The sequence below is a fragment of the Halorubrum tibetense genome, assembly GCF_055396225.1.
Genome location: NZ_AP043742.1, coordinates 893,350 through 946,743, shown reverse-complemented (window position 1 = coordinate 946,743; position 53,394 = coordinate 893,350). Strand labels below are relative to the sequence as shown.

60 protein-coding genes (2 of these 60 cut by a window edge) are annotated in these 53,394 nt (G+C 68.6%); 40 read left to right on the top strand and 20 right to left on the bottom strand.

Annotated features, from left to right (window positions below; translation table 11 throughout):
* The 5 genes from ACZ5TV_RS04800 to ACZ5TV_RS04780 form a co-directional block, all read left to right on the top strand.
* A protein-coding gene (locus ACZ5TV_RS04800) for a metal ABC transporter substrate-binding protein (protein WP_379781902.1) crosses the window boundary here: on the top strand, nt 1–938 show its 3' portion. 160 nt of this gene lie to the left of the window's left edge; 938 of the gene's 1,098 nt are visible here — the last part of the coding sequence; its start codon lies beyond the left edge, outside the window; the stop codon is at nt 936–938.
* Nucleotides 939–996: 58 nt separating this feature from the next.
* Nucleotides 997–1,791 carry a metal ABC transporter ATP-binding protein gene (locus tag ACZ5TV_RS04795; RefSeq protein WP_379781904.1) on the top strand — a complete coding sequence of 265 codons (795 nt, stop codon included), beginning with the start codon at nt 997–999 and terminating at the stop codon, nt 1,789–1,791.
* Nucleotide 1,792: 1 nt separating this feature from the next.
* A complete protein-coding gene (locus tag ACZ5TV_RS04790; RefSeq protein ID WP_379781906.1) occupies nt 1,793–2,788 on the top strand; it encodes a metal ABC transporter permease in 996 nt (331 codons plus the stop codon).
* Between the two features lie 109 nt (nt 2,789–2,897).
* The gene (locus ACZ5TV_RS04785) at nt 2,898–3,911 is read left to right on the top strand and encodes an aldo/keto reductase (protein ID WP_379781908.1); all 1,014 of its coding nucleotides are present in this window, start codon (nt 2,898–2,900) and stop codon (nt 3,909–3,911) included.
* Nucleotides 3,912–4,081: 170 nt separating this feature from the next.
* Complete coding sequence (locus ACZ5TV_RS04780; RefSeq protein ID WP_379781910.1) at nt 4,082–4,399, top strand: RPA12/RPB9/RPC11 RNA polymerase family protein; 318 nt, start codon at nt 4,082–4,084, stop codon at nt 4,397–4,399.
* A 90-nt stretch (nt 4,400–4,489) separates the two neighbouring features.
* Here the strand turns inward: ACZ5TV_RS04780 and ACZ5TV_RS04775 are convergent, their stop codons facing one another.
* Both ACZ5TV_RS04775 and ACZ5TV_RS04770 read right to left on the bottom strand, forming a co-directional pair.
* Complete coding sequence (locus tag ACZ5TV_RS04775) at nt 4,490–5,668, bottom strand: hypothetical protein (RefSeq protein ID WP_464384167.1); 1,179 nt, start codon at nt 5,666–5,668, stop codon at nt 4,490–4,492.
* A 192-nt stretch (nt 5,669–5,860) separates the two neighbouring features.
* Entirely contained in the window at nt 5,861–6,949 is a 1,089-nt protein-coding gene (locus tag ACZ5TV_RS04770; RefSeq protein ID WP_464384166.1) for an asparaginase, read from the bottom strand.
* Between the two features lie 110 nt (nt 6,950–7,059).
* Between ACZ5TV_RS04770 and ACZ5TV_RS04765 the strand changes: the two genes are divergently transcribed.
* The gene (locus ACZ5TV_RS04765) at nt 7,060–8,718 is read left to right on the top strand and encodes a DUF255 domain-containing protein (RefSeq protein WP_464384165.1); all 1,659 of its coding nucleotides are present in this window, start codon (nt 7,060–7,062) and stop codon (nt 8,716–8,718) included.
* 123 nt (nt 8,719–8,841) lie between these two features.
* A complete protein-coding gene (locus ACZ5TV_RS04760; RefSeq protein ID WP_379780392.1) occupies nt 8,842–9,648 on the top strand; it encodes a TrmB family transcriptional regulator in 807 nt (268 codons plus the stop codon).
* Between the two features lie 26 nt (nt 9,649–9,674).
* On the opposite strand, the gene mptA is transcribed toward ACZ5TV_RS04760, so the two are convergent.
* Together mptA and ACZ5TV_RS04750 are read right to left on the bottom strand one after the other, a co-directional pair.
* Nucleotides 9,675–10,601, bottom strand: a complete 927-nt coding sequence (gene mptA / locus ACZ5TV_RS04755; RefSeq protein WP_379780394.1) for a GTP cyclohydrolase MptA — start codon at nt 10,599–10,601, stop codon at nt 9,675–9,677.
* Nucleotides 10,602–10,753: 152 nt separating this feature from the next.
* Nucleotides 10,754–11,164 (bottom strand): hypothetical protein, encoded by a 411-nt coding sequence (locus ACZ5TV_RS04750; protein WP_379780396.1) that lies wholly within the window; start codon nt 11,162–11,164, stop codon nt 10,754–10,756.
* Nucleotides 11,165–11,307: 143 nt separating this feature from the next.
* Between ACZ5TV_RS04750 and ACZ5TV_RS04745 the strand changes: the two genes are divergently transcribed.
* The 11 genes from ACZ5TV_RS04745 (at nt 11,308) to ACZ5TV_RS04695 (ending at nt 21,399) form a co-directional block, all read left to right on the top strand.
* A complete protein-coding gene (locus tag ACZ5TV_RS04745; RefSeq protein ID WP_379780398.1) occupies nt 11,308–11,598 on the top strand; it encodes a 50S ribosomal protein L21e in 291 nt (96 codons plus the stop codon).
* A 1-nt stretch (nt 11,599) separates the two neighbouring features.
* Nucleotides 11,600–11,956: an RNA polymerase Rpb4 family protein gene (locus tag ACZ5TV_RS04740; protein WP_379780400.1), complete on the top strand. Its 357-nt coding sequence runs from the start codon at nt 11,600–11,602 to the stop codon at nt 11,954–11,956.
* 139 nt (nt 11,957–12,095) lie between these two features.
* Entirely contained in the window at nt 12,096–12,809 is a 714-nt protein-coding gene (locus ACZ5TV_RS04735; RefSeq protein ID WP_379780402.1) for a DUF655 domain-containing protein, read from the top strand.
* A gap of 55 nt (nt 12,810–12,864) precedes the next feature.
* On the top strand, nt 12,865–13,833 hold the full coding sequence (locus ACZ5TV_RS04730; RefSeq protein ID WP_464384164.1) for a 16S ribosomal RNA methyltransferase A: 969 nt from the start codon (nt 12,865–12,867) through the stop codon (nt 13,831–13,833).
* 1 nt (nt 13,834) lies between these two features.
* A complete protein-coding gene (locus ACZ5TV_RS04725; protein WP_379780406.1) occupies nt 13,835–14,983 on the top strand; it encodes a mechanosensitive ion channel family protein in 1,149 nt (382 codons plus the stop codon).
* Nucleotides 14,980–16,290: a mechanosensitive ion channel family protein gene (locus ACZ5TV_RS04720; RefSeq protein ID WP_379780408.1), complete on the top strand. Its 1,311-nt coding sequence runs from the start codon at nt 14,980–14,982 to the stop codon at nt 16,288–16,290. The genes ACZ5TV_RS04725 and ACZ5TV_RS04720 overlap by 4 nt, the downstream gene beginning before the upstream one ends.
* Complete coding sequence (locus tag ACZ5TV_RS04715; RefSeq protein WP_379780410.1) at nt 16,287–16,847, top strand: HemK2/MTQ2 family protein methyltransferase; 561 nt, start codon at nt 16,287–16,289, stop codon at nt 16,845–16,847. Before ACZ5TV_RS04720 ends, ACZ5TV_RS04715 begins: the two co-directional genes overlap by 4 nt.
* Before the next feature lie 63 nt (nt 16,848–16,910).
* Complete coding sequence (locus ACZ5TV_RS04710) at nt 16,911–17,912, top strand: 5-methyltetrahydropteroyltriglutamate--homocysteine methyltransferase (RefSeq protein ID WP_379780412.1); 1,002 nt, start codon at nt 16,911–16,913, stop codon at nt 17,910–17,912.
* Nucleotides 17,912–18,985 carry a methionine synthase gene (locus ACZ5TV_RS04705; RefSeq protein WP_379780414.1) on the top strand — a complete coding sequence of 358 codons (1,074 nt, stop codon included), beginning with the start codon at nt 17,912–17,914 and terminating at the stop codon, nt 18,983–18,985. Before ACZ5TV_RS04710 ends, ACZ5TV_RS04705 begins: the two co-directional genes overlap by 1 nt.
* 215 nt (nt 18,986–19,200) lie before the next feature.
* Nucleotides 19,201–19,785: an NAD(P)/FAD-dependent oxidoreductase gene (locus tag ACZ5TV_RS04700; RefSeq protein ID WP_379780416.1), complete on the top strand. Its 585-nt coding sequence runs from the start codon at nt 19,201–19,203 to the stop codon at nt 19,783–19,785.
* An 864-nt stretch (nt 19,786–20,649) separates the two neighbouring features.
* Nucleotides 20,650–21,399: a sugar phosphate isomerase/epimerase family protein gene (locus ACZ5TV_RS04695; protein ID WP_379783893.1), complete on the top strand. Its 750-nt coding sequence runs from the start codon at nt 20,650–20,652 to the stop codon at nt 21,397–21,399.
* A gap of 60 nt (nt 21,400–21,459) precedes the next feature.
* Here ACZ5TV_RS04695 and ACZ5TV_RS04690 read toward each other — a convergent pair whose 3' ends face one another.
* The 3 genes from ACZ5TV_RS04690 to ACZ5TV_RS04680 form a co-directional block, all read right to left on the bottom strand.
* The gene (locus ACZ5TV_RS04690) at nt 21,460–22,434 is read right to left on the bottom strand and encodes a DUF7547 family protein (protein WP_464384163.1); all 975 of its coding nucleotides are present in this window, start codon (nt 22,432–22,434) and stop codon (nt 21,460–21,462) included.
* Nucleotides 22,435–22,484: 50 nt separating this feature from the next.
* Nucleotides 22,485–23,867, bottom strand: coding sequence for a GNAT family N-acetyltransferase (locus ACZ5TV_RS04685; protein ID WP_464384162.1), 1,383 nt, complete (start codon nt 23,865–23,867; stop codon nt 22,485–22,487).
* Nucleotides 23,868–23,948: 81 nt separating this feature from the next.
* Complete coding sequence (locus tag ACZ5TV_RS04680; RefSeq protein ID WP_464384161.1) at nt 23,949–25,034, bottom strand: NADH:flavin oxidoreductase/NADH oxidase; 1,086 nt, start codon at nt 25,032–25,034, stop codon at nt 23,949–23,951.
* A 139-nt stretch (nt 25,035–25,173) separates the two neighbouring features.
* Here ACZ5TV_RS04680 and ACZ5TV_RS04675 point away from each other — a divergent pair, with 139 nt between their 5' ends.
* Together ACZ5TV_RS04675 and ACZ5TV_RS04670 are read left to right on the top strand one after the other, a co-directional pair.
* Nucleotides 25,174–25,335 carry a hypothetical protein gene (locus ACZ5TV_RS04675; protein WP_379783763.1) on the top strand — a complete coding sequence of 54 codons (162 nt, stop codon included), beginning with the start codon at nt 25,174–25,176 and terminating at the stop codon, nt 25,333–25,335.
* A 98-nt stretch (nt 25,336–25,433) separates the two neighbouring features.
* A complete protein-coding gene (locus ACZ5TV_RS04670) occupies nt 25,434–26,036 on the top strand; it encodes a hypothetical protein (RefSeq protein WP_464384160.1) in 603 nt (200 codons plus the stop codon).
* A 26-nt stretch (nt 26,037–26,062) separates the two neighbouring features.
* Here ACZ5TV_RS04670 and dpsA read toward each other — a convergent pair whose 3' ends face one another.
* Together dpsA and ACZ5TV_RS04660 are read right to left on the bottom strand one after the other, a co-directional pair.
* Complete coding sequence (gene dpsA, locus ACZ5TV_RS04665; protein ID WP_379783280.1) at nt 26,063–26,611, bottom strand: DNA starvation/stationary phase protection protein DpsA; 549 nt, start codon at nt 26,609–26,611, stop codon at nt 26,063–26,065.
* Between the two features lie 77 nt (nt 26,612–26,688).
* Complete coding sequence (locus ACZ5TV_RS04660) at nt 26,689–27,597, bottom strand: carbon-nitrogen hydrolase family protein (protein WP_379783278.1); 909 nt, start codon at nt 27,595–27,597, stop codon at nt 26,689–26,691.
* Nucleotides 27,598–27,730: 133 nt separating this feature from the next.
* On the opposite strand from ACZ5TV_RS04660, the gene ACZ5TV_RS04655 reads away from it, so the two are divergent.
* Nucleotides 27,731–27,946, top strand: a complete 216-nt coding sequence (locus tag ACZ5TV_RS04655) for a hypothetical protein (protein ID WP_379783276.1) — start codon at nt 27,731–27,733, stop codon at nt 27,944–27,946.
* 98 nt (nt 27,947–28,044) lie between these two features.
* The gene (locus ACZ5TV_RS04650) at nt 28,045–29,397 is read left to right on the top strand and encodes a HEAT repeat domain-containing protein (RefSeq protein ID WP_464384159.1); all 1,353 of its coding nucleotides are present in this window, start codon (nt 28,045–28,047) and stop codon (nt 29,395–29,397) included.
* A gap of 258 nt (nt 29,398–29,655) precedes the next feature.
* Here the strand turns inward: ACZ5TV_RS04650 and ACZ5TV_RS04645 are convergent, their stop codons facing one another.
* Entirely contained in the window at nt 29,656–29,850 is a 195-nt protein-coding gene (locus tag ACZ5TV_RS04645) for a cold-shock protein (protein ID WP_112079586.1), read from the bottom strand.
* Between the two features lie 115 nt (nt 29,851–29,965).
* On the opposite strand from ACZ5TV_RS04645, the gene ACZ5TV_RS04640 reads away from it, so the two are divergent.
* Nucleotides 29,966–31,816 (top strand): phospholipase D-like domain-containing protein, encoded by a 1,851-nt coding sequence (locus ACZ5TV_RS04640; RefSeq protein ID WP_464384158.1) that lies wholly within the window; start codon nt 29,966–29,968, stop codon nt 31,814–31,816.
* Nucleotides 31,817–31,847: 31 nt separating this feature from the next.
* Here the strand turns inward: ACZ5TV_RS04640 and ACZ5TV_RS04635 are convergent, their stop codons facing one another.
* Nucleotides 31,848–33,791, bottom strand: a complete 1,944-nt coding sequence (locus ACZ5TV_RS04635) for a DHH family phosphoesterase (protein ID WP_379782613.1) — start codon at nt 33,789–33,791, stop codon at nt 31,848–31,850.
* A gap of 160 nt (nt 33,792–33,951) precedes the next feature.
* Here ACZ5TV_RS04635 and ACZ5TV_RS04630 point away from each other — a divergent pair, with 160 nt between their 5' ends.
* The 5 genes from ACZ5TV_RS04630 to ACZ5TV_RS04610 all read left to right on the top strand — a co-directional run bounded on the left by ACZ5TV_RS04630 (nt 33,952) and on the right by ACZ5TV_RS04610 (nt 37,804).
* Nucleotides 33,952–34,527: a Mov34/MPN/PAD-1 family protein gene (locus tag ACZ5TV_RS04630; protein WP_379782610.1), complete on the top strand. Its 576-nt coding sequence runs from the start codon at nt 33,952–33,954 to the stop codon at nt 34,525–34,527.
* A complete protein-coding gene (locus tag ACZ5TV_RS04625; RefSeq protein ID WP_379782608.1) occupies nt 34,524–34,952 on the top strand; it encodes an FAD synthase family protein in 429 nt (142 codons plus the stop codon). Before ACZ5TV_RS04630 ends, ACZ5TV_RS04625 begins: the two co-directional genes overlap by 4 nt.
* Nucleotides 34,953–35,104: 152 nt before the next feature.
* Nucleotides 35,105–36,529, top strand: a complete 1,425-nt coding sequence (locus ACZ5TV_RS04620; RefSeq protein ID WP_464384157.1) for a heme o synthase — start codon at nt 35,105–35,107, stop codon at nt 36,527–36,529.
* Nucleotides 36,526–37,221: a DUF7546 family protein gene (locus ACZ5TV_RS04615; protein WP_464384156.1), complete on the top strand. Its 696-nt coding sequence runs from the start codon at nt 36,526–36,528 to the stop codon at nt 37,219–37,221. Before ACZ5TV_RS04620 ends, ACZ5TV_RS04615 begins: the two co-directional genes overlap by 4 nt.
* A 340-nt stretch (nt 37,222–37,561) precedes the next feature.
* A complete protein-coding gene (locus tag ACZ5TV_RS04610; RefSeq protein ID WP_379783567.1) occupies nt 37,562–37,804 on the top strand; it encodes a SelT/SelW/SelH family protein in 243 nt (80 codons plus the stop codon).
* Nucleotides 37,805–37,844: 40 nt separating this feature from the next.
* Here ACZ5TV_RS04610 and ACZ5TV_RS04605 read toward each other — a convergent pair whose 3' ends face one another.
* Both ACZ5TV_RS04605 and ACZ5TV_RS04600 read right to left on the bottom strand, forming a co-directional pair.
* Nucleotides 37,845–40,337, bottom strand: a complete 2,493-nt coding sequence (locus tag ACZ5TV_RS04605) for a heavy metal translocating P-type ATPase (RefSeq protein ID WP_464384155.1) — start codon at nt 40,335–40,337, stop codon at nt 37,845–37,847.
* 51 nt (nt 40,338–40,388) lie between these two features.
* On the bottom strand, nt 40,389–40,595 hold the full coding sequence (locus ACZ5TV_RS04600; RefSeq protein ID WP_379781314.1) for a hypothetical protein: 207 nt from the start codon (nt 40,593–40,595) through the stop codon (nt 40,389–40,391).
* Between the two features lie 96 nt (nt 40,596–40,691).
* Between ACZ5TV_RS04600 and ACZ5TV_RS04595 the strand changes: the two genes are divergently transcribed.
* Genes ACZ5TV_RS04595 through ACZ5TV_RS04575 form a run of 5 tightly spaced genes read left to right on the top strand, consistent with a single transcriptional unit; the run spans nt 40,692 to nt 44,151 of the window.
* Nucleotides 40,692–40,865 (top strand): hypothetical protein, encoded by a 174-nt coding sequence (locus tag ACZ5TV_RS04595; protein ID WP_379781317.1) that lies wholly within the window; start codon nt 40,692–40,694, stop codon nt 40,863–40,865.
* Between the two features lie 7 nt (nt 40,866–40,872).
* Nucleotides 40,873–41,397: a cytochrome c oxidase subunit II gene (locus ACZ5TV_RS04590; protein WP_379781320.1), complete on the top strand. Its 525-nt coding sequence runs from the start codon at nt 40,873–40,875 to the stop codon at nt 41,395–41,397.
* Complete coding sequence (locus ACZ5TV_RS04585; protein ID WP_379781322.1) at nt 41,394–43,187, top strand: b(o/a)3-type cytochrome-c oxidase subunit 1; 1,794 nt, start codon at nt 41,394–41,396, stop codon at nt 43,185–43,187. Before ACZ5TV_RS04590 ends, ACZ5TV_RS04585 begins: the two co-directional genes overlap by 4 nt.
* Entirely contained in the window at nt 43,184–43,414 is a 231-nt protein-coding gene (locus ACZ5TV_RS04580; protein ID WP_379781324.1) for a CbaC protein, read from the top strand. Before ACZ5TV_RS04585 ends, ACZ5TV_RS04580 begins: the two co-directional genes overlap by 4 nt.
* 11 nt (nt 43,415–43,425) lie before the next feature.
* Nucleotides 43,426–44,151, top strand: a complete 726-nt coding sequence (locus tag ACZ5TV_RS04575; RefSeq protein ID WP_379781326.1) for a DUF7546 family protein — start codon at nt 43,426–43,428, stop codon at nt 44,149–44,151.
* Between the two features lie 133 nt (nt 44,152–44,284).
* Here the strand turns inward: ACZ5TV_RS04575 and ACZ5TV_RS04570 are convergent, their stop codons facing one another.
* From ACZ5TV_RS04570 to ACZ5TV_RS04560, 3 genes are all read right to left on the bottom strand, one after another.
* Nucleotides 44,285–44,971 (bottom strand): SCO family protein, encoded by a 687-nt coding sequence (locus tag ACZ5TV_RS04570; RefSeq protein WP_379781328.1) that lies wholly within the window; start codon nt 44,969–44,971, stop codon nt 44,285–44,287.
* 95 nt (nt 44,972–45,066) lie between these two features.
* On the bottom strand, nt 45,067–45,867 hold the full coding sequence (locus tag ACZ5TV_RS04565) for a sulfite exporter TauE/SafE family protein (RefSeq protein ID WP_379781330.1): 801 nt from the start codon (nt 45,865–45,867) through the stop codon (nt 45,067–45,069).
* Nucleotides 45,864–46,031 (bottom strand): hypothetical protein, encoded by a 168-nt coding sequence (locus tag ACZ5TV_RS04560; RefSeq protein WP_379781332.1) that lies wholly within the window; start codon nt 46,029–46,031, stop codon nt 45,864–45,866. Before ACZ5TV_RS04560 ends, ACZ5TV_RS04565 begins: the two co-directional genes overlap by 4 nt.
* Before the next feature lie 95 nt (nt 46,032–46,126).
* Between ACZ5TV_RS04560 and ACZ5TV_RS04555 the strand changes: the two genes are divergently transcribed.
* The gene (locus ACZ5TV_RS04555) at nt 46,127–46,483 is read left to right on the top strand and encodes a DUF7542 family protein (RefSeq protein ID WP_379781334.1); all 357 of its coding nucleotides are present in this window, start codon (nt 46,127–46,129) and stop codon (nt 46,481–46,483) included.
* Here ACZ5TV_RS04555 and ACZ5TV_RS04550 read toward each other — a convergent pair.
* The 4 genes from ACZ5TV_RS04550 to ACZ5TV_RS04535 all read right to left on the bottom strand — a co-directional run bounded on the left by ACZ5TV_RS04550 (nt 46,418) and on the right by ACZ5TV_RS04535 (nt 48,647).
* Entirely contained in the window at nt 46,418–47,134 is a 717-nt protein-coding gene (locus ACZ5TV_RS04550; RefSeq protein ID WP_464384154.1) for a cytochrome C biogenesis protein, read from the bottom strand. The two genes, ACZ5TV_RS04555 and ACZ5TV_RS04550, sit on opposite strands and share 66 nt — an antisense overlap.
* On the bottom strand, nt 47,131–47,682 hold the full coding sequence (locus ACZ5TV_RS04545) for a TlpA family protein disulfide reductase (RefSeq protein WP_379781336.1): 552 nt from the start codon (nt 47,680–47,682) through the stop codon (nt 47,131–47,133). Before ACZ5TV_RS04545 ends, ACZ5TV_RS04550 begins: the two co-directional genes overlap by 4 nt.
* A gap of 119 nt (nt 47,683–47,801) precedes the next feature.
* Nucleotides 47,802–48,389 (bottom strand): DsrE/DsrF/DrsH-like family protein, encoded by a 588-nt coding sequence (locus ACZ5TV_RS04540; RefSeq protein ID WP_379781339.1) that lies wholly within the window; start codon nt 48,387–48,389, stop codon nt 47,802–47,804.
* Between the two features lie 3 nt (nt 48,390–48,392).
* The gene (locus ACZ5TV_RS04535) at nt 48,393–48,647 is read right to left on the bottom strand and encodes a sulfurtransferase TusA family protein (protein ID WP_379781341.1); all 255 of its coding nucleotides are present in this window, start codon (nt 48,645–48,647) and stop codon (nt 48,393–48,395) included.
* Between the two features lie 243 nt (nt 48,648–48,890).
* Between ACZ5TV_RS04535 and ACZ5TV_RS04530 the strand changes: the two genes are divergently transcribed.
* The 6 genes from ACZ5TV_RS04530 to ACZ5TV_RS04505 all read left to right on the top strand — a co-directional run.
* On the top strand, nt 48,891–50,093 hold the full coding sequence (locus ACZ5TV_RS04530; RefSeq protein ID WP_379781343.1) for an MBL fold metallo-hydrolase: 1,203 nt from the start codon (nt 48,891–48,893) through the stop codon (nt 50,091–50,093).
* Between the two features lie 69 nt (nt 50,094–50,162).
* On the top strand, nt 50,163–50,687 hold the full coding sequence (locus tag ACZ5TV_RS04525; protein WP_379781345.1) for a YeeE/YedE family protein: 525 nt from the start codon (nt 50,163–50,165) through the stop codon (nt 50,685–50,687).
* A gap of 17 nt (nt 50,688–50,704) precedes the next feature.
* Nucleotides 50,705–51,142 carry a DUF6691 family protein gene (locus tag ACZ5TV_RS04520; protein ID WP_379781353.1) on the top strand — a complete coding sequence of 146 codons (438 nt, stop codon included), beginning with the start codon at nt 50,705–50,707 and terminating at the stop codon, nt 51,140–51,142.
* A gap of 62 nt (nt 51,143–51,204) precedes the next feature.
* Entirely contained in the window at nt 51,205–52,530 is a 1,326-nt protein-coding gene (locus ACZ5TV_RS04515; protein WP_379781347.1) for a M20 family metallopeptidase, read from the top strand.
* A gap of 118 nt (nt 52,531–52,648) precedes the next feature.
* Nucleotides 52,649–53,017, top strand: a complete 369-nt coding sequence (locus ACZ5TV_RS04510; RefSeq protein WP_379781349.1) for a thioredoxin family protein — start codon at nt 52,649–52,651, stop codon at nt 53,015–53,017.
* Between the two features lie 114 nt (nt 53,018–53,131).
* A protein-coding gene (locus ACZ5TV_RS04505) for a vitamin K epoxide reductase family protein (protein ID WP_379781351.1) crosses the window boundary here: on the top strand, nt 53,132–53,394 show its start. The gene runs 373 nt beyond the window's last position; only the first 263 of its 636 coding nucleotides appear in the window; it begins with the start codon at nt 53,132–53,134; the stop codon falls past the right edge of the window.

Here is a 53,394-nt window from a genome sequence, read left to right as displayed (position 1 = left end):
GGGCGACGGTCGCCGTCGGGTCGACGCTCGGACTCGCCGGCTGTCTCGGCGAGGATCCACAGGGGAGTGGATCGGACGGGAACGCCGGCGAGGACGACGACCGGCCCACGGTGTTCGCCACGATGCCGGCGGTGTGGGACTTCGTCCGCCAGGTCGCCGGCGACAACATCGAGGCGATCGACCTCGTGCCGGTCGGCGAGCACGGCCACGACTGGAACCCCGAACCCGGGACGGTACAGGAACTCGACCGCGCGGACGGCTTCGTCTACCTCCGGGACTTCTCCAGCTGGCAGGACGACGCCGCCGAACAGCTCGCGGACGCCGATGTCGTCGTCGTTGAGGCCTCCGAGGGGATCGACTTCTTCGACAGTCCCGCAGAAGACAACGACGAACATTGGTGGATGGATCCGATCGAGTGTCAGACGGGCGTCGAGAACGTCGCCGACGGACTCGCGGAGATCGACCCCGACAACGCCGAGGAGTACGCCGAGAACGCCGCCGATTTCAACGAGGAACTACAGGAGCTCCACGAGGACTTCGAGGCTATCGTCGACCGCGCGGAGCTGAACGAGCTCGTCGTCGGCACCCACGACTCCTTCCAGTGGTGGAACCGACGCTACGGGCTCGACATCTACTCACCGGTCGGGACCTCGCCGGACGACGCCGCATCGCCCGGAGACGTCCAGGAGATAGAGGAGCTGATCGCGGAGTTCGGCATCGGCCACGTCCTCTACGACGTCGGCGAGCCGGGACAGCTCGCGGCGTCGCTGGCGGACGAAACGGAGACGACGGTGCTCCCGCTGTCGCCCGTCGAGACTCAGATCGACGGCACCCCGCCGATCGGCGGCGACCTGACGATGGAGTCCGACTGGGGGTACATCGACCACTTCCGCGAGATCAACCTCCCGTCGATAGCGACGGCGTTGCGAGCGGACTGAACGGAGACCGAAGACATATGCCTTCGAGACGAATCCCATCCGACAGCAAGGGTACCGAATGACGCCGGCAATCGTCGCCGAGAACGTCCAGTTCGCGTACGGAGACACGCCCGTGTTGAGCGACGTCTCCCTGACCGTTGAGGAGGGCGAATTTCTCGGGCTCGTCGGTCCCAACGGCTCGGGGAAGACGACGCTGCTGAAGATCCTGCTCGGGCTCAAAACCCCCGACTCGGGATCGGTTCGACTGTTCGACACGCCCGCACGGGCGTTTACGGACGGCACGCGGCTCGGCTACGTCTCCCAGCAGTCGAGCGAGGCCGACGCGACCATGCCAGTCACCGTCCGGGAGGTCGTCACGATGGGCCGGTACGCACACGCCGGGATCCGCCGGCTCAGCGAGGCCGACCGTCGCGCGGTCGACGAGGCGCTCGACCGGGTCGGTATCGCGGCGCTCGCGGATCGACGGATCAACCGACTATCCGGCGGCCAGAAACAGCGAGCGTACATCGCCCGGGCGCTCGCGAGCGAGGCTGACCTCCTCGCCCTCGACGAACCCACTGTCGGCGTCGATACCGACTCAGTCGAGCGGTTCTACCGCCTGCTCGACGAGCTCAACGACGAGGGGATCACCATTGTCCTCATCGAGCACGACGTCGGACTGCTGGCCGAGCACGCGACCACGATGGCGTGTCTCGACGGGGAGCTGTACGCACACGACGAGACGCGACCGTTCCTCGAAAGCGACGCCTTAGAGCGGGTGTTCGGCTCCGCGCGATCCGTCCGCGCCGACGCGCTGGGCCGAGATGCTGACGCGCTGGCTGGAGAGGCCGACTCGCTGGCCGGAGGCGACTGAGATGGCGACGAGCGACCGACTTGCGGACGCCTTCCCGCCACAGAGCGCCGCCCGACGGCTCGGGATCGTCGCAGGGGTCGGCGTCCCCGCGGGGCTCGCGATCGTGTCGTTCATCGTCTGGGTGTTCCCGCCGTTGTACGAGGCGTTCTGGGGGGTGACGTGTTCGACCGCCGGCGTTTGGCTCGTCTGTAGCGGGTTCCTCCAGCGCGGGTTCACCGCCGGGATCCTGATCGGCATCACTGCCCCCATCGTCGGCGCGTACTTGGTCAACCGGCAGATGGCGCTCATCGGTGAGGCGCTCGCCCACACCGCGTTCGGTGGGGTCGCGATCGGACTGTTCATCGGCGCGGCGGTGCCGACGCTGGACTACCCGCTCCTGTTCGCGCTCGTCGCGGCCGCGATCGGCGCGCTCGGAATGCAGTGGATCGCGGTCAACACCGACGGATACGCCGACATCCCCATCGCGATCATGCTCACCGGTGGGTTCGCGGTCGGGATCGCGGTGATCTCCTACGGCGTCGTGTTCAGCGCGACCGTCGAGAGCTACCTGTTCGGCGACATCCTGTTCGTTCCCTTCCGGAACGTCCAACTCATGGTCGGGTTGACGATGCTCGTCGCGGGGGTCGTCGCACTGACGCACAAACAGCTCCTCTTTATCACGTTCGACCGGGAGGCGGCGCGGCTCGCGCGGATCGACGTGTGGTTCTACGACACCCTGCTGATCGTGTTGACCGCGCTCGTCGTCGTCGCGGCGATGCAGGTGCTCGGCGCGATCCTCGTCGCCGGCATGCTGGTCATCCCCGTCGCCGCCGCCATGCAGGTGACGGGGAGCTTCAACGGGGGGCTCGTGTTGTCGGTCGTCTTCGGCCAGGTCGCAGTGCTGGGCGGCATCTTCGTCTCGTACGCCCTCAACATCGCGACGGGTGCGACGATCATCCTCGTGGCTATCGCGCTGTACCTCCTCGCCCTGGCGATCGGAACGCTCCTGGGCCGGTGACGAACCCGTCCCTGTAGCGGCGTTTCGCGCCGCTTCGCGGGCGGATCACGTGAACCGGTACCATCCGGTTTCTCCAGTCTTTTGCCGTGACGACGTGAACGGTGACGCGATGACACCCGCACTCGACGAGATCGACCTCGACACCGTCACGCTCGGACGGACGGGCCTCCGAACGAGCGAACTCCAGTTCGGTACGTGGCGCTTCGGCCGCGTGACCGAGGCCGGCAACGTGGAGATCGGCGAGGAGCGCGCACACGAGCTGCTCGACGCCTACGCCGAGGCGGGCGGTCGCTACATCGACACGGCCGACGTGTACGGCGGCGGCGACTGTGAACGCTGGATCGGCGACTGGCTCGCGGACCGCGACCGCGAGCGCTACACGATCGCCTCGAAGATCTACTGGCAGATCCGCGAGGACGACCCGAACAGCCGGGGGACGAACCGAAAGAACCTCCGACACCGACTCGACGCCCTACTCGACCGGCTCGACACGGACTACGTCGACGTCCTCTACATCCACCGGTGGGACGACGAGACGCCGGCTCGTGAACTGATGAAGACGCTCAACGGGCTCGTCGACGACGGCAAAGTCCACTACCTCGGCGCGTCTACGATGCGACCCAACGCGTGGAAGGTCGCTCGTGCCAACGAGATCGCGAAGGCGGAGGGATGGGAGCCGTTCACCGTCCTCCAGCCGCGGTACAACCTCGTCGACCGCGAGGTCGAGGGGGACTACCTTGAGTTCGCGCGCCAGCAGGAGCTGGCCGTCTGCCCGTGGAGCCCGCTCGGACAGGGCTTCCTGACCGGGAAGTACGACCGCGACGCCGATCTCCCCGACGACTCGAAAGCGGCCGAGTCGAGTCGCTTTCAGGAAGCGTACCTCACCGAGGAGAACTTCCATCTCCACGACGAGCTCGACGGCGTCGCCGACGAGGTCGACGCCTCGCCGGCACAGGTCGCGCTCGCGTGGCTCTCCCACCGCGACGGCGTCACCGCACCCATCGTCGGCGCGCGGACCGTGGACCAGCTCACGGAGAACCTCGCGAGCGCGACGATCGATCTCTCCGACGAGCAGGTCGACCGACTCACCGCTGCGAAGTCCGGGCCGTACGACGACTTATAAGAGACAGCCGTACAACGACTTATAAGAGACAGCCGTACAACGACTTATAAAGGGCAGCCGTACAACGACTTATAAGAGACAGCCGTACGATCGAGGCGAGTCGTCGCCGGCGATCCACGACGGATCGGAGGTTAACACCTATATCCGACAACGATGTACGATCGCGGTATATGCAATTCTGTGACGAATGCGGTTCGGTGATGCACACGGAGGGCGACACGTGGGTGTGTCGTTCCTGTGGGGCCGAGGAGCCGCGGGACTCGCAAGCGGAGGCGGCGATGACGACCCAGGACGGCCAGCGGGACGACGGGGCCCCCGCCGTGGCTGATGCGACCCGGGACGCCTCCGAGACGATGCGGGAACCCTGTCCGGCGGCCGACTGCGACAGCGACCGCGCGTACTACGAGATGATGCCGAAACCGGGCGGATCCTACGAAGTTCGGCTGTTCACCTGCGTCGAGTGTGGCCACAAGTGGCGCGACTCCTGACGGCGCGTCCCCCGAACCCAGCCGCTCGCGTATCCCCCGTCGGCGACTCCGTGGTCCGTCGCCGATCGGGTGGTCGGGGTGGCTGACCGGTTAGCCGACGTAGTCGAAGGCGACGGCGAGGTCGTCCGCGCCCCAGAAGGTGAACCGGTAGCGGCCGGGTTCGAGGTCGGGGCACACGCGAAGGTGGTCCTCGTGGGGACCGCCCTCGATCAGCCCGTCCTCGGTCATCGTGAACGACCACTCGACGGTCTCGCCCGGTCTCGTCGAGACGAGCTCGTCCGTGTACGCGAACCGGGAGGCGTCGTCGCCGCCGCGCACCTCGGTCCACCCCTCCTCGGTGTACAGTTCGATGGTGTACTTCCCGTGATTACCGACGCCGATGTCGTGTGCGGCCACGTTCGTCATCTCCACGCGGAACTCGTCGCCCCGTTCGAGCCGGAGCGCCTCGTCCGCGTCGTCGCCGTCGTACGCGGGATTCACGAGCCGCAGTTCCAGCCCCTCGTCGTCGCCGACGCTCCCGCCGGAGCCCCAGTTCACGTCGTCGGCGATCGACGGGTGTCGCTCGAACTCGTCGTCCGGACAGGTGAGCGCGGCCGGCACGGTCGCCGGCTCGCCGCTCGGCCGGACGAACCCGTCGAGCGACGCGGGGTCTCGAACCCCGTCCGCCCCACTGATCTCGTCGCTGTCGCCCCAGCCGTTGGTGACGGTGAGTCGCAGTCGCTCGGGGAGCGACGCCGCTGTGACCCGGACCATCGCGCCCGAGTAGGTGACCGCCTCGCCGCAGGCGACGTCGCCGTCGGCGTCGTCGGCCGTGCTCGCGACCGCCGCGTTCCCGACCAGCGTCGCGTCGCTGACGCCGAGCTCCGCGAACTCGATCAGCGAGTCACACGTCGTCGGGCCGACCGACTCGACGTACGCGATGACCGACTCCTCGAAATCAGTCGCCTCGAGGAACGCCACGGTCTCCTCGTCCGCCTCGTCGTAGATCCAGCTCGCGTCCCCCGGCTCCGTGATCAACAGCCCGGTCCCGACCCGGTCGTCGTGTCGCCACGCGGGCCCCGAGAGCGCCCGCCCGACTTGGTGGACCTCGGTCTCGACAGCGGTCACGTCCCCTCCGAGATCGTCGTCGTTCCCGTCGCCGCCGTTTTCGTCGCCGCCGTTCCCGGTCCCCGGGTCGAGGTCGCCGTCCTCGACGCAGCCGGCGAGCGCGGCGGCCGCGGCCGTGGTTCCGATGCCATACAGCGCCGTTCGTCGGGTGATCTCGTTCATACCTACGGGTACGTGAGGGATACATAAGGGCTTCGTGTAAGCACAAAGAACTCTCTGTGCTTCCCGAGATCGATGGACAGCGGCCGGATCTCGGAAGTCATTCTCGCGTGATACTGCCTCACACGATATCGGTTCACACGATACTGCTCTACATACTCGAGTGCGACCGCGCCTCTCAGGGACACGCCTCCCTTACTTCGGCGCGAACAACCGGGGGAGCTCCTCTCGGGACAGTCCGGCCGCCAGCCCGAGCGCGAGTCCGACCCGGGCCTTCGCGGCCGGGAGATCGCTCGCGAAGACGACCCCGTGGTCGGCCAGCGTCACCGCCCCGCCGGGCGTTCCGTACACCGGCTCGGTCGGGCCCGCTGGCGGCCGCCCGGCGACGACCACGGGAACGGACTCGACGGCCTCACGGATCGCGTCGCCGATCGCGGCCGTCACGTTGCCGAGGCCGGTCCCCTCGACCACGACCCCGCCGACGCCCGCGTTCAGGGCGCGCTCGATCGCCCCCGCCCCCGCGCCGGTGCCCGAGTGTATCACCGGGACCTCGGGGACGCGGTCGGCCGCCGACGCCGGGGGTTCGGGCGGGGCTTCGGGCGTGGATCCGGATGCGGACCCGGGCGCGGGATCGCCGACGTCGAGCGGACCATCCGGCCCCGCGAGCGGGTCGACGGCGACCCGCCGCTGCGGCTCCCGGAGGAGCCGCGACCCACCTCGTGTGAACGTGGCGACGGGGCCCGCTCCCGGCGAGGTCATCGTCGACAGCGCGTTGCTGTGGCCCTTCACCACGTCGCGGGCGGCGTGGAGCTCGTCGTCGAACGCGACGTGGACTCCCGCAGAGAACCGAGGGTCGGCGGCCGCCCGGACCGCGAGCGTTAGGTTCGCCGGCGCGTCGCTCGACGGCTCGTCCAGTCGACGCTGTGCGCCGGTCACGACGACTGGTACCGACAGGTCGGTGAGGACGTCGAGCGCGTAGGCGGTGTCCGCGAGCGTGTCGGTGCCGTGAGTAACGACGATCCCGTCCGCGCCGTCGGCGACCGCCGCGCGGGCGGTCGCCGCGGTCGCGAGCACGTCGCGCCAGCGCACGTCGAACCCCGGCTGCGAGCAGACCTCTCGCGCGGAGACGGTCGCGTGCGCCTCGACGCCCGGGACGGCCGCGACGAGGTCGTCGCCGGTTTTCGCCGGCGCGGCCCCGCCCGTGTCCGGTTCGGACGCGATCGTTCCGCCGCAGGCGACGACACACACGCGTGGCGTTGCTCCGTGGTCGGCTTCGGTCGTCATACGGATCGGGTGGGTGGGCGGGGATAAACCGCTTCGCACCTCGTCGTCGACGACTCCGGGATCGCGGCCGTCTCGAAGCGCTTACCCACGCGCCGACCCGACTCGCGTCCATGACCGAGGGGACCCGCGTCGAGTGGCGCGACTGGGGCCGAGAGGCGTTCGCCGAGGCCGACGACCGCGACCGTCCGGTGTTGCTGTCGCTGTCGGCGACGTGGTGTGAGGGGTGTCACGAGATGGACGCGACCACCTACGCCGAACCGCGCGTGGCCGCCAACGTCAACGAGTGGTTCGTCCCGATCCGCGTCGACGTCGACCGCCACCCACGGGTCCGCGAGCGGTACAACATGGGTGGGTTCCCGACGACCGCCTTCCTCACGCCCGAAGGGGAGCTGCTCACGGGCGCGGGGTATCTCGGCGTCGACGGGATGCGCCAGGTGCTCGAATCCGTCCGCACGATGTGGGTCGAGGAGGGTCGAGCGGCGGGGCGGGTGCCCCGTGCGCTGAACGGGGACCGGCCGCCAGCCGGCGCGCTCTCCGAGGCGATCGAGAGTCACCTCGCGGGGCAGCTGGAACAGCAGTACGACGCCGAGTACGCGGGCTGGGGGACGGACGCGAAGTTCCCGCTCCCGCACACCGTGGAGTTCGCGCTGAAACGCGACCGCGACCGCGCCCTGCGAACCCTCGACGCGATCCGTGACCACCTCGCCGACGATGTCGCCGGCGGGTTCTTCCGGTTCGCCGGCTCGCGCGACTGGGGCGATATCGCCTACGAGAAGCCCGCCGACACCAACGCCGCGGTCGCGCGAGCGTTCGCGAACGCCTACCTTTACACCGGCGAGGAGGCGTATCGCGAGCCCGCCGCGGCCACGGTCGAGTTCCTCACGGACGACCTCTGGACCGGGTACGGTGTCGGGGGCAGCCTCGGCCCGGGGCTCGGTCGCGCGTACTACGCCGCACCCGCCGCCGACCGCGCCGAGCTCGACTCCCCCCGTCGTGATCTCACCGTCCTCGCCGGCGCGAACGCGCTCGCAGCCGACGCCCTCCTCGCCGTCGCCGCCTACACGGACGACGAGGACGCCCGTGAGTACGGCGCGCGGATCCTCGACGGGCTCGAACACGACCTGATCGACCCCGACACCGGCGAGGTGACTCGCTACCGCGCGAACGGGGAAACGGGCGAGACGGACCTCCTCGAAGACGTCTCGCGCGTTCTCGGCGCGTACGTCCGCGGGGCGGGCGTGCTCGGCGAGGGGGCGGCGGTCGCCCGCGCGGTCGCCGACCGGGCGATCGAACGGCTCCACGTCGACGGCTCGTTCGTGGACGGGCCGCGGTCGGGACCGGCGTTGCTCGACCACCCGTTCCGCCCGCTCGACGGCAACGTGACGCTGGCGTCGGCGCTGCTCGACCTCGCGGCGCTCACCGGCGAGGACCGGTACCGCGCGGTGGCCCGCGAGACGGCCGAGTCGTTCGCGGGCGCGACGGAGCGGCTGGGGGTCCAGGTCGCCGGCTACGGGAGTCTCGTCGGTCGACTGCTCCGCGGGACGACCGCGGTCGCCGTCGGGACCCCACCCGGCAGCGACCTTCATCGCGCGGCCTGGCGGATCGCCGACCACGAGAAGGTCGTCGCGCCGAACGCCCACCGCTCGGACGCGCCGACGCCCGAACCCGTTCCCGAGGGAACGGCGGTCGTCGTCGCCGACGGCGTCGCCTCCGAGCCCGCAGCAACGCCGGACGAGTTGATGGCGCGGGTCGCCGAGACGATCGAGTGAGCCGCGAAGCGACGATTCGACCCGTCGTCACGCCGATTCGCCCGCGCCGATCCGGAGAGATCCACATCCCAACTGGTGTAAACGTCCGACGTGTTTATGATGGGGGCGGCGGTAGTCGATGGTATGGCATCCCTTCGTGACCTCGGGCTCTCCGAGTACGAGGCCCGAGCGTATCGCGCGCTGTTGCGGACCGGTCCGACGACGGCAAAGGACCTCTCGCGAGCCAGCGAGGTTCCGATGGGGCGTATCTACGACGTGCTCAACAGCTTGGAACAGCACGACCTCGTCCGGAGCCAGGCCGCCAGCCGGCCGAAAAAATACGTCGCGGTCGAGCCCGACGCCGCGCTCGACCGCCTGCTGGAGGAGAAAGAGCGCGAGCTCGAAGCCCAGGCCGAACAGTACGCGACGGTCGTCGAGGAGCTGTCGACGGAGCTCGACGCCGGCCAACCCGTCGAGGAGGGGTTCTGGACGGCGGCAGTCGGCGGTGAGGACGCTACCGATCTCCTCTTAGAACGGATCGCGGCGGCCGAGCGGCGGATGGTCGTCGTCGCCGGCGCGCCCGCGACTGGATTCGACCTCGGGACTATCGGCGAGCGCGTCACCGAGGAGCTGGAGTCGGCGCTGGACCGCGGCGTCGAGGTCCGCGTGTTGCTGTCGCCGGAGACGGTAGACGCGCTCCCCCGGAGCGTGGGCCGCCGGTATACGGCCGAGCTCGCCGGCAACGAGGGGTTCTCCGTCCGGACGACTCCAGGCGTCGACGGGACGTTCAACGTGTTCGACGGCGTCGAGGTGTGTATCGAGGTCCCGCATCCGCTCTCTGACGACGAGCCGTTCGCGATGATCGATATCAAAGATGCGGAGTTCGCCGCGAGCGTGAAAGAGGAGTTCGAACCCCGGTGGGAGGCCGCGGAGCCGCTGCGGTTCGACTGACTGAGAGGGCTCGTTCCCGCCGTCGACTACTCGCCGAGCTCGTCGCGGAGGTCACCCATCGTGACCTCGCGTTCGGCGTGTGCGTTGTGCTGGTGGATCGACTCGTCGTTCGACTGTTTCATCCGGATCACGGCGTCGTCGGAGAGGTGATCGAACTCCTCGATGGTACCCTCCGCCAGCGCCCGTACGCAGTCCTCGACGAACTTCGCGTTCGCGTGGGCGTGGTAGGTCATGTGGTCCTCGTCCGGCCGTTTCGCCATGTTGTATATCCGCGCGCTCATCGAGTCGCGGGCGACGTCGATCACGTCCCGGAGGTCGACGTTCGGATGGTCGTCGGTCGTGATCGTCAGCGTGGCGTGGCCCCGCTGGGAGTGGCCCGGCTGTGGCACGGCATCGAGGAACGCCTCCGTCGTCTCGTCGTCCACGCCGAGCTCGTGGAGCTTCTCCCGAGCTCGCGACTCCGACATCCCCTGCGAGCAGGGACAGACCGTCATCCCCGTGACCTCTGCGCCGATCTCCGCGCGTGTCCCCTCGTCGGTCGCGGTCGCGCTGGCGATGATCGTCGCTGTACTCTGTGTTTCGAGCCCCGACGCCGGCGTGTCCTCGCGGGTGACGAGCTCCGCCGACATCGACACCTCCGCCGTGGTGGTGTAGTCGTGTTTCTCCAACAGACGCTCGGCCGCGTCGCCACAGACGTCCTCGACGCGGTACGCCTCCTCGCGGGTGATCTCCTCGAGTATCTCGTCGATCGTCGCCAGGTTTCGGGACATGTCGATCCCCTTCCGGCCACCGGGGAGGTCGACGAACACCTCGAACTCGGCCATCAACACGATCGGCCGGTCGTCGCCACGGGCGAGCTTGACGAGTTTCTCCACGCCGGTGACGCCGACCTGGGAGAGACCGACACTGACGTCAGGAGCGGACGCCTGTACGTCCGGCAGCTGGTGACTCATTTCGAACAGTTTAGGAGATGGTGTAGATTAGTGCTTTCGATAGGGGTACTCGCCTCGGGATCCGGCGACGCGTACGCGTGCAGTATGATGTTGCGTCCAGTCGGCCAGGGCTCGTTGCGTCCAGTCGGCCAGGACTCGCCGCGACCGCTCAGTCAATCCCCGTCGCCGTCCGATCGTTCGGCTTTCAGCTGCCGGACCTCGCGGTCCACGTCGAGCTCCTCGAGCTCGTCGAGACTGACGGTCACCGTAGCCGGCTCCCCGCGGTCGTCGTTGTCCCCCGCGCGTCGACCGCCCCCGCTCTCGTCATCCGCCCGTCGGCCTCCTCTCACGTCCCCGTCCGTTTCGGATCCCCGGTTGGCCTCCTTCGCCGTCGACCCGCCGAGCCGGGCGTCGAGCCGCCGGACCACCACGTACGTCGTGACGGCGGTCCCCACGGCGACGGCCCCGTAGGCGGCCACTAGCGCCTCCGCGCCGAACCGAGCTTCTAACACCGGGCCGGCGAGCCACGCGAACACGCAGACGCCTACCAGGAACCCCGTGGCGACCGGAACGGCTCTGTCCATGCCACCGGTTCGTCGTCCGGGGCCAAAGCCCTTCCTCGTCGAGCGGGCGTCTCGGAGGGTGAGCCCGGAGCCCGCCCGCACGGCCGGTTCGGGACGTAACGCACCATTTATAACCGCGGCAGCGGAACCGTACCTTAACGACCATGCCGAGTTCCAATGGGCCCCAGAAGGCGACCCGAGACAAGCTGTCGAACAAGCCGAGAGACCGCGGCACGTCGCCGCCACAGCGCGCGATCCAGGAGTTCGAGGATGGGACGCGAGTCCACCTCAAGATCGACCCCAGCGTCCAGGAAGGTCGCTTCCACCCCCGGTTCGACGGCCGGACCGGGACCGTGACCGGCAAGCAGGGCGCGGCGTTCACGGTGGAGATCACGGACGGCGGCAAAACGAAGACGCTCATCGTCCGTGCCGCCCACATGAGCCGTCAGCACTGAGATGACGATATTCAAGGAGAAGATCAGCGAGGAGTACGTCACCACGGCCGAGGCCAAGGCGATCCTCGCGGAGATCGAGGCGGACCGCGCCGAGGACGAGGATCGTGACCTCCGGTACGAGCTCGCCCGAGCGATCGAGCACGCCAACCGGTTCGCACACCTCGACGCCGAGGAGTCCCGCGAGCTCGTCGAGGAGCTCGCCGAGCTCGACCCGATCGACGTCCCGACCGCGATCAAGATCGCGGACCTCCTCCCCGAGGACCGAACGGAGCTCCGCTCGGTGTTCGCACAGGAGCGTTACTCGCTCGACGGCGACGAGCTCGACGACGTGTTGAACGTCGTCGCGAAGTACGCCTGACGGCACCCTCACGGCCCGACTTCCGTCCCGACGTTCAGGCCGAACCGGACCGGCGTTCAGCCCAGACTGGCCCGATGTTCGGTCCGGACGGACCCGATCGGACGGCGAGTTTTTACCCCTTCGTGCGATAACCTTTCACATGACCATGGACGACGCCGCCGTCCCCGAGGACAGGCCCCGTCCCGACGGCGGGACGGAGGAGGGATCGACGGACACGACGGGCGAGACCACCGGTACGGCCGAGGATCGTGTGGATCCGGGAGACGAGGACGGCTCGACGGGTGAGGCGGGCGATTCGACGGACGAGCCGGTCGGCCCGACCGCGGTCGTCCTCGACGTGCTCCCGAACGGTCGGCCCGACGACGACCGTCCGGCGTACCAGAAGTCGCCGGTCGCGTACGCCCTCGGCGCGCCGTCGTTCCGGCTGTACGAGATCACGCTCGACGAGGACACGGACGTCTCCGTGAGCGACCGGATCGCGCTTGACGGGCCGAACGTCTCCCGCTATCGGGAGGTCGGGTTCGACGATATTACTCGTAACGCGGCCGCCGAGGTCGAGTACGCGGTCGAGGCGATCGTCGACGCCGACGAACGCCGGTTCGTCGACTTCTACAACGAGGCGGAACCGATCACCCTGCGGCTCCACCAGCTCAACCTGCTACCCGGCGTCGGCAAGAAACTGCGGAACAACGTGCTCGACGAGCGGAAACGCGGCCCGTTCGAGCGCTTCGAGGAGGTCGAAGAACGGGTGTCCGGACTCCACCGCCCGCGGGAGGTGATCGTCGAACGGATCGTCGAGGAGATCCGCAAGGAGGACCTGAAGTACCGGCGGTTCGCCGGCTACGAGGGGTGAGTCGGGTCGCACGTCGAAACGGGACTTTTACCCCGAACGGGGGTCTACCGCGCTCATGACCGACCGATCGCTGGATGGGGAACCCGTGTACGGAGCCCGCGACCCGGACGCGCTCGCCCGACGGGCCGGGACCCGCGCGGACCCCGACCACGATCAACACTTCCTCGTCGACGACCGCGTCCTCGACCGGTTGCCGACGTATCTCCCGGACGACGCAGACACGAGCCACGTTCTCGAGATCGGTGGCGGCGCGGGCGCGCTCACCGACCGGCTGCTGGCGCTCGTCGACGCCCCGGGCGACATGGACGGAGCCGCGACCGACGACATCACTACCGACGGTCCGTCTGCCGACCACCTCGCTGACGGTCCGTCTGTCGACCGCCGCCTCTCGGTGATCGAGCGCGACCCCGCGTTCGCCGCGTTCCTCCGCGAGGAGTTCGCCGACGCGGTCGCTGCCGGGACGCTCGACGTGATCGCGGGCGACGCGCTCGAGGTCCCGTTCCCGCCGTTCACCGCCTGCGTCGCGAACCTACCGTACGGCGTCTCCTCGGAGATCGCCTTCCGGCTGCTGCCAACGAAGCGGCCGCTCGTGTTGACGTTTCAGGCGGAGTTCGCGGATCGGATGGTCGCCTCGGCGGGCGAGTCCGAGTACGGCCGGCTCTCCGTCTCCGCACAGCACTACGCGGCCGTCGAGATCGTCGAACGGATCCCCAAGGAGGCGTTCGACCCCCAGCCGGCCGTCGAGAGCGCGGTCGTCAGGTGTACGCCACGTGACCCCGAGTACGTGGTCGACGACGAGGCGTTCTTCCTCCGGTTCGTGAAGGCGCTGTTCACCCAGCGTCGCAAGACCGTCCGCAACGCGATCCGCAACACCGGCCACATCTCCGGGCTCGACGACCCGGAAGCGGTCGTGGCGGCGACCGACGAGGAGCTGCTCCGACAGCGACCGGGGAAGCTCGACCCGTCGGCGTTCGCCGCGCTCGCCGCGCTCGCCCGCGAGCACGGCTCCCCGACGGAGGTCTGAGATGGAGGGGTTCGTCGCCGCGACGGCGATCGGGGCCCTCCCTGATGTCGAGCAGCTCGTGTCGGGGAATCTCACTCGAATCGCGGTCTCGGCGGCGATCGTCGCCGTCGTGCTCGGGGTCCGGTACACCACCGACCGGCTGAAACGCCGGAACGGCGAGCTGACGTCGAAAAAACGGCTGCTGCTCTCGACGACGGTCGCCGGGACGACCGCGGCCGGCGTGTTGGGGCTGCTCGTCGTCTGGGAACGCAGCGGCGCGCTCGTCGACGCGTACGAGGCCGCGGCCATCGCCGACCACCTCTCGAACATCGTGCTCGCGGTGGTGTTGTTGGCGAGCGCGTACGCGGTGACGGACTTCCTCGGCGGGGTCATCCGCGAGCTCTCCGTCGAGAGCACGGCGATCTCCGAGCATCAGGAGGAGGTGCTGCGTCGTATCGTCCAGCTCAGCGTGTACACCGTCGTCGCGCTCGTGATCGTCGGCCTGTTCACCGACAACGTCGGTAGCCTCCTCGTCGGGGCCGGATTCCTCGGGATCGTCGTCGGGATGGCCGCTCGACAGACGCTCGGCGCGGTACTCGCCGGCTTCGTGCTGATGTTCTCGCGGCCGTTCGAGATGGGCGACTGGGTCGAGATCGGCGAACACGAGGGGACGATCACGGAGATCTCGATCATCAACACGCGGCTCCGGTCGTTCGACGGGGAGGTCGTGACGGTCCCGAACGACCAAGTGCGCTCGGAGCCGGTCGTCGACCGTTCGCGCCGGAACCGGCTCCGGATCGGGATCGACGTCGGCGTCGACTACGACACCGACATCGAGCACGCGGCGGCGACGATCGAGGCGGCAGTCGCCGACGTCGACGGTATCGCCCGGATGCCGGAGCCGAACGTGGTGACGAAGCGGTTCGCGGACTCTGCGGTCGTTCTCGGCGTGCGCTACTGGATCACGAACCCGAGTATGCGTAAGCGATGGCGCACACAGACCGCCGCGATGAACGCGATCAAGGCCGATCTGGAGTCGACGGGGATCACGATCCCGTTCCCACAACAGACGCTGTCGGCACGCCCCGACGAGCTCGGCGTCCGGATCGACTCCGAGGCCGGGCGGAATCGCGCCAGCGCCGACACGCCGGACGCGGAGGGATCTGAATGACCGCCGTGTCGGCCGTATCGCTCCCGGGCGGCGGCACGGATCTCGTCGCCGTCACCGACACGGCGTGGGCGCTCGGCGCGCAGCTGCCGTGGCACTGGCAGTGGGCGTTACGGGTCCAGCGATGGGTCGACACCACGGGCGCACAGTACCTCGCCACGCTCGGTACGCTCGTCGCTTTCGCGCTCGTCGTCGCGGTCGTGTTCGGCGCGGGTCGGCCTCTCCGCGACCGGTTCGGTGCCGACACGGTCGGTGCCGTCCAGTGGATACTGGTAACGGTGGTGTCGGTCGTCTTCAGCGCGTTCCTCGTCGCCGTGTGGCGGCTGACGGGGGAGGTCGAGTCGGCGTTCGAGTTCGTCGCCGTCGGGCCGGAGGCGGTGGTCCGCGCGCTTGTGACGCTCATCGCGCTCGCGGCCGCCTACTCGCTGACCCGGCTGACGAAGCGCTCGGTGAAACGCGGGGTCTCTCGGGGTGCCATCTCCGAACACCAACGGGAGGTAGTCCATCACCTCGCGCAGATCACGGTGTTTATTCCCGTGATCGGCTTCGTGGTGGCGCTGTGGGGGATCCCGGTCCGTAACCTGTTCCTCGGCGCGGGTGCGCTCGGGATCGTCGTCGGGTTCGCGGCCCGACAGACGCTCTCCGGCGCGCTCTCCGGCTTCGTGATCCTGCTTGCCCGCCCGTTCAAAGTGGGCGACTGGGTGCGGGTCAGCGGTCGCGAGGGGATCGTCACCGACGTGACGCTGTACAACACGCAGCTCCGGACGTTCGACGAGGAGCACGTGCTCGTCCCGAACGACCAGGTCACCGGCGACGAGGTGGTGAACTACACTAACACCGATCGGCTCCGGATCACGACAGACGTCGGCGTCGATTACGACTGCGACGTAGGACGGGCCGCGAGCGTCGCCACCCGGACCATGGCGGAGCTCGACGCAGTCGCCGACACGCCCGACCCCGACGTGGTTCGGCACGCGTTCGGCGACTCCGCGGTCGTTCTCCGGCTTCGTTACTGGATCGAGCCGGCGACGATCCAGCGGAAGTGGCGGGCGCAGAACGCGGTGATAGAGAGGGTCAAGACGGCGTTCGAGCGGGAGGGGATCGACATCCCGTTCCCCCAGCGGGCGGTGTCGGACCGCCGTGCGGGCGTCGATGTGGAACCGGACGCCGCGGCTCGTCCGGACGAAGTCGCGTCGACGGCCGCCGCTCCCGCGGACGCTGAAGACACCGCGGACGACACTGCGGACGACACCGCGGACGACACGGACGACACCGCGGATGACACGGACGACACCGGTGATCGCCGATGACCGGGCTCGACCGCGAGCAGCCGGACGTGTACCGGCCGGCCGAGGACTCCGGGTTGCTGGCGGACGCGGCGATCGAGGTCGCACACGGGCGGGTGTTGGAGGTCGGCACCGGGTCCGGGTGGGTCGCCGAGCGGATCGCCGAGGAGCGTGGGCTCCGCGTCGTCGGCAGCGATCGCAACCCACACGCGGCCGCCGAGGCACGCGACCGGGGCGTCGACGGGGTCGTCGCCGACCTGGTCGCCCCGTTCCGCGACGACGCGTTCGACACGGTGTGTTTCAACCCGCCGTACCTCCCGACGGACCCCGAGAACGAGTGGGACGACTGGATGGAACACGCCCTGTCGGGCGGCGAGACCGGACGGGCGGTGATCGAGCCGTTCGTCGCCGAGGTCGGTCGGGTGCTCGCGCCCGGCGGAGTCGTCCTGCTCCTCGTCTCGTCGCTGACGGGGTATGACGCGGTGATCGACTTGATCGAGGGTGCGGGTTTCGACCACGAGGTCGTCCGCGAGGAGTCGTTCCCGTTCGAGTCGCTGTCGGTGCTCGCGCTCCGGCAATGAGATAACTGTAGGTCATAAATTGTATTAGCAAATATTATACGTCGACATATCGAACCACGGGTGATGACCGAACGAGTCGCGGCCACGCCGGGGGCGTACCCGCTCCCCGACTGGGCGAAAGAGACCCTCTCGGACCTGAAAGGCCACCAGAAGGGCGACCTGTTGAGTGGCGACGAGGACGACGCGATCGTCGAGGCGTACGACGACGTTCGCGCCGAGCTCGTCGAGGACCAGCTCGACGCCGGCCTCGACCGCGTCGTCGAGGGACAGGGACGCTGGGACGACATGATCGCTCACCCCCTGACCGTTCACGACAACGTCGAGACCGGCGGTATCGTGCGCTACTACGACAACAACAACTTCTATCGCGACCCGCGCGTGACCGGCGATCTCGGCTTCTCCGGCGACGTCGCCGCCGAGCTGGAGGCTGCGAGTGACGTCCTCTCGAGGGGCGCGCCGCTCGCGGCGACGCTGCCGGGGCCGTACTCGCTCGCCGACCTCGCGACCGACGAGCACTACGGCGATACGGCCGAGTTCCAGGCCGCCATCGCTGAGTTTCTCGCCGGGGAGGTCGAGGCGTTCCCCGACCACGAGACGCTGTTCCTCTTGGAGCCGTCGCTGGTCGAGAACCCGCCGGCGGAGGGGACGGAGGAGCGGGCGACCGCCGCGATCCGGACGGTCGCCGACGCGACCGACGCCGACGTGGTCGTTCACACGTACTGGGGCGCGCTCGACGAGAAACTGTACGCCCACCTCGTCGACGAGACGGGCGCGGACGCGCTCGGGTTCGACCTCGTCGCCGGCGACCGAGACGACACCGTCTACAACGTCCAGGAGTACGGCGCGACCGACTCCGTCGCGCTCGGGCTGGTCGACGGCCAGAACACGCTCGTCGAGGACGCCGAGACGATCGCGGAACGCGTCGAGTGGTTCGAAGGGCAGGTCCCGGCCGCCGAGTTCGACACCACGTACCTGAGCTCGAACACGGAGCTGTTCTACCTCCCCTCGAACAAGTACCGCGAGAAACTGGCCGCGCTGGCCGCGGGCACGGAGGTGCTCGCGTAATGGCCCGGACTCCCGACGCCAACCGCGCGCAGTTCCGCCCCGCCGACCACCCGAACGACACGTTCCTGCTCACCACCGTGGTGGGGTCGTACCCCAAGCCCAAGTGGCTGAACCGCGCCGACGAGCTCGTCGACGACCCCGACTCGAAGTTCGACGAGAACGACTTGGCGGAGGCACACGACGACGCCTGCCGGCTCATCACACACGAGCACGAGCGCGCCGGGCTCGACACGGTCGTCGACGGCGAGATGCGCCGCAACGAGATGGTGGAGTTCTTCGCCGAGCGGATCGACGGCTACGAGTTCAACGGCCCGGTGAAGGTGTGGGGCCACAACTACTTCGACAAACCCTCGGTCGTCGAAGAGGTCGAGTACGACGAGCCGTGGCTGGTCGACGAGTTCGCGTTCACGACGAGCGCCGCGGAGAAACCGGTGAAGGTACCCATAACCGGGCCGTACACGCTCGGGTTCTGGGCGTTCAACGAGGCGTACCCCTCCACCGAGGAGCTCGTGTACGACCTCGCGGATCTCGTGAACGAGGAGGTCGAGAAGCTCGTCGAGGCGGGCGCTCGCTACATCCAGATCGACGAGCCCGCGCTGGCGACGACGCCCGAGGACCACGCCATCGTCGGCGAGGCGCTCGAACGCATCGTCTCGGGTATTCCGGAGGACGTCCGGATCGGCCTTCACGTCTGTTACGGCGACTACTCGCGGATCTACCCCGAGATCAACGACTACCCGATCGACGAGTTCGACGTCGAGCTGTGTAACGGCGACTACGAGCAGATCCCGACGTTCCAGGAGCCCGAGTTCGAGCCCGACCTCGCGCTCGGCGTCGTCGACGCCCACACCGCCGAGATCGAACCGGTCGAGGAGATCAAAGCGAACATCCGCCAAGGGCTTCGGGTCGTTCCCCCGGAGAAGCTCACCGTCTCGCCCGACTGCGGGCTGAAACTGCTCCCCCGCGAGATCGCGTACGGCAAGACGGAGAACATGGTGACCGCGGTCCGCGAGATCGAAGCCGAGATCGACGCCGGCGAGATCGACCTCGAGAACCCGCTCGCGGACGACTAACCGGTCGACCACGAACGACTGATCGGTCGACCACGAACGACTGATCGGTCGACCACGAACGACTGATCGGTCGACCACGAACGACTGATCGGTCGACCACGACTCGCACGCGCTCGCACCGCGCGTCACACGCGGCAACGGCCCGCGTCGGCCCCGGCTGCAGCTGACACTACTGTTACCGCGGTTTTATTCCCGTCGCAGTGAAACAAACGCCCATGACGAACGTCATCGTCGTCGGCGGCGGTCCCGCCGGCCTCAGCGCGGCACTGTTCACGGCGAAGAACGGCCTCGACACGACCGTCTTCGACACGGACGGGACGTGGATGCACAAGGCGCACCTGTTCAACTATCCGGGGATCGGCTCCGTCGACGGGAGCGTGTTCGTCGAGACCCTCCGCGACCAGGTCGACGACTTCGGCGTCGAGCGACACGACGCGGAGGTGACGGCCGTCGAGTCTGTCGACGACGGCTTCGCCGTCTCCGCGGCCGACGAGACACACGAGGCGACCTACGTCGTGCTCGCGACGGGCGCGAGCCGTGACCTCGCGGAGTCGCTCGGCTGTGCGTTCGGCGAGGACGACACGGTCGACGTCGGCGTCGATATGGAGACCAGCGTCGAGAACGCGTACGCGACCGGCGCGATGGTCCGCGCCGAGGAGTGGCAGGCGGTCATCGCCGCGGGCGACGGTGCCGCGGCCGCCCTCAATATCCTCTCGAAGGAGAAGGGCGAACACTTCCACGACTTCGATGTCCCCGCGGACGCCGAGCGCGTACTCGGCTCGCTCGTCGACGACGAGTAACACGGCCGCTCCCTGAAGACCGTGTATTGAGTGATACCGGGAGTGAGTATCGCAATACGCGTGATCGGTTGTTTATAAGTGGTGAAGCGGTGTTGCTGGCGGCTGTTTATAAGTAGTCGTGTATGGATCGGCGGTGGTGAACACCGTCAAAGTCCCAGTCGCTCGCTTATAAGTCGTTGCTGGCGGATCGGTAGTGAACATCGCCAAAGCCCCAGTCGCTCGCTTATAAAGCGGTGACTGTGATCCGGCGGAGAACACCTCCAAAGCCCCAGTCGCGAGGACGCCGCACGCTCGCTGTCGTTCGAAAATCGGAGATTTTCGTGATGACGAAAGAGCTTCGCTCTTTCGAACCACGCTCCTCAGTCACTCACTTCGTTCGTTCCTTGCGGTGTCGCCGGCGGCTCTGCCGCCGGCTGCCCGTGGCGCGTAGCGCCACGCCGCTTACGTCGTCATCAGAACGCAAAGCGTTCTGATTGGCTCACGAGAGCGTCGCTCTCGTGAACGCCTGCGGCGTCCTCGCGACTGCCCCTTTGAGTCCCGCCCCGCAACCGCACCTCACGCCTCCCCAGCCTCGTCGCTGGCGCCGTATACGGCGCCAGCGACTCCAGGGAGGGACCAGCGGTCCCTCCGGCAGCCGGCGCGTAGCGCCGGCGACCTCGCACCGTCGGTTCGCGGCCCGCCGGGCCGCTCACCGGGGCGCGCCACCGCATCGTTCATTTATGAGTAGTCGTCGCTGCCGCTCATACACCGTTTAAATACGATCTCGTTGCTCTCGGGTTGAGAGACGTACCCCCGATATCGATCACCGTCCCCACCGCTCTCGGACCCTTCGTTTTTAAGTCGACGCCGGGTCAGTCGGTCGGTATGGAGATCGGGGTGACCGTCGGCGTCGATGTCGACCGTGCCGCGGCGTCGCCGGCGGCGTTCGACTTCATAGAGCTCGGAGTCGGCGCGTCGAGCCTGCCGCCGGAGTCGATCGATCCCGACCGACTCGACCGGGCGCTCGATGGTCGCGACCTGCTCGTTCACCTGCCGTACAGCCAGCTGTTAACGAGCTACGCCGACGAGGTGAACGACGCCATCGTCGCGTATCAACGCCGGCTCTTGCGGGCGGTCAGCGATCTCGGCGCGGAGAAGGCGGTGTTACACGCCACCTCCGCCGACCGCGACGACGTCGACTTCCGCGACGTCGCCGCCGACCAGCTCGCCCGGGTCGCCGAGGCGGGGCGGGAGGCGGGCGTCGAGGTCGTCGTCGAAAACGTCGGCCACCAGCACAAGGGGCTCCAACTGTCCGTGCTCGGCGACATCGCCCGCGAGACCGACACCCCGATCTGCTTCGATGTCGGCCACGCCTACATGGAAGGCGGGGACAAGGCGATACGCCGGTTCCTCCGCAGTCACGCCGACCGCGTCTCACACCTCCACTGTCACGACGTGCGTCGCCGCGGCGACACCCACATCCCGGTCGGTGCGGGCGAGGTGGATTACGAGGCGTTCAGCGCCGAACTGTCGGGGTTCGACGGCACCGTCGCGCTGGAAGTGTTCACCGACGACGACGCGCTGCTGCTCGACTCGGCCGACCGCGTGGCCGACCACCTCGGCGCGGAGTGGTGAGAGCCGACACTGCCCGACCGGGCGTCCCGGTCCCGTTTTGCGCCCCCGGTTCCCCGATGATCAGTTCCCGTCGTCGCGATCGGCCGGTGGGTCGCGGTCCGGGTTTTCGCCGTCGCCGTCCACGGCACCGCTGTCGCGGTCCGCGCCGCCGCTGTCGCCGTCCGCGCCGCCGCTGTCGCCGTCCGCGTCGCTTTCCTCGTCGACCGCGTCGAGCTGGCGTTTGATCGAATCGAGCTCGGACTCGACGTCGACTTCGGGGGCGTCGTCGACCTCGTCGTCCGTCCCGCTGCTCGCGTCGTCCCCCTCGTCGGTCGATCGGTCGCTCTCGCGGTCCCTCCGTTCGGTGTCCGGATCGGTGACGTCGATGCGAACCGCGCCGTCGCGGTGGTCCCGGTCGTCACGCCCCCGCCGACCCTCGCGCCGGTCGGACTCGCCACGGCCGCGTCGGTCCGGGTCCCGGGCGGAATCGGCCCGTCGTCGCCCCTCCTCGATCCGCGATTCGATCTCCGCGGTGAGGTCGCGGGCGTCCTCGATGATCGAGCGCGAGGCGGCCTCTTCCGGGAGGTCGGCCTCGGCGAGCGCGGTCCGGAGCTCCGAGAGCGAGCGGGCGAGTCCCTCGGTCGCGCCGTCGCGCACGTCGTTCAACCGGTCGGCGGTCCCGCCCGTGACCTCGCGGGCGTCGCGCTCGGGATCGAGCAGCCGAAGCGTGCCCTGGACCAGCTTCAGCGACTTGATCGTCGTCTCCAGCAAGGCGATCACCGTCGGGATCGTGTACTGCTCGGTGAACCGGACGAGCTCCGAGAGCCGCGGCGGCCGAGGGAGGTCCGGCGTCCGGGGCGAGTCGGTCCGTCTCGGGCCGGTACGTCGCGGGTCGTCGTCCCGTCCCCGGCGAGGAGTCGACGGCCCGGACCCGGAGCGTCGACGCCCGTCGCGTTCGCTCGCCCGGAGGTCGGCACGGAGCCTCGAGAGCACGTCCTCGAGCTCGTCGAGGCGCTCCTCGAGGTCGTCGTCTCGCGGTCGGTCGCGGGAACTCATACACACCCGTACGGGGTCGGGAGGTAAAAAGCCAGTCAGCGCCGTCCCCGTCAGAACCCCTCGCGGAGGAACGTCCGTCGGGGCGGAAGGAGAGCGCGGAGGTCGTCGAGCGCGCTCCGCGTGGCCCCCGCGTCCCCCGCAGTCACTTCGTCGTCCCCCGCAGTCACTTCGTCGTCGTCCCCCGAAGCGTCGTCGTCCCTCTCGTCGTCAGCCGTTCCTCGACGCGTGAGATCGCCGAACTCCGTCGCCTCCCCGACAGAGTGGTACCCCGCGTACAGCTGCGAGAGGGTGCCGATCCCGACGCGCAGGTCGGCATCGGGCGCGTCGTCGCCCTCGCCCCCGGTCGTCGACGCCCCGAGCGTTTCGACCGAGACGCGCCCGTCCTCGACGGCGATCAGGAACGTCCGGTCGTTCCACGCGGCCAGCGGGTCGTCGACGGCGAGGGTGACCGAGCCGTCGAGCCGCGGGTCTGGAGCGATCGACTCGAACGCGCCGGGGACGTCGACGAGGCGGAACATCGGTCCCGTCCGCGACTCGACGGTGACCTCACGGGGGTCCGCGACCCGGTCCTGGAGGTTCGCGTCGGGCGGCGCGCGGATCCGGACGGTCCCGACCTGCGAGTCGTGATCCCGGCAGAACCGGAGGGCGTGAAGCCACGCTTCTTCGTCGACCGCGGCGACGTCGCGGACGGTCATCACCCGCTCGTCGCCGGACCCGTCCTCGAACGTGTACGACCAGAACGCGCGTAGCTCGCCGTCGCGCTCCCACCCGTACACGAACGGGTCGGTCTTCCATCCGCGAAGGGTGCGTTCGCGCCACCACGCCTCGGTTCGTGCCATCGTGAAGTCGTAGCGGTCGGCCATCGCCGACAACACCGACCGTGCAGCCGCGTGGTCGTCGGCGTCGAGCCGCCGAAATCGGCCGGTCGGGCCGCTCGCCCCGCTCGTCCCGCCCGCCCCGCTTCGCCGATCCGCCTCGGTCGCTCTCGCGATCGCGCCGTCGACGAACCGGAGCTGTTCGGGCGGGGTTTCGACGTGACGATATCGGCTCACGGTTGCCCAGCCGTACTTGCGGTAGAACCCGTACTCGAAGGGCCACAGCACCGAGAACTGGACCCCGTCCTCGCGGTACTCCGAAAGCGACTCACGGAGGAGGCGCTCGACGTTCCCCTGGCGACGGTGTTCGGGCGGCGAGGCGACCGCTGAGAGGCCGGCAGCCGTCCGGTCCGCACCGCGGATCCGCAGCGAGAACTCGTGGTGGCCACACACCGCCACGGGGTCGTCGCCGTCGAACAACCCCCGGTAGTCGGCGAGGTGTTCGCGATCGTCGTCCTCGTTCTCCGGGTCGTACGGGCCCTGCTCGGGGGAGAACGCGTATCGCATGAACGCTCGGAACTCGTCCTCGCGCTCCTCGGGGAACGGTCGGTACTCCATGCGTCGACCCCTCGACGGGGCGGAATAAGCGTTCTGGGAGCGTGTGAACAGCTGGCTCCCTCGTACGGGTCGGCGACCGGACTACCTGAACTGCCCGCGCCGATACTGGACGGGCCACTCGACGTCCGCGCCGAGCTCGTGCGCCGCCTCCAGCGGCCAGTAGGGGCGACGCAGCAGCTCGCGGCCCAGCGCGACCAGGTCCGCCCGCCCGTTCCGCACTAGCGCGTCCGCGTGGGTCGGTTCCGTGATCCCGCCCACCGCGGCGACCGGCACGTCCGTCCCCTCGCGGATCGCCTCCGCGTACGGCACCTGATAGCCGGGGCCCGTACTCGGCAGCTGCTGATCGGGATGGATCCCGCCGCCGGAGACGTCGATCAGGTCCGCGCCGGCGTCCGCCAGCAGCGGTGCGAGCCGGACGGAGTCGTCGACGTCCCACGAGTCGCGGTCGTCGATCCAGTCGGTCGCGGAGATCCGGACGAACACGGGCTTCCCCGTCGGCCACACGTCCCGGACCGCCGCGACGACCTCCCGGAGCAGCCGCGTTCGGTTCTCGAAGCTCCCGCCGTACTCGTCGTCGCGGCCGTTCGTCACGGGCGAGAGGAACTGATGGAGGAGGTAGCCGTGTGCGGCGTGGACCTCCGCGACCTCGAACCCGGCGTCGAGCGAGCGCTCGGCCGCGTCGCGGAACGCCGCCGTCACGGCCGCGATGTCGTCGGCGTCCATCCGCCGGGTCGCCGCCGGGTCGTCGTCCGGGTACGGCTCGTCGGTCGCCGAGATCGTCTCCCAGCCCTCGGGGTCGTCGGGGGTGAGCGCGTCGCCGCCCTCGAACGGTGGGGCGTGTGACGCCTTTCGCCCGGCGTGAGCGAGTTGGATCCCCGGCGTCGCACCCTGTGACCGAACGAACGAGACGATCGGCTCGATCGCCTCGGCGTGATCGTCCGACCAGATCCCGAGGCAGTCCGGCGTGATCCGCCCGCGCGGTTCGACCGCGGTCGCCTCCGTCATCACCAGCCCCGCGCCGCCCGCCGCGCGCGTGCCGAGGTGAACCCGATGCCAGTCGTTCGCCATCCCGTCGTCCGCCGAATACTGGCACATCGGCGACAGCATCACTCGGTTCCGGATCTCGGTGTCGCGCAGCGTGAACGGCGTGAAAAGCGAGTCGGTCATCGGCGGACACACGCCGCCCGCGGGCTAAGATGATCCGGTACCCGACGTGGCTCGCCGCGACCGCTACGGCGAAATCGGATCCGATCCCGGTTTAGGCCGACCGAAACCTATAACCCCACCGACCCCCGAGCGGATGACGATGAGTACCGGAGAACGCGTCGGACGCGACCCGGACGCCACGGTCGACGCCCGGCCGACCGTCGCGGCCAGCCACACCTCGCCCGACCGCACCGTCTTCACCGAACAGGGGAACACCGACGCGTGGATCGCGACCGACCTGACGGTCGAACTCGAGCGGTGACCCACACCCTCGATCGCTGACTCACTCCCTCGATCGCCGACCGCCGGACACCGCGCTCGCCGGAACGTTCATCTCGCTCGCGACCGCTAGCGCGGACGATGCCCTCCACGCCACGAGAGAGCCCCCGCTATCGGGACGTGTTCCGGACGGCGGTCGTTCCGTTCTGTACGATCTGGTTTCCGAGCGTCCACTACCTCACCCGGAACCTCTCGACGGCATCGTTGTACCCGCACGTCGAGCCGACGGCGTCGACGTACGCCCGCTGGGGACTCGCCGCGCTTGCCCTCTCGACCGTGATCGGGGTCGCTACCGGATACCTCGTCCAACGGGTCGTCGTCGTCCCTTCCAACGACACGAACGTTTCTACCGCCCACCCCGACGACCCGCTGTTCTGGCGCGCCCTCCTCCTCGACGGTCGCACGCTCCGTGTGTACCTCTCGTTCGTCGGCGTGATCGGCCTCTGGGCGGTCGCGAACGTCGCTGGCGTCGGTCCCGGGACGGTTGCCGCGTTGCTCACGCTGCTCGTGGTCCCGTTCGCGCTTCCGATCCTCCTCCTCGCGCCCCTCGCGATCGGCTCGCACGCGGCCGTCGTCGTCGGGCTCGGTGCCGTCGCCCCCTGGACCGCGGTGCTGGCGCGGCTGTTCGTCGAGCACGTGCCCCGGGCTCGCGGGGACCGGGCTTCGAAAGAACCAGTGGACTGAGACGGCCCGCGGGACCGGCGATCCGGCTACTCGAGCGTCCCCTGGGTGACGAGGGTGTCGTCCTCCAGGTAGTGCTCGATGTGGTGGCCGTGTTCCTCGACGTCCGCGAGGACGTCACGCAGCAGCTCCTCGGTGTTGTAGTCGCCGAGGTTGTTGGCGAGCTGGATGTGCTCGCGGAGCTGCTCCGTGATGTCGCCGAACACCTCGAGGTCGTTCTCCAGCGAGGTCCGGATGTCGTAGGCGTCGGGCCCTTCCGGGCTCACGGGCGCGTGCTCCTCGTAGTTCGCGCCGCCCGACAGCGGCACGCCGCCGAGCGCCTGCGCGCGCTCGGCGAGCACGTCGGCCCCCTCCTCGAGGTCCCCGGCGACTTCGCCGAGGTAGACGTGGATGTCGCGGAACTCCGCGCCCTCGACGAGCCAGTGGTGCTTTTTCACCTGGTGGTACAGCACGTACGTCGCCGCGAGGTCCGTGTTGAGCGCGTCGACGAGCTGCTCCGCTTTGTCCTCGGGGATCCGGAGCGCTTCGCTCTCGTGGACGTCGCCGTACCGCTGACGGGCTTGCTTTTGGGTGCTCATAACGATCGTATGTACGCTCGCCACCCACTTAACTGTTGTTACCTTTGAAAGGAGATTTTTGATATCGACAAAAATTTTTATCGATCTTTTGTATCGGGGACGGATCCGATCAGATCGCGCTGCCGGTCGAGAACCGCCCGTTCGAGCGTCGCGATCAGGTCTCGCTCCCCGTGGCCGAGCGCAGCGGCGACCCGACCGTCCGGTCGGGCAACGAGAGAGTTTCCGGCGTACTCGAGCCTCTCGCTCTCGCCTGTCCGGGATCCGGATCCGCCGGTTCGCCCTGCCCCGACGACCCACCGAACCCCGTCGAGCGCTCGAGCCCGGAGGAGGAGTCGCCAGTTCGCCGCGTGCGCCGCGGGCCACGCCCCGGGAACGAACAGCGCGTCGACGGCGCGCTCCGTGAACCAAGTGCTTTCGGCGACGAAGTTCAGGTCGTAGCAGGTCAGTATCCCGGTCGGCCCCACGGGCGTCTCGACGACGACACGGTCGGTCCCCGGCGTCAACAGCTCGCGCTCTCCGCTCCAGAGATGTCGCTTCCGGTACACCGTCGGTTCGCGACCCTCCGAACCGGGTGCCGGCACGTACGCGGTCGCGTTGTAGTACTCCACGGTGCCGACGTCGCTCTCTCCCGGTTCGCCCCCGTTCCCGAGTTCGCTCCCGCCCTCGGACTCGTACCCACCCCCGGAGCCGCTCTTGGAGCGGCCGTCGTTCGCAGGCCCGCACTCGACGTACCCCGCGACGAGGGCCACGTCGCCCGCGGCGGCGATCGCCGTGAGCCGATCCAGCGCGTCCGATCGGTCGAGTGCGACCTCCCGGATCCGGCCGTCGTCGACGAACCCGGTGAGCGCGTACTCCGGGCAGACGGCCACGTCGACCCGCGCCGGGAGGTCACCGACGCGCTCGCGGAGGCGATCGGTGTTGTGCTCGACTGCGAGGTCGTCGATAGACAGCTGTACGGCGGCGACGGTGGGAGCCTTCCCGGACATACTCGTCCCGTCGTCGCGGCCGGCGGAAAACGCATCGGCCGTGCGCTGTCGGATTCAACTCCGTGTATCGGCCGTGTGCCGCCGGATTCAATTCCATCGAGGTCGTACTCGTTCCCGTGTTCGAGCTGATCCCATGACCGTCGACCCGCCCGCCGCCGACGAGGTGTTCGACGATCCGGCGACGCCGGCCGACGTCGACGTGGATCCGGCGACGCTCGACCGCGAGTGGGTCGTCGGCGAGGCCGCTGCCGTGTTCGGCCTCACCCGAGACGAGGCCGACCAGTGGGTCGTCGAGGACGGCGTTCTCGCCGTGTACGCCCGGATACAGGAGCACTGGGGCGCGATCTAACTCCCCGAGTGTCCGACCCGCCCGTCGCTCGGCGGCCCGAGGTCGGCCCGCCCGCGAAGGGAAACGTCTTAATGGGCAACGCGCCCAGTCTCGGGTGTATGAGCAACGGCGACGACCCGGCGGACGCCTCCGAGGGGGCCGACGCCGACGACCCGGAGGGTGACGACGAGTCCGCGGCGACCGTCCCGACCCTCCCGGACGAGGCGACCGAGGAATCCCTGACCGAGTACCTCGACGAGATCGAGACGGCGCTCGCGGACGCCGAGACCGAGGCCGACCTCGACGACGTCGAGGCGCTGCTGGACGACGCCGAGAACGCCCTCGCGGACGCCGACCTCCCGGAGCCCGACGAGGACGACGAGGACGCGGATGACCCGCGCGGCGATCTCGAAGACCGGATCGAGACCCTGCGTGAGGACCTCTCGGACGCCCGCGGCCCCTACGCCGACGACGTCGTCGACGCGATCGACGCCGCGGCCGACACGCTGGCCGACACGGAGTGGACCGCGGACGGCCGTGTGGACGCCGCCGACGCGGTCGGCGTCTTCGTCGACGACGCGACGGTCGCCGTGGACGCGACGGTCACCGTCGACGACGACGGGATCGAAGCCCTCACGGACGCGCTCGGCGCGGTCGCGGACGCGGTCGACGATGCGGGGCTCGACCCCGATGACGACGCCGATACGATCGCCGAGCTGCTCAACGCCACCGACGCGCTGTCGGACGCGCTGGAAGCGGCAGAGGAGTGGGACGACCTCGAGACCCACGAGCAGCTCCGCGCGCAGGGATACTACGACGTGCTCGGTCACTACAAGGACTTCCCCGTCGAGTGGGCGGCGCTGAAGGAGCACGAGACGCGCGGTAACGTCGACATGATCCTGCTCGCGCTCGATTCGCTCCAGTCGGACTTCATGGAGCGGCACTGTCTCGAAGCGTTCGAGCGCATGGGAAAACGCGGGAAAACCGAGGCCTCGCTTGAAGAGCTGCTCGGCCGCGCCGGCAAGCGCGACCGGTTCGCGATCCGGATCCTCGGGAAGATGGCGGCCGACGAGGCAGTTGATACCCTCGTCGAGTACGTCGACGAGGCCTCCAACCCGCAGCTCCAGAAGACGACGTTCAAAGCGCTCGGCGAGATAGGCGCGACCGAGGCGGTTCAGCCCCTCGCGAACCAGCTCGACCCGGACGGCGACACCGACGAGCTCGTTCGTCCCCACGCGGCTCGCGCGCTCGGCCTCATCGGCGACACCCGTGCCGTCGATCCCCTCGCCGACGCGCTCGCCGAGGACGACTCCGACGACCTTCGCGCCGCCGCCGCGTGGGCCCTCAGACAGATCGGCACGCAGGACGCGCTCGAAACCGTCGCCGAGTACGTCGACGAGCGGTCCTTCATCGTCCAGACCGAAGCGGAGAAAGCGAAGACGACGCTCGACGCTGCGGCGCAGGCGGCGTAACCCTCGTACGGAGTGGTGTAACCCGCGACACGGGCAACGAACGCCGCGACATCCGTCGGTCCGACGCGGTGGCTCTTCGTTCTCCGAGAGTATCGGTAACGATCCCGCCAGCGACTGCCGCCACCGTCGGCGAGCGCTCTCGCTCCGGGGTCAAGGGTTCGTGAAAACCTGTCGCGTTCGGTGTCCCGCGGTCGAGACCGGCCGAGCCCGATGATCGTAGTGTGTGCGTTCCGGGGCGACGATCGCCCGAGGGGACGGTTAGTTGCGGACGACGTTCGTCGCGCGGGGGCCTTTCGGCGAGGACTCGACATCGAACTCGAGCTCCTGTCCCTCTTCGAGGTCCGGGCCGCCAACGTCTTCCATGTGGAAGAACACGTCATCGTCCTCGTCCTCAGTCGAAATGAAACCGTAGCCGCCAGTGTCGTTGAAGAAATCAACCTTTCCGTTTGCCATTGCAAACAAACATACACTCGGTTCGGGCATAACCCTTGCGAGGGTCGTGGTACCACGACCGTCCCGGTCGTCCCGCACCCGGCCGTTTATATGCGATACCGCACCCATGCGGCGCATGCGACGGGGGTTCGACCGATCCGTGTGGTTCGAGAGGCCGGCGTCCATCGCCGTGGTCGTCGCCATCGCCGCGCTCGTGTTCGTGGCCGTGCTCGCGGTCGTTGCCCCCGCAGCGGCGGCGAGCCCGGCTGTGACGGCCCATCCCGATGTGACGGGCCCAAGCGTGGTGACTCCGAGCGTGGCGACGACAGCTTCGGACGTGACGACGATGGATCCGGATGTCGCGTCGGACGGGTCGGTCGCCACGTCGAACGGGTCGGCCGCCCGATCGGAGGCGACCCCGGCCATCGTCGAGCTCTATCCGAACCCCGTCACCGAGGGGAACCGCGGCGAGTATCTCGTCGTCCGACTCCCGTCGGCGGGAAACTGGTCGCTCTCGGACGGCCACCACACGACGGCGATCCCGTCCGGGGCGAACGGAACCGTCGCGCTCTCGATGGCGCCGGAACTCGCGGCGGACCACCTCGCCCGGGCGGGGGACGGGCAGCGAACCGGCGTCCCGGTTCATGCGTTGGAGGGGTACTTCCCGCTCGCCGCGGCGGGCGACCGGATCGAGCTCCGTCGTGACGGTGAGGCGGTCGACGCCGTCGCGTACGGCCGCGTCCGCGAGGGGCATCGCTGGCGTGCGGTGTGGGGCGAGTGGCGGCCGGACGGGTACGAACCGCGCGCTCCCGAGCGTGTCACCGGCGCTGCGGTGACGCCGTTCGTGCTCCCCGACAGCCCCGAAATGCCCGTCGATCCGCTCGAGACGGCTGACGACCGGGTCCTCGTTGCCGGTTACACCCTGGAGTCCGACCGGGTCGTCGACCGGCTCGTCGCGGCCCACGAGCGCGGCGTCGCGGTCCGCGTCCTGATCGAGGGAACGCCCGTTGGCGGGTTTCAGAACCGGGGCGCACACGCTGCGGATCGTCTCCATGCGGCGGGTGTCGAGGTCCGAGTTCTCGACGGCGAGCCGGACCGGTTCCGGTTCCACCACGCGAAGTACGCCGTCGTCGACGACCGCGCAGTCGTGCTCACGGAGAACTGGAAGCGCTCCGGAACGGGCGGCGGCTCGAACCGGGGGTGGGGGATCGTCGCGGACGACGACGCGGTCGCCGACTCGCTCGCCGCCCTCTTCGAGAACGACGCGGCCGCCGCCGACGCCCGACAGTGGTCGGTATTTCGGGGGGGCGCGACGTTCCACGGGCCGCCCGTCGCCCCCGCGGAGGTGGACGCGGACGGTGCGGACGGACGGGGGCCGGGCTGGTTGGGCACCGGGGCCGACTCGCGTCCCGCGTACCCCTCCCGGTTCGACCCGCCGACCGGCGCGCCGGCGGACGTCGAGCTGCTCACCGCTCCCGGCAACGCCGCCGACCGGATCGTCGATCGGGTCGACGCGGCCGACGACCGGGTGTTGGCTGTCGTCCCACGCACGGGCGGGCCCGACGAGCGGATCGTCCGCGCGCTTCGCCGGGCCGCCGACCGCGGCGTCGACGTTCATCTCCTCCTCTCGGGGGAGTGGTACGACCGCGAGGAGAACCGCGCGCTCGCGGAGCGCTTCGCCGACGAGCCGATCGCGGTCGCCGTCGCTGACCCCCGGGGGCGGTACGGGAAGGTCCACGCGAAGGGGCTCGTGATCGACGACACCGCGATCGTGGGGAGTCTCAACTGGAACGAGCAGGCGGCGACGGAGAACCGCGAGGTGCTCCTCGCGATCGAGAATCCCGGCGTCGCGGATTTTTATGCGAAAGCGTACGCCGCCGACTGGCGGGGTGGCGGCGTCCAGCTGCCGGTCGGGTTCGTCGGCGGACTGGTGGCGACGCTGGTCGGTGCGGGACTCGTCGCACGGCGGGAGGTCGCCTTCGTTTGAAGCGGGCGCGGGCCGTGGTATCCCGTCGAGATCAGTCCTCGATCGCGACCGTCGAGGAGAGCGCCTCGTCGATCTCGGCGTCAGCCATCTTCTCGATGAGCGCCTCGATAACGGCCTCACGGCGGCCTTTCACGAACTTGATCGAGCCGACGACGAGGTGGCCACCACCGGAGACCCCCGCCTCGGGGAGCTCCTCGTTCAGCTCCGTGACCATCCGCGGGATGTCGAGTCTGACGCCGTCGGAGCGGAGCACCGCGAAGTCCGGCCCGTAGCCGATCGTGATAACGGGGTCGCCCGTCTCCTGGACTCGCGAGTCGTGGAGCTCGCCCGTCGTCTTCCCCGGTGCAGGGTAGGTGAAGCGGTGGGCGTACTCGTCGACGTCGATCCGGTAGAGATGTGCTCCGGAGGCGAGCCGCTCGTGTTCGACGTGCTCGTCGACGGCGTTCAGCTGGCGATTTACGTCGCGCTCGGCGCGCTCCGCGAGGAACTCCACGAGTTCGGCGTGTCGCTCGGGGTCGTCACAGCCGACGTTGAGCGCGTCGTTGACGAGCGTCTTCCCCTCGGAGTAGCGGAGCCAGTGGGCGGCGTAGTCGAGCGCCTCGCCGATGTCGCGAAGGTCGTCCACGTCGTAGCCGGCGTCCGCGGCCAGCGCGAGGTAGTCGTCCATCGCCTCGGCCTTCGAGCGGTCCGAGAGCCCCGCGACCGCGGGGACGTGTTCGAGCTCGTCGGTGAGCGAGGGGTCGATCAGCCGCGCGAGCTCGACACACATCATCCCCGTGGTGATCCGGTAGTCTTCGTCGTGCAGGTACGGGTTGACGTGCGCGTCGAGCAGCGGCGCGACCGCCTCGGGGTCAGGGTGGTGGTGATCCACGACCGCGATGGGGATGTCGTAGTGGGCGAGGTTCTCGTAGGCAGGCACGTCCTCCTCCGTCGACCCGTTGTCGAGCATCAACAGGAACGGGAGCTTCCGGCCGTGGCGAGCGCGCCCCTCCAGCGCGAAGTTCAGATCGCGGGTGACGTCCTCCATCTCGTAGTACGGGGCCTTGCTCGGCAGGCGCTTGAACAGGTGCTGTGCCGCGTCGGGGTCCTCGTTGACGTCGCGGACGAGCCGTTCGAGCGCCAGCTGGACGGGGATCGCCGCGCACATCCCGTCGCCGTCGGCGTGGTGTCGTACTCGGATCGGTCGCCCGGCGAGGGCCGTCCGGCGGAGCAGTCGGGCGAGCTCCCGGAGGTCGTCGTGGACCGACTCGAACGCCTCCCACTCGACGAGCGGGTCGATGTCGTCCGGTTCGGCGCGCTCGTCGAGCGCGGCCTCGAAACGGTCACGGGCGTCCGTCTCCCGCTCGCCGTCCAGTCGTTTCAGCGAGTCGACCTCCAGCTGGAGGCCACCTTCGCGGGTCTCGACGGTGCCGGCGACGTGGACCATGTCGCCGACCGCGATCTCGGGGTACGCCCGGACGCCGGCCTCCTCGAAGGCGGCACACGAGACGACTCCGGAGGCATCGGCGACACCGAAGATCGTCGGGCCACCGGTCTGTTTCGCCTGGACGACCTCCCCCTCGACGGTGACTTCGTCGCCTGGGACGAGGCCGCGGACCCGCGAGATCGTGGGCTCGTGGTCGACGGTCTCGGTGGTGTACGCCGCCGGCGACTCGTCGCTGAAGGCGATGTCCCCGTTATCCTTGATCTCGGTGAGACGGACGATGAGACGGTCGTCGACGTCGTACTCGCCGTCGAGACTCGACGCGTGGATCAGCCCCGAGACGGCGTCGGAGACGTCGACGAAGACGCCGTACTCCACGACACCGTTGACCTCGGCGTGATACAGGGCATCGACCTCGACGTCCTCGAGCGTGCAGTCTGGTGCGAGGTCGTAAACGGTCGCCTTCTCGGCGGTCCCCTCGGCCGTCGTGGCGTCGGGTTCGGGACTCGAATCGTCCCGCATGCCGGAACCTCCGGCGGTGTTCTCGCTCATATCCGTCGTTCGGGATCGGCAGGTGTTAAGCTTGTTATCTCCGTCTCGGCCGGGATCCACGGCCGGATCGGGTTCCTTGCGGGACTCGCGGTCCGGACACGTACCGGCTTCCTGCTACGGGTCCGGAACCCCTATGAGGCGACGGCGAGTGGATTTACGTATGCGACTGTTCCGGTCCGATGAGCTCCTCGGGATCGCCCGGGAGACGATGGAGTTCATCCTCGAAGCCAGCGAGGAGACCCACCCCAACGAGTACATGGGGTTCCTGCGGGCGGACGACGCCCGCAAACTCGACATCGACCGGGAGGGACAGGTGATAACCGACGTGCTCGTCATTCCGGGCACGGAGTCGAACCCGGTGAGCGCCTCGGTCCGTTCACACATGAAGCCGAACGACATGCGCTCGGTCGGCTCCGTCCACTCACACCCGAACGGCGCGCTCCGCCCGAGTTCTGCCGACCTCGCGACGTTCGGACAGGGTGAGATCCACATCATCGTCGGGGCTCCTTACGGCTGGGGCGACTGGAAGGCGTTCGACAACGAGGGGAACCAGACGACCCTCGACGTACTCGACGTGGAGGTGCCAGACGAGCACTTCTTCCATTTCACGCAGGAGGACATCGACCGCGAGCTCGTTGAGGACGGCTACGATCGGGGCGTCGTCGAACCGGATGACCGGGTTCGCAACGACGGGGACGAAGACTCCGGCGGCTTCCTTTCGTGGCTGCGGCGATGACTCGCGTCGTCGCGCAGGGAACGTTCGACCTGCTCCATCCCGGGCACGTTCACTATCTGACGGACGCTGCGACGTACGGCGACGAGCTCCACGCCATCGTCGCCCGCCCGTCGAACGTCACCCACAAGCCGAAGCCGATCCTCGACGCCCGCCAGCGCCGGGATATGATCGCGGCGCTCGACGCGGTCGACGAGGCTCATCTCGGTGATCCGGAGGACGTGTTCGTCCCCATCGAGCGGATCGATCCGGACGTCATCGTGCTGGGATTCGACCAACACCACGACGAGGCCACCATCGAGGCTGCACTCGCGGATCGCGGTCTCGACTGTCGCGTCGAACGGGCGAGCGGTCGCGACCCGCGGTACGACGCGGAGCTGCTCTCGACTGGCGACATCGTCGACCGTGTGCTCTCGCGTCGGGGATGAGCGTCGATCCGGCGGTCGGGGGGGAGCGTCGATCCGGCGGTCGGGGGTGACGCACGCACGACTCGATCCGTCCGAGAGCGTTCTCACGCTGCGGTCGACCGGGAGTCGTCGAAGCGCGGGACATATATGGGCCGATCCCCAAGCGGATCCAAGTGACGATACCCGATCGGTTCCCCGCGGTCCTCGCCGCGACGGCGATGGGAGCGTATCTCCTGCTCGTCGTCGGAGCGACGACCTCGCTGACGGACGCCGCCGCGGCCTGTACTGGCTGGCCGGCCTGTGGCGACGGCTACGCGCTTCCGACGGAGCGTGCCGGCTGGGTCGCGCTGGGCCACCGCGCCCTCGGCGCGGCGGTCGGCGTCGCGATAGCGGCGTCCACGTTCCTCGCGTGGCGTGACGGTGCGAGCCGGAAGGTCCGTGCCGCGCTCGTCGCCGCCCTCGCGCTGTATCCGGTTCAGATCGGTCTCGGCGCGCTCGTCGCACTCGGCGGTGGGGCGTCTGCGGGCGTCCTCCTCGCCGTCCCCCTTGCGATGGTCCACCTTGTCTTCGGTGTAGCGATCTTCGGCGCGGTGCTCGCCGGTCTCGCTTGGTGGCTGGAGGCGGTGACCGGCGACGCGGACGACGCTCCCGTCGACTTCGAGCCCGGGACCGACGATCTCCCGCCGGTCGAGGCGGCTCCTTCCCCGGCAGTTCCGACCGGCACCGGTCCGCGGCTGAGGGCGACCGCGGCGGCGTACTTCCGACTGATGAAACCGCGGCTGATGTGGCTGCTCTGTCTGGTTGCGGCCGCCGCGATGGCGCTCGCAGGCGGCACAGGGTTCACGCCGCGGACGGTCGCGGCGACGCTGGTCGGCGGTGCGCTCGCGATCGGCGCGTCGGGGACGTTCAATCACGTGCTCGAACGCGACGTCGACAAACGGATGCAGCGCACCAACGACCGGCCGCTTGCGACCGACCTCGTTCCCGTCCCGCACGCGGTGGCGTTCGGCGGTCTGCTGACCGCGGTCTCGCTCGGCCTGTTCTGGACGGTGAACGCGCTGACGGCGTTCCTCGGGCTGATCGCGATCCTGTTTTACAGCGTCGTGTACACCCTGGTGCTCAAGCCGAACACCGTCCAAAACACCGTCATCGGCGGGGCGGCGGGCGCGCTCCCCGCGCTCATCGGCTGGGCGGCCGTGACGGAGACGGTCGGTGGCGGCGGGCTGCTGCTCGCGGCGGTGATCTTCCTGTGGACGCCCGCGCACTTCTACAACCTCGCGTTGGCGTACAAGGACGACTACGAGCGCGGCGGCTTCCCGATGATGCCCGTCGTCCGCGGCGAGACGGCGACCCGGCGACACATCGTCTGGTATCTCGGCGCGACGCTCGTCGCCGCCGCGGTGCTCGCGCTCGTCGCGGAACCGCTCGGCGGACTGTACGCGGCCGTCGGCGTCGTGCTCGGGGCCGTGTTCCTGTGGGCCGTTATCCGGCTCCACTACGAACAGACGGAGGCCGCGGCGTTCCGGGCGTTCCACGCGTCGAACGCCTATCTGGGCCTGCTGTTGTTCGCCGTCGTCATCGACGCGCTGGTCGTATGACGGCGAGCGAGGAGGGCGTCGGCGAGGCGGCCGCCACCGACCGGCTCCGAGCGGCGCTGCCGTCGGCGCGGACCGCCGGCCTCCTCGCGCTGATCGCCAACCTCCAGCTCGTCGCGGTCGTGGCGTACTACGCCTCTCTCGGGTCGTTCCCGTCGACGCCGAGATACGTCTTCTACGGGCTCGTGTGGGTCAACGTGGGCGCGTACGTCCTGTACGCCGTGCCGGTGCCCGCCGGCTACGGGTTCCCGACCCGCCGGCGCGCGCTGGCGATCGCGACCGCCTACTTCGGGCTGCTCGCCTTCTTCGCCGGCCTCGTCGCGACCGGGGTTCCCGAACGGGCGGTCGACGCCCGGATCGCGTGGCTCCCGCTAGGGTGGGGGCCCGCGGTCGTGTACGCGAGCGAGTACCTCACGCTCGTGCTGGTGCCCGCGTACCTGATCGGCTACGCCGCCCTCGCGAAGCTCGTCTACATCACCGTGTTGGAGGCGTCCGGGTCGGTCGTCGCGGGGATCGTCGGGCTGTTCTCGTGTGTCTCCTGTACGTTCCCCATCATCGCGATGGTCGCCTCTGGCGTGTTCGGCGGGAGCGGGATCCTCGCGGCGACCGCGCTCGACGTCTCCTACGGGCTCTCGACCGCCGTGTTTCTGATCACGGTCGGGCTGTTGTACTGGCGGCCGGGGTTCCGGTCGTGAGGGCGACGAGGATGCGTTCTCTACTTATAAGCCGTCGCTAACGCGGTGAACACGTCTAACCGACCGGGATAACCCATCTTCGGCGGGGTAGACCCGTCCGAAGTCCCACCTCGTACAACTCCACACCTCACGCCTCCCCAGCCTTGCCGCGGCTGCCCTTATAAGGACAGCCGCGGCGGCCCTCGCGGTCCGCTCGCGCCTATATAAGGGCGCGAGCGGGCGCGCCACCGCGGCGGGTGTTCGCTCCGGTCCGTCTCGTCCTGTCCGTCTCTCCTCGTCCGCCCGTTCCGGGTTCCGCGAGCCGCCCTTTTAAGTCTCGCCGGACCCGATCCGGAGGCGTATGACACGAGTCGAAGTCGAGTACTGTGTACCGTGTGGCATGCTGAACCGCGCACAGGACATCTCGGGTGCGGTCCTCGAACAGTTCGGCGAGGGTGTCGACGAGGTCGCGTTGGTTACGGGCGACGACGGCGTGTTCGTCGTCCGCGTCGACGACGAGGTCGTCTTCGACAAGACCGAGGACGACTACGACGTCGACGCCATCGTCCGCGCCGTGAAACCCCACGTCGGCGCGTCGGCCTGAAGACGGGCTTCGACCGTCGCACACACGGGCGGGCGGCCATCTAGTCCGTGTCGACCACTGGCCGGGCCGAGTTGCTTACCACGAGCAGGCTGCTTGCGCCCATGGCCAGCGCGGCTAAAAGCGGGTTTAGCGCTCCCGTTATCGCCAGCGGGATCGCCACCCCGTTGTACACGAACGCCCAGCCGAGATTCTCCTTCAGCCGCCGGTTCGTTCCCGCCGTGACGTCGAACAGTTCGGGTATCGCCGAGAGCCGGTCCTCCAAGAGGACGGCGTCGGCCGCGTCGGCCGCCAGGTCCGTCCCGCTCGCGATCGATATCCCGAGGTCGGCGGCCGCGAGCGCGGGGGCATCGTTGCTCCCGTCGCCGACCATCGCCACGCGCTCCGTCGCTCCGATCCGCCGCACGGTCTCGGCTTTCGCCTCCGGCGGCACCTCCGCGAACACCTCGTCGATCGCGGGATGGTTCTCGAAGCGCCGGGCGGCCGCGAGGGAGTCCCCGGTGAGCACCACCACGCGCTTCCCGCGTGCGTCGAGCTCCTCGACCAGTTCCTCCCACTCGTCCCTGACCTCGTCGCCGACGGCGAGCACACCGCGAACGACCCCGTTCCAGCCGACGTACACTGGGACGTGGCCCGTGGACTCGGCCTCCGCACCCGCCCTGACGAGCCGGTCGGGGAGGGACCACTCGGATCCCGGGAACAACGACCGGTGACCGACGACGACCCGGTCGCCGTCGATCCGCCCTTCGACTCCTCGATCGGAGACCGTCACGTCGACGGCCCCGGGAGCGCCCGTCGCCGAGCCGCGGCCGTCGTCCGGGTCGCCCGCCTGCCCGCCCCCGCTCGCGGCGTCCACCCCGCCGTCGGTCGTGCCGGTTCGCCCGGGTGTCGGGGCAGGGTTTGAGCCGGACGCACCGTGGTTCTCGCCCGACCCGCCGCCGGCCGCGTCGACGATCGCCGCCGCGATCGGGTGGGCGGAGGCGCGTTCGAGCGTGGCCGCCCGTTCGAGCACGCGTTCTGCGACCGCCTCCTCGGTAACCTCTCCCGCCGTGACCGTCGTATCGACAAGCCGCATCTCCCCGTCGGTGAGCGTCCCCGTTTTGTCGAGCACGACGGCGTCGACCTCGCCGGACGACTCGAACACCGCGTCGGAGACGACCACGATCCCGCGTTCGGCCGCGTCCCGGATCCCGGCCGCGATAGCGAGCGGCGTCGCGAGCCCGAGCGCGCACGGACAGGAGACGATGAGCACCGTGAGCGCGACGAGCGCGGCCGCCGTGGGGCCGCCACCGGTCGCGAGTGTCACCCCACCGACGACGGCGGCGACGACGATCACCAGCGGGACGAACACGGTCGCCAGCTTGTCGACGAGCCGCTGGACGCCGGAACGCGAGCTCTGGATCTCCCACAACAGCCGAACGAGGGTGTCCAGCGTGCTCGTCGCGTCCTCGCCGACCTCGACGACCACCGGCGAGTCGGTGACGACGGTGCCGCCACGCACCGGGTCGCCGGCGCGTTTCGTCGCCGGCAACGACTCGCCCGTAACGAGCGCCTCGTCGACGGCGGCGGTCCCGTCCGCGACGGTCCCGTCGAACGGCACCCGCTCGCCGGGCCTGACGAGCAGCCGGTCGCCCGGCTCGACCGCCTCCGTTGGGACGGTCCCACCCGATTCACGTCTCACGGTCGTCTCCGCCGCCGTCGTTAGCGCCGAGAGCGCGCCCGTTGCGCGCTCCTTGATGATCGCCTCGTAGTGGCCACCGGCGGTGACGACGAGGATCACGGCGATGGTGACGTCGAAGTAGAGGTCGGTCCGGCCGAGGAACATCGCGAGCGTGCTGTACGCGTACGAACTCGTCGCCGCCAGCGACACCAGAAGGTCCATGTTCGGCTGCCCCGCCCGGAGACTCACGTACGCCCCGCGGAGGATCGGGAACCCGGTGTAAAACAGCACGATGGACGTGAACACCCAGATCTGGGTGAACAGGTAGAGTCCCGACACCCCGCCGAGATCCAGAAGCGGCTCGTATCCGAAGTAGGTCGGGTACAGGAACAACACGTACCACAGCATCGCCATCATGCCGAAGAACCCACCGCCGACGAGGAACCGAACCACATCGACGTCGTCACCCTCCGGCTCCGGTTCTGCCCGGTCGCTCGCGGTGTAGCCCGCGACGGAGAGGGCGGTCGGGAGGTCGTCGCGGTCGACCTGTTCGGGGTCGTAGTCGACGCGGATCGTGTCGGTCGCGTAGCTCGCCTCGGCGGCCTCGACGCCCTCCTGTTTCCCGGCGGTCAGCTCGAGGAAGGACTCACAGGTCGCACAGTGCATCCCGTCGACGTGGAGGAACGTCGTCTCGCCGTCGAACGATTCGCCCGGGTCCGCCCCCGGGCGGCGCTCCGCGACGTCGTCGAGGTCGTCGACGTCATCGAGCGAGCGGGCAACCGCCAGACACCCCCGACAGCAGAACTCGCCGTCGACCGACGGGTCCGTGTGTGGGTCATCCCCAGTTGGGAGGTCACAGAGTGTACAGCTCGACATATGTTGGGTTCACGATCCGTCAGTCGGGGCGCTCTCGGCGCACTCTACCGGTCAGCTGCTCCCGCGTGCGTCGTGATCGGTCCCATTCCCGTCGAACCGATCGCTTCCGCCGGTGGCGATACGGAGGCTCGCGAAGATCAGGAACACGTTCACCGCGGCAACCGCCACGAGCAGGTCGGCTCGCGCGACCGCGTACGCGAGTACCGGAACGAGTGCGCCCAACACGAGGAGTACGGCGCGCTGTAACGGGAGCTGCATACCCACAATTATCCCCGCTGCTCATACATAACAGTAAGGTTCTTACTATCTGGGAACGGTTCGATCGTATATGAGCCGGTACGGCCAACGCCTACCATGAGCCGAACCGAGACCGCACAGGCGGCCGTCGACGACGGCGGCGGCGAGGAGGAGTTCGACCCGGTCGGGACCCTGGCGCTCATCGCCGTGTACTTTGCGATATTAGTGTTGGCGTGGGTGTACGTTTACTACATCGAGTTCCTCGGGCGGGACCTCGTCATCGTGGGGTGACCACGGAATGCATATCCACGCATACGAGAAACTCTGGCTCGCGCTGTCGCTCGTGTTGATCCTGCTACTTATCGGATCGGTCACCTACGGCGCGGTCGGCCCGGGGATCGCGATGGTCTCCGATAGCGGCGGACAGATCGACGCGGGTGCGCTCGACGAGGACGACCGGTTCGCCGACCCGCGTGTCGAGCAGGTCGGCGAGAACAGCTACGAGGTGTACGTGGAGGCGTACCAGTACGGGTTCAACCCCGGAACGGGTGACCCGATCGTCGTGCCCGAGAACAGCGAGGTAACGTTCTATATCACCTCTTCGGACGTGATCCACGGCTTCCAGGTCGTCGGCACGAACGCGAACACGATGGTCGTGCCCGGCGAGGTCGCCGAGATCTCCGTCGAGGCGAACGAGCCCCGCGAGTACGGGATCGTCTGTAACGAGTACTGCGGTGCGGGCCACCACGTCATGGAGGGAACCCTCAAGGTCGTCTCCGAGGAGGAGTACGCCGAGATGACCGACGGAGGTGACGACGCATGAGCGCCGAACTCGAAACGGAGCCGACGTTCGTCGACAAGTTCCCCCAGGAGGCGAAGGTCGTCCGTGCCGCGTTCCTCGGCTCCTTCCTCGCGCTCGCGTTGGGTGCGCTGTTCGGCATCGTCCAGACGCTCCATCGGACCGATATCTTCCGCGGGCTCATCAGCTCCGCGGAGTACTACACCGTGTTGACGGCCCACGGCGTCTTCCTCGTCATCAGTTTCACCATCTTCTTCCTCGTCGGCCTGTTCACGTGGGCGGTCGTCCGAAGCCTCGACCGCCCCGTCGTCGACATCCGAATCACGTGGACGTGGTACCTGCTCATGTCGGCGGGGATCACGATGACCGGGATCGCGATCCTCGCCGGGTTCACGGACCGGCTCGACATGAGTGCCGACGTGCTGTTCACGTTCTACGCGCCGTTACAGGCGCACCCGCTGTTCTACGCCGGGCTCGTCGTGTTCATCATCGGGACGTGGCTCGCGGGGGCCGACTGGTTCCGCACGTGGCTCGCGTGGCGCGAGGACAACCCGGACGAACGGATCCCGCTCCAGACGTTCATGGTGCTGACGACGATGATCATGTGGTACATCGCGACGTCGGCGATCGCCGCATCCGTCCTCGTCTTCCTGCTGCCCTGGTCGCTCGGGTTGATCGAGCAGGTGAACCCAACGCTCACGCGGACGCTGTTCTGGTTCTTCGGCCACCCCGTCGTCTACTTCTGGCTGATGCCAGCGTACCTGCTGTGGTACACCGTGCTCCCGAAGATCGCCGGTGGACGGCTGTTCAGCGACCCGCTCGCCCGGGTCGTCTTCGTGTTGTTCCTCCTGCTTTCGACCCCCGTCGGGATCCACCACCAGTACCTCGACCCCGGCATCGCGGAGGGGTTCAAGTTCATCTCGATGACGAACACGATGTTCCTGTTGTTGCCCAGCCTGCTCACCGCGTTCACCGTCGTCGCCAGCGTCGAGTACGGCGCACGTCAACGCGGCGGCACTGGGCTGTTCGGCTGGCTTCGGTCGCTTCCGTGGCGGAACCCGGCGTTCACCGGCATGATGCTCGCGGGTCTGATGTTCGCGGCCGGCGGCTTCTCCGGCATGGTGAACGCGGGGCTCAACATCAACTACATGATCCACAACACGCTGTGGGTCCCCGGTCACTTCCACCTCACCGTCGGTACCGCGGTCGCGCTCACGTTCATGGCGGCGACCTACTGGATCTGGCCACAGATCACGAACAAACCGATCTACAGCAATGCGATCGGGCTGTTCCAGGTCGTCCTCTGGTTCATCGGGATGGCGCTCATGTCGAACGCGATGCACGCGCAAGGGCTTCTGGGAGTCCCCCGACGGACCGCGGAGCCGGAGTACGCCGGCTTCGACTACCCGATCGGCTTTGGCGGCGTCGAGGAGCTCAATATCCAGATCGCCATCGGGGGGACCCTGCTGTTCGTCTCGACGGTCTTGTTCATCGGTAACGTCGTGTTGACGATGGGGAACCCGAAGGTATCCGGGCTCGCGGAGCCCCTCCCGCCCGCACTCTCCGGTCCCGAGGACGCTCCGAAGGTCTTGGATAACCTGCGCCTGTGGGTGGGGATCGCGGTCGTCCTCGTCGTGCTCGCGTACGCGCTCCCGCTCGCGGCTATCGTCAACAACGGCGGCCTGTTCGGGCCCGGTGTCGGGACGTACCCGCAGTGGGTCGCGGCCCCGGTGGTCGCGGTCGCGGACGCGGTCGCCCCGGTCCTCGGTGCGCTCGCCGACACCGCGACGCCGGTCGTGGAGGTGATCCGATGACCGTGGACATCACTCGCGGCGGGCTGTACGTCGCGCTCGCGGTGTTCGGCGTGATACTGTACGAGATCCGGACCGTGCTGGATTTCGTTGGGGTCGAGCTCCCGTTGATCCCCTACATGATCGGCGTGTTCGTGCTCGCCGGTGTCGCCATCGCCGTCGTCCAGCTCAAAGGTGGCTGGCGCGACGCCGACGACGCGAGCGCGTCGGACCCGAACGACCCCGCCTAACCGTCCGATCCATGGCGACGAACACCGACGACGACGCCGCGAACACGGCCACACCGCCCCGGCTCCCTGACCGCTTCTACGGGCGCTCGGGTGCGGTGTACCGTGGTTCGCTGGCCGGGACACTCGTTGCCCTCGCGTATCTCGTCGTTCTCGCCGTCTACCTCGCGACGACGAGCGTCGACGTGATCGACCCGAGCCGTGCCGGCTACCCACTCGTCTGGTTCTCCGTCGGTGCCGCGGCGCTTGCGGCGGCCACGGCAGCCGGGGGACGGGGCGGGAACACGACGGCGGTCGGTGACGTCCCTCGCTGGGCGGTCGGTGTCGCCATGGCATACGTCCTCCTGCTCGCGGGGGTCAGCGGGCTCGTCTCCTTCGGCACGACGGGCGTCGGCGTCTCCGTGACCGGGGCGCTTCCGGGGTGGGGACCGATCGTCCTCGCCGATCTCGGCGTGCTCGCGGTCGCGGTCGTGCCGTTTCAGGCGGTTGGCTACGTCGTCCTCGGCGTCCTGTTGGCGGGCGCGCTCGCCGTTCGGTCCGGGTCGCTTGCGGCCGGGTTCGTCGGGTTGTTCAGCTGTGCCGGCTGTCTCCTGCCGGTCGTCGCTGCCCTCGGGTCAGCCGTCGGCATCCCGCTGTTCGAGGGTGTCGGATCGATCCGGCTGTCGACGGTCGCGTTCGTCACGGCTACGCTGCTGCTCGCGGCCGTCGTCGTCCGCGGGGGCGGTTCTTGCCGGCGATGATGGCGGGACAGGGCATCGACGGGGCCCGGTAGGTCCTCGGCGATCGGTCGCTCCGACCACGCTCGAACTCCGTACCGACTGCGGCTAACCCCCTTCTTGAGCACGCTCGAAGCCTTCCCCGACTGCCGCCGGGTCAGCGCTCGCTGAACCCCTCCACGACGGTTTCGATGTCGTCGACGACGCGGTTGTGGTCGAGGTTCTCACCGCGGTAGGCGCGCTCGACGACGCCGTCGGGATTGACGAGGAGCGTGACCACGATGTGTGCGAAGTCGTACCCCGGGAGTCGATCGCTCTCGGTCTCGCGCTCGAAGCCGAACCCGAGCTCGTCCTCGACCACCCGTTTCGCTTCGTCCGGGGTCTCCGGGCGAAGGTAGTGCCAGTTGCCGGCGTCGAGGTCGACGCCGTAGATATCGGCGTTCTCGCGGAGCGCGGCCGCGTCGTCGCGCTCGGGGTCGAACGTGATCGGGAGGAAGACCACATCGTCGTCCAAGCCACGCTCGGCGACGAGCCTCTGGATCCCGGCGAGTCTGGTCAGCAGGACTCCACACTCGGCCGGACAGGACGCGAAGAAGGTGGTGTACACCGCGGTGCGGTCGACGTCTCCGCTGTCGACGGTGGTCCCTTGGACGGGGTCCGCCAGCGAGAACGTCGGCATCGACTCGCCGTAGGCGGGGTACGAGAGCGCCTCGCTCTCGGCGATCTGGTCCTCCTGTGGGTCGAGGACGACGTTTTCCGGTCCGTCGTCGAACACCCGCGTAAGACAGCCCGCCGTTCCGGCCGTTACGGCAGCGGCCCCACCGAGCAGTGCGCGTCGCTTCATAGCTTCTCTCGGGTTTCGATCCGAATAACGCGTCTGGTGCGATCGTCCGACGAGTCTCGGAACGTGCTCGACGACCGCCCCGGCGGGACAGCCGCTCAGATCGGGGAGTAGTACGGGATCGGCGGGTGTGGCAGCGGGACGCCGATCACCATGAGTCCGTGCTGGAGCGGGATGTAGCCGAGGACGACGAAGACGACGCCGAGCACTCGATGGAACCGCAGTCGCGTCTCCCGGCTCACCGACGCGAACAACGTCCCCATCAGGAACATCGCGGGGATCGTCCCGATGCCGAGCGCGGCGAGCGCGAGGGCACCGCCGAGGGGGTCGGCCTGGACGAACGCGTAGAGGAACGCAGGGTACAACAACGGACACGGCAACAGCCCGTGTGCCGCACCCAACCCGGCGATCCGGGCGTCCCCGACCCATGCGTCCACTCGCGGCACTATCCGACCGGTGACGACCGTGGAGAGCCGACCGAGGCCGGGGATCCGGGTCGCCGGGAACTCGAGCCGCACCGCGTACCGGACCCCGATCGCGACGATGACTGCGCCGACGACGATCCCGGTCACGGCGTGAACGTCGCGCGCGACTCCCGTCGCTGCCCGCCCCGTAACGAACGCGACGCTGCCGGCGAGCCCGAACAGCGCCCCGATCGCCGTGTAGCTCGCGGCCCGCCCGAGGTTGAACAGCGCGTGTTGTCGGACCTGTCGCACGGTGAGATCGTCGCTCCGGCGACCGTCGTTCCCCCTCCGCATCCGGTCGGCGTACGTCGTGACGAGCGGGCCACACATCCCGATACAGTGGGCTCCGCCGAGCAGCCCGATGGCGAGGAAGACGACGAGGCTCAACGGCTCGGACGCGTAGATGCTACCGGACGGCTCACACGTCGCCGTCACGGCGATCCGCTCCAGCCTGTCTGCGTGTCGTCGCCCACGGCCGCAGCCCCGTCGTGACCCCCGATGGCGGCCGCGTCGTGATCCCCAGTAGCGATCGACTCAGTGGCCCTCTCAGAGTACCCGTCGGTGGGTCCGCGCGTGCCCGTCACGTCGGTTTCGTCCACGTCGTATCGTTCGTTCCACGTCCGATTAACGCGTCTGGTGCGATCCTCTCGCGAGCGATCGCGGGCGTTATCTCGCGGCCGGCCGTACGGGCCCCATGGATCGACCGGATCGAAGCCGGATCGTGGTCGCGTGTGCCGACTGTCGGTTCGAATCGGCGTATTCGACGCTCCGTGCCGCGCGCTCGGCGCTCGCCGACCACGAAGCGGAGCACGGCCACACGGTCGACTGGCGGATCGAGGCGCTCTCGAGTGGGGTCGAGCGGGCGGGCGCGGCTGCCGGCGTTTGTGGGGTCCCCGGGTCCGCCGACGCGGACTCGCCCCTTCTCGGGGGTGGGGAGGCGACGCGCGGCGATGTGGCCGCGGATAGCCGCAAGAGCGCTGACGACTCAGACGGCGAGTCCGATCTGAATCGCGCCAGCGACGACGAGGACCGTGCCGGCGACTCGCGTTAGCGACCGCGAGTGACCGGCCAACCGCTTCAGGGCGGTGTCGTGACCGATCCCGACGAGCACGGTCGTCGCGAGCAGCAGCGCGGCGAACGTCCCCGCGAGCGCGCCGAACGTCGCGAGCGTCCCGGCGGCCGGGAGCGCCAACGACTGGACGGCGACGGCGATCACCAGCGGCGAGACGCAACCGGCAGCGGCGAGCGCGTACAGCGCCCCGAACGCGCCGAAGCCGACGACGCTGGTCCGTCGCCGCGGCAGTCGGACGTGTCCCCCGAGGTCGACGCCGGCGAGCGTCACGAGCCCGAGCCCGACGAGCGCGACCCCGACGCCGACCTCCAGATACGGGAGCCCGACTCCGAGCGCGTCGCCGGCGAGTACTGCCGCGCCGGCGATGGCGGCGAACGCGAGGACGGCCCCCACGACGGCCGCCCCACCGCGGGCGAGGACGCCGGTGAGTGGCGGCGACTCTCCCTCCGTCGCGGCGACGTAGTAGCCGACGTACCCCGGAAGGAGGGCGTACGCGCACGGTGAGAGGAAAGCGGTGACACCGACGCCCGCCGCGAACGCGGCGGGACCGGCGGCGTCGCCGATGGCGGTCAGCGGGACCGCGGCGGGGGCGACGACCGCGGCCGCAGCGCCGATGGTCGACACGCTCATGCTCGGGCTATCGTATCCCGGAGAGTGTCCTCCGTCATCGCGCCGTTGTCGGCGTACACGACCGCATTCGACTCGTCGAGAACGGCCGTGAAAGGGACGCTCGCGGCGTTGAGCGCGGTAGAGAGCGTCAGGTCGTCGTCGACGCCGACGGTCCAGTCGCCCTCGTGATCGCGCCACCAGTCGGCGACGGTCTCGCGGTCGACGGTCGTTCCGACGACCTCGACGGTGATCGAGACGAACGTCGCGTCGACGTCGCGTTCGACCGCACGAAGGGTCTCCATGTACGCTGCACAGACGTCACACGTCGTCGCGAAGAACTCGAGCACCGTCACGCCCCCGCGTTCGGGGACCTCCCGGTAACCGGCTTCGCTCCCCGGCGCGTCGAACGTCTCGATCCGTGTCCGCGGAACCGTCGACGCGGTGCCGCCCGCCTTCGGCTCCCCGTTGCCGGCTGAGAGGCGATCGCTCGCGTCGGTTCGAGCGATCACGACTCCGCCGGCGAGCACGCCGGCTCCTCCGAGTCCGGCGAGCAGCTCGCGCCGTTGCATGGTCGTCCGTATCGCTTCCACGGTCTTAGCGGGTGTGGTACGACCCTCTCACGAGTCGGTGTCGGCGCACTCGCGAGGCTCGCGCGATCCGCGGGGCGAACGCGAAGAAGCGATCGGTGTCAGACCAGCAGCTGGATGTCCGCGTCGACCATGTCCTGGAAGGCGGAGGCCGCGCCCACGCCAGTCGTGACGCCGTCGTAGAAGTCGTCCTCGTCGTAGTCGAGGAGGTCGATCGTCATCTGACACGCCTGGAGGTCGACACCGCTCGCGACGGCGGTCTCTATCAGTTCCTCGACGGAAGCGACGTCGTTCTCCTCGATCTTCGACCGCATCATCCGGGTCGTCAGCCGGTCCATCCCCGGAAGCGCGCCGACGATGTTCGGCACCGGCATGTTCGGGTTGCCGACGGAGCTCAACTGGAGGTCCTTGGAGTTCTCCTCGTGGAGGATCTCCAGCCCCCAGAACGTGTGGAACACCGTCACGTCGTACCCGAACGCGGCCGCCGTGCTCGCGAGAATGAGCGGCGGATACGCCATGTCAAGGGTACCCTTGGTCGCGATGATAACCATCTTGTCGGCGTTACCGTCGTCGACGTCGCTTCGGAGGTCCGAGAGCTCGGTCTCCAGCTCCTCGATCCGCGACTGGAGCTCGCGAACGTCTTCGGGGGAAGCGGCGGGGTCCGACGACGCCGGCGTGTCCGTACTCATCGGTTACTCCGCCTTCCGGACGTAGTGCTTGTACACCGATTCGCCGTCCTCCGTCCCCTCCTCCTGGTCGACCAGCTCGGCCCCGTCGGCCGAGTCGGCCCAGCCTTTGATGTCGCTCATGCTGCCGGAGTCGGTCGAGATCACTTCGAGAACGTCGCCGGCGTCGAGGCCGTCGAACGCACCTTTCGTCTTGATGACCGGCATCGGGCAGTTCTGTCCTTTCACGTCGAGCGTCTCTGTCGCGGTTTCCGTGCTCATGATTACCTCCCCGTGTTGGGGCTATCACACAATATTCCCTCGCCACTCATAAGGGCATCGATTCTTGTGGTTGTCTTGAACAACTGGATTATTAAGCCAGTCGAATATACGGTAATCCGCGATAGACGGCATTAAAACGAGATTCTGGGCCCATACGCTCTCGTACTCGCCAAATAGTATTGTACAAAAATTGAATTACTATGCGAAGATTTAAGCCGATAGCCCCGGTACGATGTGGTGTACATGGATCCAGACGAGATGGATTTCCCGACCCCTGAATCGGCCGTCGACTCGATCGTGCCCGAGTCGTTGAAAGCCAGCATCGACGACGGCGAGGACGTAACGATCCTCGACGCGCGGATGTCGAGCGACTACGAGGAGTGGAAGATCGACGGTGACACCGTCACCTCGATCAACGTCCCGTACTTCCACTTCCTCGACGAGGAGATCGACGACGACGTCCTCGACCGGATCCCCGCGGACGAGCACGTCACCGTGCTCTGTGCGAAGGGCGGTGCAAGCGAGTACGTCGCCGGCGCGCTCGCCGACCGTGGCTACGACGTCGACCACCTCGAGGAGGGGATGAACGGGTGGGCGTCGATATACGAGGCCCGCGAAGTCACCGCGTACGACGGCGCGGGTACCCTGCTCCAGTATCAGCGCCCCTCCAGCGGCTGTCTCGGATACCTCCTCTACGACGGCGACGAGGCCGCGATCGTTGACCCGCTTCGGGCGTTCACCGACCGCTACCTCGCCGACGCCGACGAGCTCGGCGTCGACCTGAAATACGCGCTCGACACGCACGTCCACGCCGATCACATCTCGGGGCTTCGCGACCTCGCGGCCGAGGACGTCGAGGCGCTGCTCCCGTCGGCTGCGGCCGACCGCGGCGTCACGTACACCGACGCGGTAACGCTGATCGACGACGGCGACGAGTTCGCCGTCGGCGACGCCACTATCGAGACGGTGTTCACTCCGGGTCACACGACGGGAATGACTTCGTACCTGCTCGACGACAGCCTGCTCGCGACGGGCGACGGGCTGTTCATCGAGAGCGTTGCCCGTCCGGACCTCGAGGAAGGCGACGACGGCGCGCCGGAGGCGGCCCGCACGCTGTACGACTCCCTACAGAACCGCGTGCTGTCGCTCGACGACGACGTACTGATCGGCGGTGCGCACTTCAGCGACGCCGCTGAACCCGCCGCGGACGGGACGTACACCGCACCGATCGCTGAGCTCCGCGAACGGATGGACGCGCTCTCGGTGGACGAGGACGCGTTCGTCGAGGTCGTCCTCGCCGACATGCCGCCCCGACCGGCGAACTACGAGGACATCATCGCGACGAACCTCGGGCAGAACGATGTCGACGATGACGAGGCGTTCACACTCGAGCTCGGCCCGAACAACTGCGCCGCGAGCCAGGATGCGCTCACGAGCGACGACTGATCCGACCATGTGCTCCCCTCGCGCAGCGCCCTCGTCCACCGACCGTTCGCTAGTGGGGGGTGATTCGCCGTGATCGATGCGGCGTTCACCGATCTGCTCGGAGCCGGAACCGTCGACGCGTTCTTCCCGAACGGCGTCTCGCGGTACGCGATCGGCGGCGTTCTCGTCGGGTTCGCGACGGCGATGATCTACTTCGGAACGGGGATCACGGCCGGCGCGAGCACGTTCCTCGAGTCGACGCTGTCGTACGTCTCCGATCAGGACCGGTTCAAACAGTATCGCCCGTCCCGCGACTGGCGCGTGGTGTTCACTGTCGGGATCATCGGCGGTGCAGCCGTCTACGCGCTGATCTACCAGGGTGACCCGTGGTCGATCGCGAACAGCGGCTGGACGACCGAGGTGTCCGTCTGGCGGCTGTTCGTCGGGGGGATCCTCGTCGGGATCGGCACCCGGATCGGTAAGGGCTGTACCTCCGGTCACGGGATCTGTGGGGTCGGATCCGTCTCCCGGACGTCGCTCGTCGGCGTGGCGACGTTCCTCGTCGTCGCGATCGTGACCGCGAACGCCGTCGCCGCGATGGGGGTGGGGTTGTGAGCCGCCACCCGCTGTTCATGCCGCTGATCCTGATCTCGGGGCTGGTGTTCGGCTTCGGGCTCGGCTTCAGCCACATGGCGCGGCCGGAGGTCGTCATCGACTTCCTGACGTTCACCGACCTCGGGCTCCTGTTCGTGATGTTCGGCGGCTCGATCGTCGCCGGACTCGCGTTCTGGACGCTGCCAGCGGTTCGGGGGGCGGCACCGCTCACCGGGCGGCCGTACGGCCGTCGGCTGAAGTCGTTCGACCGCAACGTGCTGGTCGGCGGCTCGATCTTCGGCGTCGGCTGGGGGCTCTCGGGCATCTGTCCCGGCGCGGCGTACGCGAGCTTGGGCGTCGGCAACTGGCCGATCCTCTACGCGATCGGCGGGATGTTCATCGGCGCGTACGCTCAGGGCGTCTGGCGGAGTCGCGGGAGCGACGCCGACGCCGGGGCCGTCCCGAGCGACGACTGAGCCCCGACCCGACGATCGAACCGACCGTCCGACTGACGTACCTCCCGAGTGATATTCGACCCATGACAGACACTGACTCAGGGGAGTCCGATCCGACGGAGCCGGATCCGCTCCTTGACGGCGTCGAACCGCCGGACACCGAGCGCGTCGTCGAGCTCGCGCGTGAGCTGATCGCGCTCGACACGTCGAACCCGCCGGGCGACACGCGGGCGATCACGGACTGGATCGACGCGTTTCTCGCCGATCGCGGCGTCGATACCGAGCGGGTCGCCACCGATCCGATGAAACCGAACCTGGTGGCGACGATCCCGGGAACCTCGACCCGGACGCTGTTATACAACGGCCACGCGGATACGGTCCCGTACGACGCTGACGAATGGACCCACGATCCGCTCGGCGAGCGCGACGGTGATCGCCTCTACGGGCGCGGTGCGACGGACATGAAGGGGCCACTGGCCGCCATGCTCGCCGCGGCGGAAGCGATCGTCGAGGCCGATACCGACCCGCCGGTGACCCTCGCGCTCGCAGTCGTCTCGGACGAGGAGACCGCGGGCGACGCCGGCGTCGACACCCTCGTCGAATCGGGCGCGCTCGATCGGCTCGCACCGGACGCCTGCGTCATCGGGGAGACCACCTGCACGAACGGTCGCCACTCGGTCACGGTCGCCGACCGCGGGAGTATCTGGCTCACGCTCCGGGCGGAGGGTGTCGCCGCACACGGTTCCCGCCCGAGCCGCGGTGAGAACGCGATCGACCGGCTCTGGGAGGCGGTCTCGCTCCTCCGTCGACGGCTCACCGCCCGCGATCTTCCGGTTCCTGAGGGGTTCTCGCCCGTCATCGAGGAGTCGGTGGCGTACTACGAGCCGATCCTCGGCGCGGCGGAGGCTCGCCGAACGTTCACGCATCCGACCGTGAACCTCGGCACGATCGAGGGCGGCGAGAGCGTCAACACGGTGCCGAGCACGGCGACGGCACGGCTCGACATCCGGCTGACGGCCGGCGTCGAGACCGCGACCGTGCTCGCGGATGTCCGGGAGTGTCTGGCCGAGTTTCCCGCGGTGTCGATCGCGGATGCGAGCTGGTCGGTCGGATCCTACGAACCGGCGGACAGCCCGCTCGTGTCGACGGTGGCCGAGACGGCCGAAGCGATCGTCGCGCCCGCGGATGCCGCCGGCGACGGACGGGTGTTCCGCCGGAGCGCGACGGGCGGCGGCGATGCCAAGACGTTCCGACACGCCGGGGTCCCGACCGTCGAGTTCGCGTTCGGTACCGACACGGTCCACGCCGTCGATGAGTACATCACGACGACCGCGCTCGCCCGGAACGCCGGGATGTACGGTCGCCTTCCGTGGGTGTGGGCGGACCAAGTCGGCGACACGTCGACGTAGCGACGGCTCACGTCGACGAACGTGGATCGGCGTCGTCGGCGACGCGTCCCTCTTCTGGTGTCGGCGACGCTCCCGCACTCACCAGCGTATTTATCACTACTCGGGCACAATAGTGTGTATGAAAGACAATATGGGGTCCTCGGATGGGTCGGCCTCAGCGACGCCCGGTCGCCCCGTGTCGCTCGCGGACGCCACGGAGCTCGACGCGTTCGTTGCGGACGCCGACACCGCGCTCGTGGAGTTTTACACCGATGGCTGCGGGATCTGCGCGAGCATGGAGCCCGTGCTTGGCAACCTCGCTCGCGAGCTCGACGTCGCCGTCGGCCTCGTGAACCCGCGGAACGACCCGCCGCTCGTCGAGCGGTTCGACGTGCGGAGCGTGCCGCTTTTCGTTCTCTTCGTCGAGGGAGAACCGGTCGCACGCCGGGCTGAAGGGTTTATCGCCGGCGACGACCTGAGCGAGTGGGTCACCCACCGAACCGACTGAGCGCCGCCACGCCGGCTCTACGAAACCGTCTGGGGACATCGTCGCCTCATTCTCCGCCATTGGTATTGGGTGTAAAGCACAATATTTAATGTACTGGGCACGATACCAACTCGTATGGGAACACGAACGTACACGGCGAATCGATTCGATTACGATTGGGAGTACTCCTCGCGGGTGTCCCTGCTGTTCGGCGTCTTCACCTCGGTCGCGGTGGTCGGCTGGCTCGTGAGCACGATGCTCACCGCGATCCACCTGTTCGCGCTACCGGCGATACCGGCCGATGCGCCCGTCCAAGGCAGCATCGAGGTGATCACGAGCCAGTGGGCGTACGTGTTCGGCTTCCCGCTGGCGACGCTCGGCGCGTTCTACTACTTGGG

Bases quoted from the DNA above. Each gene is read 5' to 3' on its own strand.
- ACZ5TV_RS04795 (WP_379781904.1), top strand. From the start codon at position 997: ATGACGCCGGCAATCGTCGCCGAGAACGTCCAGTTCGCGTACGGAGAC.
- ACZ5TV_RS04790 (WP_379781906.1), top strand. From the start codon at position 1,793: ATGGCGACGAGCGACCGACTTGCGGACGCCTTCCCGCCACAGAGCGCC.
- ACZ5TV_RS04785 (WP_379781908.1), top strand. From the start codon at position 2,898: ATGACACCCGCACTCGACGAGATCGACCTCGACACCGTCACGCTCGGA.
- ACZ5TV_RS04780 (WP_379781910.1), top strand. From the start codon at position 4,082: ATGCAATTCTGTGACGAATGCGGTTCGGTGATGCACACGGAGGGCGAC.
- ACZ5TV_RS04775 (WP_464384167.1), bottom strand. From the start codon at position 5,668: ATGAACGAGATCACCCGACGAACGGCGCTGTATGGCATCGGAACCACG.
- ACZ5TV_RS04770 (WP_464384166.1), bottom strand. From the start codon at position 6,949: ATGACGACCGAAGCCGACCACGGAGCAACGCCACGCGTGTGTGTCGTC.
- ACZ5TV_RS04765 (WP_464384165.1), top strand. From the start codon at position 7,060: ATGACCGAGGGGACCCGCGTCGAGTGGCGCGACTGGGGCCGAGAGGCG.
- ACZ5TV_RS04760 (WP_379780392.1), top strand. From the start codon at position 8,842: ATGGCATCCCTTCGTGACCTCGGGCTCTCCGAGTACGAGGCCCGAGCG.
- mptA (WP_379780394.1), bottom strand. From the start codon at position 10,601: ATGAGTCACCAGCTGCCGGACGTACAGGCGTCCGCTCCTGACGTCAGT.
- ACZ5TV_RS04750 (WP_379780396.1), bottom strand. From the start codon at position 11,164: ATGGACAGAGCCGTTCCGGTCGCCACGGGGTTCCTGGTAGGCGTCTGC.
- ACZ5TV_RS04745 (WP_379780398.1), top strand. From the start codon at position 11,308: ATGCCGAGTTCCAATGGGCCCCAGAAGGCGACCCGAGACAAGCTGTCG.
- ACZ5TV_RS04740 (WP_379780400.1), top strand. From the start codon at position 11,600: ATGACGATATTCAAGGAGAAGATCAGCGAGGAGTACGTCACCACGGCC.
- ACZ5TV_RS04735 (WP_379780402.1), top strand. From the start codon at position 12,096: ATGACCATGGACGACGCCGCCGTCCCCGAGGACAGGCCCCGTCCCGAC.
- ACZ5TV_RS04730 (WP_464384164.1), top strand. From the start codon at position 12,865: ATGACCGACCGATCGCTGGATGGGGAACCCGTGTACGGAGCCCGCGAC.
- ACZ5TV_RS04725 (WP_379780406.1), top strand. From the start codon at position 13,835: ATGGAGGGGTTCGTCGCCGCGACGGCGATCGGGGCCCTCCCTGATGTC.
- ACZ5TV_RS04720 (WP_379780408.1), top strand. From the start codon at position 14,980: ATGACCGCCGTGTCGGCCGTATCGCTCCCGGGCGGCGGCACGGATCTC.
- ACZ5TV_RS04715 (WP_379780410.1), top strand. From the start codon at position 16,287: ATGACCGGGCTCGACCGCGAGCAGCCGGACGTGTACCGGCCGGCCGAG.
- ACZ5TV_RS04710 (WP_379780412.1), top strand. From the start codon at position 16,911: ATGACCGAACGAGTCGCGGCCACGCCGGGGGCGTACCCGCTCCCCGAC.
- ACZ5TV_RS04705 (WP_379780414.1), top strand. From the start codon at position 17,912: ATGGCCCGGACTCCCGACGCCAACCGCGCGCAGTTCCGCCCCGCCGAC.
- ACZ5TV_RS04700 (WP_379780416.1), top strand. From the start codon at position 19,201: ATGACGAACGTCATCGTCGTCGGCGGCGGTCCCGCCGGCCTCAGCGCG.
- ACZ5TV_RS04695 (WP_379783893.1), top strand. From the start codon at position 20,650: ATGGAGATCGGGGTGACCGTCGGCGTCGATGTCGACCGTGCCGCGGCG.
- ACZ5TV_RS04690 (WP_464384163.1), bottom strand. From the start codon at position 22,434: ATGAGTTCCCGCGACCGACCGCGAGACGACGACCTCGAGGAGCGCCTC.
- ACZ5TV_RS04685 (WP_464384162.1), bottom strand. From the start codon at position 23,867: ATGGAGTACCGACCGTTCCCCGAGGAGCGCGAGGACGAGTTCCGAGCG.
- ACZ5TV_RS04680 (WP_464384161.1), bottom strand. From the start codon at position 25,034: ATGACCGACTCGCTTTTCACGCCGTTCACGCTGCGCGACACCGAGATC.
- ACZ5TV_RS04675 (WP_379783763.1), top strand. From the start codon at position 25,174: ATGAGTACCGGAGAACGCGTCGGACGCGACCCGGACGCCACGGTCGAC.
- ACZ5TV_RS04670 (WP_464384160.1), top strand. From the start codon at position 25,434: ATGCCCTCCACGCCACGAGAGAGCCCCCGCTATCGGGACGTGTTCCGG.
- dpsA (WP_379783280.1), bottom strand. From the start codon at position 26,611: ATGAGCACCCAAAAGCAAGCCCGTCAGCGGTACGGCGACGTCCACGAG.
- ACZ5TV_RS04660 (WP_379783278.1), bottom strand. From the start codon at position 27,597: ATGTCCGGGAAGGCTCCCACCGTCGCCGCCGTACAGCTGTCTATCGAC.
- ACZ5TV_RS04655 (WP_379783276.1), top strand. From the start codon at position 27,731: ATGACCGTCGACCCGCCCGCCGCCGACGAGGTGTTCGACGATCCGGCG.
- ACZ5TV_RS04650 (WP_464384159.1), top strand. From the start codon at position 28,045: ATGAGCAACGGCGACGACCCGGCGGACGCCTCCGAGGGGGCCGACGCC.
- ACZ5TV_RS04645 (WP_112079586.1), bottom strand. From the start codon at position 29,850: ATGGCAAACGGAAAGGTTGATTTCTTCAACGACACTGGCGGCTACGGT.
- ACZ5TV_RS04640 (WP_464384158.1), top strand. From the start codon at position 29,966: ATGCGACGGGGGTTCGACCGATCCGTGTGGTTCGAGAGGCCGGCGTCC.
- ACZ5TV_RS04635 (WP_379782613.1), bottom strand. From the start codon at position 33,791: ATGAGCGAGAACACCGCCGGAGGTTCCGGCATGCGGGACGATTCGAGT.
- ACZ5TV_RS04630 (WP_379782610.1), top strand. From the start codon at position 33,952: ATGCGACTGTTCCGGTCCGATGAGCTCCTCGGGATCGCCCGGGAGACG.
- ACZ5TV_RS04625 (WP_379782608.1), top strand. From the start codon at position 34,524: ATGACTCGCGTCGTCGCGCAGGGAACGTTCGACCTGCTCCATCCCGGG.
- ACZ5TV_RS04615 (WP_464384156.1), top strand. From the start codon at position 36,526: ATGACGGCGAGCGAGGAGGGCGTCGGCGAGGCGGCCGCCACCGACCGG.
- ACZ5TV_RS04610 (WP_379783567.1), top strand. From the start codon at position 37,562: ATGACACGAGTCGAAGTCGAGTACTGTGTACCGTGTGGCATGCTGAAC.
- ACZ5TV_RS04605 (WP_464384155.1), bottom strand. From the start codon at position 40,337: ATGTCGAGCTGTACACTCTGTGACCTCCCAACTGGGGATGACCCACAC.
- ACZ5TV_RS04600 (WP_379781314.1), bottom strand. From the start codon at position 40,595: ATGCAGCTCCCGTTACAGCGCGCCGTACTCCTCGTGTTGGGCGCACTC.
- ACZ5TV_RS04595 (WP_379781317.1), top strand. From the start codon at position 40,692: ATGAGCCGAACCGAGACCGCACAGGCGGCCGTCGACGACGGCGGCGGC.
- ACZ5TV_RS04590 (WP_379781320.1), top strand. From the start codon at position 40,873: ATGCATATCCACGCATACGAGAAACTCTGGCTCGCGCTGTCGCTCGTG.
- ACZ5TV_RS04585 (WP_379781322.1), top strand. From the start codon at position 41,394: ATGAGCGCCGAACTCGAAACGGAGCCGACGTTCGTCGACAAGTTCCCC.
- ACZ5TV_RS04580 (WP_379781324.1), top strand. From the start codon at position 43,184: ATGACCGTGGACATCACTCGCGGCGGGCTGTACGTCGCGCTCGCGGTG.
- ACZ5TV_RS04575 (WP_379781326.1), top strand. From the start codon at position 43,426: ATGGCGACGAACACCGACGACGACGCCGCGAACACGGCCACACCGCCC.
- ACZ5TV_RS04570 (WP_379781328.1), bottom strand. From the start codon at position 44,971: ATGAAGCGACGCGCACTGCTCGGTGGGGCCGCTGCCGTAACGGCCGGA.
- ACZ5TV_RS04555 (WP_379781334.1), top strand. From the start codon at position 46,127: ATGGATCGACCGGATCGAAGCCGGATCGTGGTCGCGTGTGCCGACTGT.
- ACZ5TV_RS04550 (WP_464384154.1), bottom strand. From the start codon at position 47,134: ATGAGCGTGTCGACCATCGGCGCTGCGGCCGCGGTCGTCGCCCCCGCC.
- ACZ5TV_RS04545 (WP_379781336.1), bottom strand. From the start codon at position 47,682: ATGCAACGGCGCGAGCTGCTCGCCGGACTCGGAGGAGCCGGCGTGCTC.
- ACZ5TV_RS04540 (WP_379781339.1), bottom strand. From the start codon at position 48,389: ATGAGTACGGACACGCCGGCGTCGTCGGACCCCGCCGCTTCCCCCGAA.
- ACZ5TV_RS04535 (WP_379781341.1), bottom strand. From the start codon at position 48,647: ATGAGCACGGAAACCGCGACAGAGACGCTCGACGTGAAAGGACAGAAC.
- ACZ5TV_RS04530 (WP_379781343.1), top strand. From the start codon at position 48,891: ATGGATCCAGACGAGATGGATTTCCCGACCCCTGAATCGGCCGTCGAC.
- ACZ5TV_RS04520 (WP_379781353.1), top strand. From the start codon at position 50,705: ATGCCGCTGATCCTGATCTCGGGGCTGGTGTTCGGCTTCGGGCTCGGC.
- ACZ5TV_RS04515 (WP_379781347.1), top strand. From the start codon at position 51,205: ATGACAGACACTGACTCAGGGGAGTCCGATCCGACGGAGCCGGATCCG.
- ACZ5TV_RS04510 (WP_379781349.1), top strand. From the start codon at position 52,649: ATGAAAGACAATATGGGGTCCTCGGATGGGTCGGCCTCAGCGACGCCC.